Source organism: Enterococcus sp. DIV1083b (assembly GCF_051713705.1).
Classification (GTDB): domain Bacteria; phylum Bacillota; class Bacilli; order Lactobacillales; family Enterococcaceae; genus Enterococcus_D; species Enterococcus_D casseliflavus.
Genome location: NZ_JBIOQJ010000001.1, coordinates 2,889,871 through 2,947,013, shown reverse-complemented (window position 1 = coordinate 2,947,013; position 57,143 = coordinate 2,889,871). Strand labels below are relative to the sequence as shown.

Here is a 57,143-nt window from a genome sequence, read left to right as displayed (position 1 = left end):
GATTATTTCAACTTCACATACGCTGTTAGTTATGGTGATCGTCTCGTTTGCGGCTTATGGCTATACACGACTCACCTTTAAGGGGAGAGATTTGATTTTTGCCTTATTGTTAGGAACGATGATGTTTCCCGGGGTGGTCAATTTGATCCCGAATTTTAAAATCGTTGATACGTTAGGTTGGACCAATACATTTCTGGCAGTCATCGTTCCTGGAGCAGCAGGTGTTTATAACATTTTCCTTGTTCGGCAGTTCATTTTAGGGATTCCTAAAGAATTGGATGAATCGGCTGTGATCGATGGGGCCAACGAGTTTCAAATCTTTTATCATATCATTTTACCGTTGATCAAACCTGTATTGACGGTGGTTGCGTTATTTAGTTTTACTGGCTCATGGAATGACTTCTTGTGGCCATCGATCGTGATAAACGATATTGATAAATTACCGATTACACCGGGGCTGCAATTGCTACAAGGGCAATACATGACCTATCCGGGAATTGGAACTGCTGGAGCAATCTTAGCCTTGATCCCTACCTTTTTATTGTATTTGGTGGCGCAAAAAAGCTTTATGGCGTCAATGTCGTTGCAAAGTGGCATAAAATAATTTGTTTTTGGAGGAAATATGAGTAGAGAAGAATACCCGAGACCGCAATTTGAGAGAGAGAATTGGTTAAGCTTAAATGGTGAATGGCAATTTGCCTTTGATGACCAAAATCTTGGTTTAAAAGAAAAGTGGTACACAAACGAAGCAAACTATCCGTACAAGATCAATGTTCCCTTTGTCTATCAAAGTGCATTGAGCGGCATTGATCATCGAGAAGTGCACGACGTTGTATGGTATTATCGGACCTTCGATGTGCAAGTCCCTGAAAAAAGTCGTGTCCTTTTGCATTTTGGGGCGGTGGACTATGAAGCAGATGTGTTTGTCAATGGAAATCATGTGAAAAATCATTGCGGAGGGCATACCTCGTTTGCTATAGACATCACGGATGCTCTAGTGTCTGGACAAGAGCAAATACTAAGTGTGCGAGCATTTGACCCGCATTTTGATGAAAGCATTCCACGGGGGAAACAATTTTGGGAAGAAGAATCAGCAGGAATCTGGTACACAAACTCAACAGGGATCTGGCAGCCAGTCTGGCTTGAAGTAGTTGCTGAAACCCATCTGCAACAGGTGAAATTTACGAGTGATTTTGATGCTGGCGCCGTGAAGATCGATGTAGAACTGAACCAGTTACAGCCGCAAGTAGTCTTAGAATATCAAATCTATTTTAAAGATGCTATAGTTACCAGCGGAAAGGCAGACTTTATCACTTCTAAGTTGAGTTTTGCAGTTGATATTTTCCAGCAAGAAATTTTTCGGACGAATTTTCACCACGAAGGCTGGTCTTGGACACCTGAAAAGCCGCAATTATTTGATGTTGTATTGACGCTTAGAGAAGCAGGGAATGCCATCGATCAGCTAAAAAGTTATTTTGGTATGCGTAAAATACATACAGAAAACGGTATGATTTACTTAAATAACAAGCCTTACTACCAGAAGTTGGTTCTCGATCAAGGCTATTGGCCGAGCGGCTTGTTAACTGCACCAACAGATGAGGACTTTAAACAAGACATCTTATTGGCCAAAGAAATGGGATTTAATGGTTGCCGAAAACACCAAAAAACAGAAGACCCACGCTTTTTATACTGGGCAGATAAATTAGGATTTCTTGTTTGGGGAGAGTGTGCGGCGCCGGCAATCTATACCGATCGTTCTGTGATGCGTTTGATGCAAGAGTGGGCAGAGATCATCACTCGGGACTATAGTCACCCTTCGATCGTTACTTGGGTACCAATCAATGAGAGCTGGGGTGTGCCAAAAATATCATTTGATCGTCAGCAACAGCATTTTTCTCAAGCAATGTATCACTTTATCCATTCGCTAGACCAGCAACGGTTGGTTATTTCAAATGATGGTTGGGCGATGACGGAGACAGATATTTGTGCGATTCATAATTATGCGCATGGGCAAGAATCTGAACGGCAAAAATATCTATACTTCAAAGACAGTCTCAGCACGAGAGAAAAATTGGTGAATCGAGTATCGACCCCATGGCCGATTTTCGCTGGAGGATTTTCTTATCAGGATCAGCCTATTTTATTGACCGAGTTTGGCGGTATTGGCTTCGATGTTTCGGGGCAACCCGGTTGGGGCTATACCTCAGTGGAAAACCAACAAGATTTCTTGAAGGATTATCAGCGAATCATGACAGCTGTTTATGATTCTGTCGGGCTCTGGGGCTATTGCTACACTCAGTTGACAGATGTTGAACAAGAAATCAATGGATTACTGACCTATGACCGCCAACCAAAAGTTGATTTGGCAGCGATTAAAGAGATCAATGAGCAGTTTCATCCACCACAGATAGAATAAAATGATTGGTAAGGAAAGGGGCGATGTCCGATGGGGAAATCAGCAGCTTGGCTCAGTGGAGTAAGTATCTTGATTGCTGCGCTTATGATAACCGGTTGTAGCACTGGAACTGATCCAGGGGAAGAAGTGTCCGATTTTACTTCAATTATCGATAATGATGGGGCAGATCCTTGGATCTTGCAAACGGAAGCGTTCTTTTATTATACCAAAACGACTGGGAATAATTTAACGCTCTGGCGTGCTGAAAACCTCTCTCACGTTGCTGCTGGTGAAAAAAAGGTCGTCTGGGAAATGCCAGCAGAATTTGAAAGTATCTGGGCACCCGAGCTTCATTACTTAGATGATCGCTGGGTGATGTATTTCGCGGCTAATCGTCCTTCAGAAACGCATCGTATGTACGCATTGGTCAATCATCAAAAAGATCCTTACATGGGTGAGTGGCAATTGGAAGAGATCAAAGGGATGGATGATAAATTTGCGATTGATGGAACAGTCTTAGAGATCAATGACAAACGCTATTTCCTTTGGTCGGGCTGGGAAGGGTATGAAAATGTTGCGCAAAATCTTTATTTAGCAGAAATGGCCTCTCCTACGGAAGTGATTGGGGAGAAACGGCTTATCTCAGAACCAGAATATGAATGGGAAATGCGGCAAACACCATTGATCAATGAAGCCCCTCAAGTGATTATCAAAGACGAAACAGTCAATTTGGTATACTCTGCCAGTGGAAGCTGGGACAATGATTACGCTCTTGGTCTTATGACCCTAGATATAGCTGATGATCCGCTAGAAAGAGCGAATTGGCAAAAGGAACCAGAGCCGATTTTCCAACAGACAAACACTGTCTATGGACCTGGTCATAATGGATTTGCCAAATCAAAAGATGGTTCTGAAGACTGGTTGATTTATCACGCTGCTCGGTGGGATCATTCGGGCTGGGACCGTTCGATCCGCTTGCAAAAGTTTGTTTGGGATCAAGAGGATAAAGTCCTACTGGAAGCTCCTTTGGATGAGTGGCATGTTCAAGCGTTGCCAAAAGCTGAGCCGAATCGACTGCGATTAACTGCTAGCCGTGCTTTGTTGGAAGGTGATTTAGCGCTTGTCGAAGATGAGGCAGCACTCTCTAAGAAAGTCGTCCAAGGCTTTGAATCAACGACTGACAAAATTATCTTTACCCCGCAGATTGAAGAATCAGATGAATTTCTGGTGATTGCCTATGTCAAAACCACTGATTATCTCTCCTTAAATGACCCAATTCAGGTCAAGATTGAAACGAAACAAGCAAGTCACGTGGTGGATGTCTATCCTTCCGAATATTATCAACCGCTACAAGTCCGCATGAAGTTACCGAAAGGATCGCAGGAAATCACTCTTTCGTCTGAGATTGGGGTTGATACGCTAAGTATTGATCGTTTAGAAATCGTCAAATTCCAATAAAGAATAATGAGGAATTTTTTTAAATCCAAGCCATGGGTGATGATCGTTTGACTCCTGCTACTTTGTCTTTAGACAATGTGGCAGGATTTTTTTATCCTTGAAAATTCCCGACTCCTACCGCCATAGCCTAAAATTCCATGTATAATAAAGAAAACGACCGTTTTATTTGGCGAAGGGAAAAGAAAAAGCAAAAGAGGTGCGAACTATGAGGATGAATCAAGAAAAGCTGACTTCATCAAATGGGAAGGATCAGCTTTTTGTCAAAACGTGGCTGCCAGAAGAACAGCCGAAAGCAGTCGTGCAAATCGTTCACGGAATGATCGAACACATTGAACGTTACCACGAGTTTGCGGAATGTTTGACTACGCAAGGCTATGCGGTGATCGGTCATGATCACTTAGGGCATGGGCAATCCGTGAAGGAAACACAGGCCTATGGGCATTTTGGTGAAAAAGAGGGCGCCAACTATTTAGTGGCAGATGTGGGAGTGGTCCATCAGTACGCAGCTGCTTGCTACCCAGACCGACCATACTTTATCTTAGGGCACAGTATGGGGTCGCTGGTGTTGCGGAATTATTTGTTTAGTCAGCCACATCCATTGTCAGGAGCGATCATCATGGGCACCACGATGGAAAAAGCCGTGCTGATGCAAGGAGGCAAACTCGTTACGAACTTGTTGCGCCCGTTTGCCGCTCAGCAATGGCCTTATCACGTAATGGAACAGCTGGTTTTTGGCCAGCACAACCGGCGTTTTCGTCCCAATCGGACCGCTAAGGATTGGTTGACCAGTGATCCGCAACAAGTTGATCGCTACTTGAAGGACCCTTACACCCAATTTCATTTTTCTTTAGCGGCTTACAAGGATCTCTTTACATTGACGCAAGTTGCCAGTGATCCGGACCAATTGCGCAGGATTGATCCAGAATTGCCGCTGCTCTTGATTTCAGGTGCAGATGATCCTGTGGGGCACTATGGCAAAAGCGTCCGCCAATTGGCTCAGCAACTGAAGCAAAATGCTGACGTGACGATGTATTTGCTCGAACATGGCCGTCATGAGATTTTGAATGAGCGCAACCGCGAGATCGTTTACAATGAAATTTCTCGCTGGCTATTTGAAAAAATGCCGAAATGACGAACGTTAAGAAATTGGTAGTCTTTTCTGAAAATTCAAAATTATTTTCTCTTTTAAGGCTTTTTTCATTTTCGGCTATCTGTTATAATGATTTTCACATCTAACATAAAGGAGAGATTTTTTGTATGACAGTTTATAACTTTTCAGCTGGTCCTGCCGTATTGCCCCGTCCCGTATTGGAGAAAGCACAATCCGAACTTTTGAATTACCGCGGAAGTGGGATGTCCGTTATGGAGCTGAGTCATCGGTCCTCCTTGTTTGAAGCAATCATTAAAGATGCAGAAGCACTTTTACGAAAATTAATGGGAATTCCTGAAAACTATCAGGTACTGTTTTTACAAGGCGGCGCGAGTCTCCAATTCAGTATGATCCCTTTGAATCTTGCACAAAACAAAAAAGCCTTATACGTAAATACCGGTTCTTGGTCGAAGAAAGCTATTGAAGCAGCAAAAGCGTTTGGAAACGTGACGGTGGAAGTCATTGCCTCTAGTGAGGATCAAAACTTTACTTATATTCCAGAAATTTCAGAAGATGCGATCGATCAAGAAGCGGCTTATTTGCATATCACCACGAACAATACCATTGAAGGGACGGCCTTTCAAACGATTCCGCAGGCTGGCAATGTGCCGATCGTAGCAGACATGTCCTCAAATATTTTAGCCAATGACTATCGCGTAGAAGACTTCGGTGTGATTTATGCTGGGGCCCAAAAGAATATTGGTCCTGCAGGGTTGACGGTAGTGATCATCCGAGAAGATTTACTCAATGATGATGCTGTTTTCGCTCCAATGCTGGATTATCGTCTACAGGCTAAAAATGACTCATTGTACAATACACCACCAACGTATGCTATCTATATTGCTAAATTGGTGTTTGAATGGTTGGAAGAATTAGGCGGCATTCCTGCAATTTTAGAACAAGACCGCCAAAAAGCGGCGCTTTTATACGAAACGATCGAAGCCTCTGCTCTTTACAGTAGTCCTGTGGCTGTTGATAGCCGCTCACTAACGAATATTCCTTTTGTGACAGGGGATAAAGCATTAGATCAGCGCTTCAATGAAGAAGCTGTCAAAGCTGGCTTTGAGAACTTGAAAGGGCATCGTTCCGTTGGAGGAATGCGAGCAAGCTTGTACAATGCCTTTCCATTAGCTGGCGTCCAAGCGTTAGTCGACTTTATGAAATCATTTGAAGCGGAGGTCAAATAAATGTTCCAAATTAAAACATTCAATGCGATCGCACCAGAAGGATTACAGCGTTTAGAAAAAGAAAAGTATGCCATCAACGAAAGCGACCAACCGCAAGGGATTTTGCTGCGCAGCCAGAAATTGCACGATTACGCTTTTCCTGAAAGTGTCTTAGGTATTGCCCGTGCAGGGGCTGGGACCAACAACATTCCCGTCAAAGCATGTACTGAAAAAGGGATCGTCGTCTTTAATACGCCAGGCGCCAATGCCAATGCGGTCAAAGAATTAGTGATCGCTAGTCTGCTCTTAAGTGTCCGTCCGATTTTACGAGGTGCCCAATGGGTCCAAACCTTGAGCGGTGATAATGTGGAAGAACAAGCAGAAGCGCAAAAAAGTCAATTTGCTGGAACAGAGTTAGAAGGCAAAAAGTTAGGAATCATCGGCCTTGGTTCTATTGGAGCGATGGTCGCTAACGATGCTTATCGTCTAGGGATGGAAGTAGTCGGTTATGATCCTTACGTGTCAGTGGATACTGCTTGGACGATCTCTCGTCGGGTCAAGCGTGCCAATGATATTGCGGAAGTCTTTTCAACCTGTGATTTTATCACGGTTCATGTGCCGCTAATGGAAAACACGCATCATCTCGTCGGGGAAGCCGAACTTGCGAAAATGAAACCAACAACGAAGCTATTCAACTTTTCTCGTAAAGAAATCGTCGATACAGATGCGGTTTTACGTGCATTAAAAGCTGACCGTTTAGCGGGCTATACGACTGATTTTGCGGATGAACAATTGCTGCACAATGAAAAAGTCCTCGTCTTGCCGCATTTAGGTGCATCAACAGAAGAAGCCGAAGTCAACTGTGCCAAGATGGCAGCCCGAACATTGAAAAAATTCTTGGAATTTGGAACCATCAAGCGCTCAGTGAATTTTCCAACTGTTGAGATGGCTTTTCATTCGCCTTATCGTCTGACGATCATCAATCGCAATGTACCGAATATGTTAGGTCAGATTTCATCGATCATTGCGGAATCTGGAATCAATATCGACAATATGCTGAATCGTGGACGGGAAGACTTTGCTTACACCCTAGCCGATGTCGCTTCTGAAGATGAAGCCTTGTTGAATCAATTAGCCGATAAACTGCGGGAGAACGAAAATATCGTTCGTGTACGGGTCATCAAGAATCAGGAGGTTGGGTATTAATGGTTCAAGTATTTCCGTTTAAAGCCATTCGTCCAGAAGCCTCATTGGCAGAAAAAGTGGCCGAGCTACCGTATGACGTGGTCAATTCACAAGAAGCCGCAGCGTTTGCGCAAGGCAATCCTTACAGCTATTTCCACATCGACCGTTCGGAGATCGACTTGCCAGGAATCGATCCTTATGATCCACAGGTGTATCAAAAAGCGGCGGAAAATCTTGCATCTTTTCAAGAAGCAGGCTGGTTGATTCAAGAAACGGCGCCCGCATATTATTTGTATGAATTGACGATGGCTGGTAGAAGCCAAACTGGGCTTGTCGCCTGTACCTCGATCGATGATTACGTCGCTGGGAAAATCAAGAAACACGAGTTTACCCGTCCAGAAAAAGAAATCGATCGGATCAATCATATTCTGGCATGTGATGCCAATACAAGTCCGATTTTCTTGAGCTATCGCCAACCAGCAGCAGTCAAAGAAGCGATCGATGCGTGGCAAGCAGAGCATGCACCAATCTATGATTTTGTCAGCTATCATGAGGTGCAACATCGTGTTTGGCTGATCGATGATCCAGCGCTAGTCGCCTCTTTTGCCCAGCAGTTTCAAGCTGTAGATGCCCTTTATATTGCGGATGGGCATCACCGCACAGAGTCAGCAGTCAAAGTCGGCTTGCAAAAGCGAGCCGATGGCCAAAGCAGTCAAGAAAGCGACCGCTTTTTAGCGATTTTATTCCCAGAAAATGAATTGGCGATTTGGGAATACAATCGGGTTTTGCGGGTACCAGTGCCAGAAACCTTTTTTGAGCAGGCAGCCCAACATTTTACGATTCGAGAAACTACAAGGAAGAAACCAGCGCAACGTGGTTCGATTCATCTGTACCTAAACCATGCGTGGTGGGAGTTGACCATCAAACCGGAAGCTGTGCCGCAAGATGCGGTAGGACAGCTGGATGTGTCGCTTTTACAACAATACGTGCTGGCTGATATTTTCGCGATCCAAGATGTGCGGACAGACAAACGCATTGATTTTGTCGGCGGAATTCGTGGTCCAGAAGAACTGGAACGTTTGGTAGATAGAGGAGAATGGACATTGGCCTTTTCCATGTATCCAACGCAAATGGCCGATCTTTTGGCAGTAGCTGATGCGGGAGAAATTATGCCGCCAAAATCAACTTGGTTTGAACCAAAACTGTTGAGCGGTCTGTTTTTACATGATTTAGAAACGAATTAACCAAAAAAAGCTTACGAGGCTAGCTCGTAAGCTTTTTTTCTATTAGAAGTTGCCGAGTGTTTCGATGATCAAGCGGACATTCAAGACCGTCAGTGCAATGGCACAGATCCAGCCTAAGGTAGAGACCCATAGCGGATTCTTGAAGCGTTCCCCCATGATTTTTTTTGAGCTGGTAAAAAGAACCAACGGAATCATCGAAACGGGTAAGGCGATGCTTAAAAAGACTTGCGAATAAATCAGCAGATCGTCCAAGGCTTGTTCGTTGCCGCCAAAGTAAATCGTACAAAGCAAGACGGGGATCACCGATAAGCCACGGGTGATCAGACGTCGCGCCCAAGTAGGGATCTTCATATGGATAAATCCTTCCATCACGACTTGCCCCGTCAGTGTCCCAGTGATCGTTGAATTTTGACCAGATGCCAAGAGCGCCACGGCAAACAGAACGCTCAAGACTGGACTGGCGACAGCACCAGCAATGGAGGAATCTTGCAAAGCATCAAACAGCGCGGAGAAGGTGCCGACTTCTTCACTATGACCAAAGAACAAGGCGCTTCCTAAGATCAAAAGCAGGCAATTGACCAAAAACGCAGCGGATAATTGGATATTGGAATCCCAAGTAGCGAACCGCACGGCCGTTGCCACTTCTTGGGTATCGCTGCGATCGATTTTTCGTGATTGGGAGATCGAAGAATGCAGATAGAGATTATGCGGCATCACAGTCGCACCAACGATCCCCAACGCCATTGTCAGCTGTCCATGGTTCAAGACTTGCTTTTGGGGAATAAAGCCTTGCAAGACAGCAGGCAAATTTGGTTGAGCAATAATGACTTCGTAACAAAAGACCAGCATAATGACCAAAATCAGTGTCATGACGATCGCTTCGATTTTTCGGAAACCCAATTTCATTAAAAAGAGCAGAAGCAGTACATCGAAAATCGTTAAGATGACTCCAACTAATAAAGGTAAGCCGAATAGTAGATTGAGAGCGATCGCTCCTCCGATCACTTCCGCGATATCCGTTGCCATGATAGCCAATTCGGTGACGATCCACAAAACAAAGCCTAAGCCTTTGCTGGTGTGTTTACGAGTTGCTTGCGCAAGGTCCATCTGGGTCACGATCCCTAGCTTGGCTGCCATGTATTGCAGCAGCATAGCGATCAAACTGGAAATCAAGATCACAGAAAGTAAGAGATAGCCATATTCAGCACCGCCACCGATCGAGGTGATCCAGTTTCCTGGGTCCATATAGCCCACGGCTACCAATGCCCCAGGACCAGAAAACGCTAAGAGATTGCGCCAAAAGCTGCCGTTTTTTGGAATGGCAACTGTATTATTTATTTCTTCCAAGCTAGGACCGTTGGCCGCTTGGATCAATTTTTTTTCATCATTCATCGTTTCACGCCCTATCTTTTTAGGTATGCCTAAAAACAAATCTATTGTATTCCTCATTTATGGATTTTTCAAGAGAAACCTTTTGGAAGTCAGAAGGAAGGACAAAAAAACAGCAGCCAAAGGAATGGCTGCTGTCTGCTGGATTTTCTTATAAAATTAGTCGGCGCGTAAAGCGATCGCTGCATCTTTTTTCGCTGCCATTCGAGCTGGTATGTGGCCGCCGATCATCGTTAGGACGGTGCTGACAGCAATCAAGATCAGGCCGTGGACCGGATTTAATTGAGCAACATTTTCGAGATCAGTCATACTATATAAGATCGCGTTGATCGGGAATGTGGCTAACCAAGCAATCAGGACACCTAAAGCTCCTGAAGCGATCCCTAAAATACAGGTTTCGGCATCAAAGACGCGGGTGATGTCTTTTTTACGAGCACCTAATGCTTTTAAGACCCCAATTTCTTTCGTACGTTCTAGCACAGAGGTGTAGGTGATGATACCGATCATGATCATGCTAGTTACCAAGGAGATTCCTGCAAAAGCGATCAAGACGTAGGTGATGGCATCCATCAAGCCACCAGTCAATTGAGTCATCGTACCCGCTAAATCGGAATAAACGATTTGGTCTTCTTTGTCTTTGCCTTTGTTGAAGTCATCCAAGTAATCAAGGATTTTTTCTTTGGCACTGAAATCATTCGGATAGATCATAATGCTGTTTGGTAAATCACTGCCGCCAAGATAAGCGATCAATGAATCTTTGGCACTTTCGTCAACGGGTTCATTCGTCATCACGTTGGTGTCGCTGTCTTTTTGGGCTTGGACGATCGCTGAGTCTTGGTTTTCTTTGATGACTTCTTGCGCGAGGGCATCACTGTAGGCAATGCCAGTTGACAGCAAGTTCATCGTAGAGTTTTGCTTGATACGTAAGATTCCGCTGATCGTTAGTTCTTTGTTGCTGCTATTATCGAAAACGTCATTTAAATCTTGATTTGGAATGAAGTTTCCAGTTGGTAATTCGGTGTAAAAGGCATCATTAGACGCCAATGTGATTTTTGTTCCCACGATATCGTCGAAGGACACCTTGTCGCCATCTTCAATGTCAAAACCGAGATTGATCAATGCATTGACATTCGTTACGTTGTTTTCATCGACTATCAAAACGACATCTGTGCTAGCACTTGGGTAGCTGCCTTCTAAAAGGTCGTAGTTGTCTTTTAAGAAATTGCCGTTATCCTCTGATAACTGCTCAGGGAAAGTCGAAACCCCAATCCCGGTGGAGGCACTCATGGCAGACATCATGGCATTGGTCTGTTCATTGTCAGGCGATGCATTGGAGAAGCTGACTTGTTCCACAGTATCATCGATCTTACGGAAAAGGTTCAAGGAAGTGGAACGAGTGTAGCCGATATTGTTGCTTAATTCAGGATCAATGTCGTTGATGTAATCGAGAAACTCTTGATCGATTTTGTTGATATGGGTTGCACGATCCGCATCACTTAATTTGGCAGTGACCTCTTTATCTGAAGGGAAATCTTCCGATTTATCCCGCGTCCCCATGGCTGATGGATCTTGTTCAGTGGCCACTTGCGAGATCGTGATCGGAAAACGAGCTAATGTTTCTGACTGGGTATTGTCGATTTGTTTTTGGAATCCCGTTGACAGTGACAAAACAATGGCGATTCCGATGATCCCGATACTAGAAGCAAAGGCTGTCAAGAAGGTGCGCCCTTTTTTGGTGCGGATATTGTTAAACGACAAACGTAAGGCAGTCATGAAACTCATTTTTGTGTGCTTTAATTCGAATTGGTCTTTCTTTTGTCCTTCGACATGAGGGTTCGAATCTTTAATGATTCGTCCGTCTTTGAACTCAATGATCCGTCCAGCGTATTTGTGCGCCAATTCAGGATTATGAGTAACCATGATGACCAATTTTTCTTTTGATAGTTCTTGGATCAGTTCCATGATTTGGACACTGGTCTCTGAATCCAAGGCACCTGTTGGTTCATCACAAAGAAGGATATCAGGATCATTTGCTAAGGCACGAGCGATCGCTACCCGCTGCATTTGACCACCAGAAAGCTGATTTGGTTTTTTGTGCATATGCTCAGCTAAGCCCACACGCGTCAAAGCATCGGTTGCTTTTGCGCATTTTTCTTCTTTTGACACACCGCTCAAGGTCATCCCAAGCTCGACGTTGTCGATGATGCCTAAATGACTGATCAAATTGTAGCTTTGGAAGACAAAGCCGATCGAATTGTTCCGATACGCATCCCAGTCACGATCTTTAAAGGATTTCGTTGATTTGCCGTTGATGATCATATCACCAGAATCGTAATTATCTAAGCCGCCGATCACGTTCAACATGGTTGTTTTCCCAGAGCCGCTTGGCCCTAAAATGGCAACAAACTCTTGTTTACGAAAGGCGACGGAGACACCATCGAGGGCTTTTGTAGTACTGGCGCCAACCGTATAATACTTCTTGATATCTTTTAATTCTAACATGCTGTCACTCTTTTCTTGCCGTTTTCACGATTATTTTCATTATGTAACCACGCTATCATAATGGTTAACAAAAATCAACGATTATCATTGTTTAAACAAATAATTTATACTAAACTAAAGACAGAAAAGAGGGAGAGTATGGAAAAAGCGTTAGGAACATTCAATATGGCGGTATTTGCGGAGATCTTTTCGCTGATGGGAAACATATTGTTTGAAGAAATCGGTCTGGAAGATTTAAAATTGACCAAAATGGAAATCTTGGAACTCGTGGTGATCTCTAGTAATGAAGGAATCACGATGTCCGAGTTGGCCCAGCAAATCGGTACGTCAAAAGTCCAAATCAGTCGTTCGATCTCGGGGTTAGAAAAGGCTGGCTTTGTGGTCCGCAAAACCAACGGCGTCAATCGCCGCAACGTCAATGTTTATTTGGAAGAAGCTGGGAAGCAGTTGTTTGTCCAAAAGAAAAAACAAGTGGAAGACCGCTTGAATGCCAAAACCGCTCAAATGGCTGCAGAAGATATCCAGCAGTTGAGTCAGTCGTTGACGGAGGCAGTGGGGATCTTGCGGAAATATGACATTTTACGGACTGGCAATCAATGTGAGAAAAATACGCCGTTTGATTAAAAAAGGGCGAAGCAATCGTTTGCTTTTTAATTACTGAATTAATTTCATATTAACTTATATTATAGATTTTTTAGATAAAGCAACCGATTGCGTTTTTCTCTTGTTTTGACTTCTGATTTGTGCGACAATGAGTATATCAAACAAGTCAAAGGAGTCTGCTATGAATACTACTGCCATTTATCATCGTCCCGAAAGTGAATTTGCGTATTTGTACGAGAAGGATAAAATGCATATCCGTTTGCGTACCGCCCGTCAAGACGTCCGCCATGTCCAGCTGCTTTGCGGTGATCCTTACACACTGTATAAAGAAGCTTGGTACCAGCAAAGAATTGAAATGAAAAAAATTCTTTCCACGGACTTGCATGATTATTGGCAAGTATCGGTCGGAGCAGAATTCCGCCGTTTGTCTTACGGCTTTTCCATCGAAAGTTACGATGGGTTGCATGTCTTTTATGGAGACCACGGGGTCTATCCTTTTGAGCAGCAATATTTAGAAATGAACAACAATTATTTTCGGATGCCTTACTTCCAAGAAGCCGATCGTTTCAAAATTCCCGAGTGGGCAAAAGAAACCGTTTGGTATCAAATCTTCCCTGAACGCTTTGCAAATGGGGACCCATCAAATGATCCAGAAGGTGTATTGCCATGGGGTTCAAAAAATCCCGATCGCCAAGACTTTTTCGGCGGGGATCTGCAAGGGGTCATCGATCATTTGGATTACCTCGTCGATCTAGGCATCAATGGAATCTACTTCTGTCCGATTTTTGAGGCCTATTCGAATCACAAGTATGATACCATCGATTATTTAGCCATCGATCCAGCGTTTGGGGATAACGACACCTTTAAACGCTTAGTGGAGGAATGCCACAAACGCGGCATCAAAGTCATGCTAGATGCTGTGTTCAATCATATGGGGGATACTTCGCATCAATGGCTAGATGTCATCAAAAACGGCAAAGATTCGCCCTTTGCTGATTGGTTCCACATCAATGAGTTTCCTGTCAACTACAAAGAAGGGGAAAACTTTGAAGATGCTTATGACATCACCTATGATGTGTTTGCCTTTACGCCGCATATGCCAAAACTCAATACAGAAAATCCCGACGTGCAAGATTATTTGTTGAAGATCGCTCGTTATTGGATCGAAGAGTTTGATATCGATGCTTGGCGCTTGGACGTTGCCAATGAAGTCAGTCACCACTTCTGGAAAAAATTCCGCCAAGTGTGTGATGATGCCAAAGATGATTTTTATATCCTTGGGGAAATTTGGCACTCTTCTCAACGGTGGTTACAAGGCGACGAGTTTCATGCAGTAATGAATTACGCCTTTACGGATGCAATCATTGAATATTTTGTCAAAGACGAGATCTCTATGACGAAAATGGTCTCGGAATTAAATAACCAGCTGATGTTGTATCGGGAGCAAACCAATCAAGTACAGTTCAATATCTTGGATTCCCATGATACCCCGCGCTTGTTAACTTTGGCTCGAGGAGACAAAGACTTGATGCGCCAAGTGATGGCCTTTACGTATCTGCAACAAGGTGTTCCTTGCCTGTATTACGGTGATGAGATCGGTTTGACCGGCGATATGGACCCGGATTGCCGTAAATGTATGATTTGGGAAGAAGAAAAGCAAGATCGTGATCTCCTGCATTTCACTCGCTCATTGATCAGCATTCGCAAAGACAATCAGAAAGTCTTATCAGAAGGTTCCTTGAGTTGGAACTGGGTTTCGGAAGAGGATGGACTGATCATTTTCGAACGAGAGTTAGGGGCACAGCGGATCATCGGTATTTTCAATACGGGCGATGACCAAATCACTCTTTCTCGTCCTGATTCGATCCTGATGGAACAGTTTGTCCAACTGGAAGATGAAACGATGATTATTGATAACAAAGGCTTTGCTATCGTGAAAGTAAACAACGAAGAATCGAATGAAGCATAAAAATGAGGCAAGAATTGCATATGCAATTCTTGCCTCATTCAATGTTTTGGGTATTTTTAATTTCCCCATGCACGTTGGAAAGAATCTTCCCCAAAATTCCTTCTGTCGGTATTATATCCTATAACACCTGAATGTGACAAATGATAACCCTTAAATATAGGTAGATTTTTTCTGTAAAGGGGGAAAAGATTGAAAATTTAGACAGTATTGCCTTCTTTTTGCGCTTCTTTCCACGAAAGGTCTTTTCTTTTTTACAAGATATGATAAACTAGTAAAAATGTATTTTTATTCGAGGAGTGATTTGATGAGTACAGGGTATCACGTAGCAGTTGTCGGGGCTACCGGCGCAGTAGGAACAAAAATGATTGAGATGTTGGAGAAGACCACGTTGCCGATCAAAAAAATAACGTTGTTGGCATCCAAACGTTCTGCTGGGAAGACCCTTGTGTTCAAAAATGAACCGCTCGTTATTCAAGAGCTGACCACAGATTCCTTTGCAGGCGTCGATATTGCATTGTTCAGTGCCGGTGGCGGCATTTCAAAACAATTTGCTCCAGAAGCAGTCAAACACGGTGCAGTCGTGATCGACAATACCAGTCATTTTCGGATGGACCCGAATGTTCCTCTAGTCGTTCCTGAGGTGAATCCTCATGCATTAGCGCAACATAAAGGAATCATTGCCAATCCGAATTGTTCAACGATTCAAATGATGGTGGCGTTAGAACCGATTCGTCAAAAAGTCGGTTTATCGAGGGTCTTGGTTTCGACGTATCAAGCAGTTTCAGGTGCTGGCGCACAAGCCTTGGCTGAATTGACTCGTGAATCTCAAGAATTATTAGCTGGCAAAGCCGCTGATGAACTAAACCCTGAGATTTTACCAGCAGGCAGCGACAAAAAGCACTACCCGATCGCGTTTAACGCCTTGCCGCAAATCGATGTTTTCGCCGAAGAGGATTATACTTACGAAGAGTGGAAAATGATCAATGAAACGAAGAAGATCATGGAAGATACGCAGATCAAAGTAGCAGCTACATGTGTGCGGATCCCTGTGTTTAGCGGTCATTCGGAGTCGATTTATATCGAGACCAAAGACCATGCTAGTGTTGAGGAAGTCAGACAGTGGATCAGCGAAGCGCCAGGAGCTGTCTTGCAAGATGATCCGAGTCAACAAGTGTACCCGCAAGCTTTGACCAGTGTGGACAAAACGGAAACCTTTGTTGGTCGGATTCGCAAAGATTTGGATGTCGAAAACGGCTTGCATTTATGGGTCGTTTCTGATAATTTGCTGAAAGGTGCGGCATGGAACTCTGTTCAAATCGCCGAAAGCCTACATCAGCAAGGATTAGTTCATGTGTAAACCATAAGTTTTTCAGAAAAGTGTGGTGAATGCCACGCTTTTCTTTTTTTTGTTGTATAATAATAGGGACGGCTTATGCTTGGGAAATAATACAGTAGAAAAAAATTAAGAGGTGAATAAAAGTGGAAACGATAAAAATCATTCCTCTTGGCGGTGTACGCGAAAACGGAAAGAACATGTACATTGCTGAAGTTGGCGAGGATATATTTGTGCTGGATTGCGGTGTCCGTTATCCAGAAAATGAATTATTAGGGATCGATACAGTGATTCCAGACTTCACATATTTAGAAGAAAATGCCGACCGTGTGGCGGGTGTCTTCTTGACCCACGGGCATGCAGATGCGATTGGTGCATTGCCTTATTTCTTGGAGAATATCCAAGTACCGGTCTTTGGGACCGAGTTAACGATCGAACTAGCAAAATTGACCGTGAATAAAAATGAAGCTACCAAGCGCTTCAAAGATTTTCATGTGATCGATGAACATTCGGAGATCGACTTTGGTCATGCGACCATCAGCTTTTTCCGTACGACCCATTCTATCCCTGATTCTGTTGGGATCAGCGTCAAAACAGAAGCTGGCAATATCGTTTATACAGGAGATTTCAAGTTTGACCAAACAGCGATCCCTATGTATCAAACCGATTTTGGCCGCTTAGCGGAAATTGGAAAAGAAGGAGTCTTAGCATTGCTAAGCACGTCTTCAAATGCCGAAAATCCAACGCCGATCGCTTCTGAATTGACGATTCAAGATGAAGTTTATGACAATATCCGTTACTGGGAAGGACGGATCATCGTCGCTAGCGTTGCTAGCAATTTACAACGGGTGCAACAAGTATTAGATGCGGCGTTTCGTTCTGATCGCAAAGTCGTTTTGACCGGGCAAGATTTTGGTCGGATCATCAAAACGGCCATGAAGTTAGGGAAATTAAAATTACCTGCCGAAGACTTGCTGATCACCCAAAAAGAAATGAAAAAATACTCAGACGAACAGTTGCTGATTTTAGAAACAGGTCGTATGGGTGAACCAATCAAAGCGTTGCAAAAAATGGCCAACGGCTCTCACCGGACGCTGCGTATCAAAGAAGGAGATCTTGTTTACATCACAACAACGCCGACAACGGCAATGGAAACTGTGGTTGCGAAAACGGAAGATATCATCTATCGCGCTGGCGGTACCGTAAAACAGATCTCGGATAATTTCCGTGTTTCTGGTCATGCTAACCCGAATGATCTGCAGATGATGTTGAATATGATGAAACCGAAGTATTTTATCCCTATTCAAGGCGAGTACCGCCAATTAGCCGCCCATGTGGACTTGGCGCAAGAAGTCGGGATTCCGATGAAAAATATCTTCATTACTGCTCGTGGAGATGTGTTAGAGTACAAAAAAGGCGAAATGCTTGCCGCAGGTGCGGTTCCAGCTGAAAACGTCATGATCGATGGGATCGGTGTCGGTGACATTGGGAATATCGTCCTGCGAGACCGCAAAGTCTTATCTGAAGACGGAATCTTCGTTGCGGTAGTGACGATCAATCGTCGTGAAAAGAAAATTATTTCTGCACCACAAATCACTTCTCGCGGATTCGTCTACGTGAAAGCCAGCCGCGATCTGATTCGTGAAAGTGGCGAGATCGTGGAAGAAATCGTAGAAAAACACCTTCATGATGAAGAGTTTGAATGGAGCAAATTGAAACAAGATATCCGTGATCGTTTGAGTCGGTTCTTGTTTGAACAAACCAAACGCCGTCCAGTCATCTTGCCGGTCATCATGGAATCAAGCCAAAGAAATCGCAACCGTAAATAATTCGTTTTGACCTACTGACAAAAGCAGGTGAAAGAATAGCCGTTTGACGGCCGATTTCTTTTCACCGAAGCTTTTGTCTTTTTTTTATGAAAGAAACAGGTGGCGGTTTTTTTACAAAATGCCCCTTATTTTGGTCGTGAAGGGCAGATAAGGATTGACGGCGAATGGATTTCGATCAATAATACAAAGTTGTCCCCCTAAGACTAGAGGAACAAAACAAGCAAAGAGAGGATGGTCGATTTGTGAATAGTTATCAAGAAAATCCCGTAGTACAACAGAGAAAGTGGTGGATTCTCATTGCTGTTTCGATGTTTACCTTTATGTCAACACTGGATGGGAGTATCGTAAATATCGCTTTGCCGACGATCTCGGCAGATATGGGTGTCCCTATGAATCAAGCGGAATGGGTCGTATCCGTCTACTTGATGATCGTTTGTGCCTGCCTTTTGTTATTCGGTAAGGTAGGCGATAGTTGGGGTAAGATCAAAGTATTCCGCTTGGGGATGCTGATCTTTATTATCGGTTCGCTGTTATGCGGGTTTAATCATTCCTTAGCATTTCTGCTATTTGCCCGAGTCGTGCAAGCGATCGGAGCCAGCATGACGATGGCGACGAATACCGGAATCATTACTGAAGTCTTTCCTATGAGTGAACGAGGACGTGCCTTAGGGATGATTGGTGCCTTTGTTTCGTTAGGATCCATCGCCGGTCCTGGATTAGGCGGAGTGATTTTGGCGCATTTTTCTTGGCCGTTTATTTTTTGGATCAATGTTCCAGTCGGTATTCTGACAATGATTGCTGGAGAAAAGGTGTTGCCAAAAGATATCACCATGAGTCATGATTCCATCGATAAAACCGGGTTTGTGCTGTTTTCAATTGCAATTATCAGCTTCTTCGGCGGCATTTTTCTTGGACAAGAGCGTGGCTTTTTAACGTGGCTACCACTGCTACTGGTGGGGATCGCCTTAGTGGCATTCATCGTCTTTTTGCGAGTAGAAGCGCGTGTGAGCAAACCGCTGATTACCTTTGGGATCTTTCGTAATAAAATTTTCACCATGAGCCTGATCACGGCGCTGCTGATCTTTTCTGCAAACTTTTTTGTCAATGTTGTGATTCCCTTTTACTTGCAAAGTGCCCGAGGCTTAACGCCGAGCGTGGCAGGAATGCTGATGATGGTCTTTCCCTTAATGATGGTCATTGGTTCACCACTTAGCGGCTATTTGACGGACCGTGTAGGACCGGAGATCTTGGTCTTAGCTGGCTTAGCGTTGCTGTCCATCACTCAGCTGATGTATATGTTTATGAATCAGCATACGCCGATTTGGTACTATGTCGTCGCTACTGCTATCATGGGGTTAGGCAATTCGTTGTTCCAATCCCCTAACAATACGATGGTGATGAGCAGTGTCACCAAAGAAAACCTTGGGGTGGCAGGTAGTCTAAATTCCTTTGCCCGTAACTTGGGCATGGTCTTAGGGATATCCTTAGCAACGACGATTCTTTATGCCGCAATGAGTCAAGCCTATGGGAAGCATGTGACGACCTATATCGCAGGTCGGGCAGATATTTTTGCCTATGGCATGAAAATCACCTTCTTTGGGGCGTTCCTTCTTTGTATCACGGCGTTATTCTTAACAGTCTGGCGCATCTATAAACAAGGTGGACGTAAGAAAACGCTATGATCGCTTGAAGTCATCAGGTCGAACTGTTCTATTCCTTATTCAGAAAGGGTAGAACAGTTTTTTTATTTTTCTTGACAAGAACCAGAAAAAGGACGGATGTAATAAAGCTGCCAGAATTTGTGCTTTTGGATTTCTGGCGTTATCTGTTATAATGAAAAATATTAGACTGTATTACTTAGATGGAAAGGGGAATGTTGTATGAAACTTACGTATCACGGACACTCGGTGCTTGCTATCCAATTAGCGGATGGCCAAAAATTGTTGTTTGACCCTTTTATTACTGGAAATGCTCTGACTGATTTGGATGCAGACACAGTGGAAACCGATTGGCTTTTGATCACGCATGGTCATAGCGATCATATTGGGGACATGGTGCCGATCGCCAAAAGAAATGAAGCACCAGTGATCAGTGTCGTTGAAATTTGCCGCTATGCAGCCCGCAAAGGCGTTGCTGAGACGCATGGCATGAATATGGGAGGCTCTTTTGAGTTCCCGTTTGGCAAAATCTCAATGGTGGAAGCGAAACACAGCTCTGGTCTTGAAGAAGACGGAACGATGATCTATATGGGCAATCCAGTGGGGATCATTTTAGAAGCAGAAGGCAAAACCATCTACCACGCTGGCGATACTGCCCTCTTTAGCGATATGGCGATGATCGGTGAACGTTTCGACATCGATGTGGCGTTTTTACCGATCGGGGATAATTTTACGATGGGCGTTCAAGATGCTGCAACAGCAGCGGCGCTTTTAAACGCGAGCAAAGTAGTACCGATCCATTACAATACGTTTCCAATGATCAAGCAAGATCCGCAAACCTTCGTGAATTTATTGCCGGCAGGTGTGGGCCAGATCCTTGCAGTCGGTGAGACATTAGAAGTTTAAGCAACAGGAAGATTCGTAGTAGGAATAGGGGATAATTATGGCGACAAAACACGACTTGATTTTAGCGCATATCGAGAATCTGCCTGTAGGCGATCGCATCTCGGTGCGGGGAATCGCAAAAGACTTGAATGTCAGTGAAGGAACAGCCTATCGGGCGATCAAAGATGCGGAAAATATCGGCTTGGTTTCAACGATCCAACGTGTGGGAACCATTCGGATTGAACGGAAACTAAAGAAACACATTGAAAAACTAACTTTCGGCGAAGTCGTCCAAATCATTGAAGGCGATGTTTTGGGCGGCGCAGCCGGTTTAGACAAAGACTTGAACAAATTTGTTATCGGCGCCATGAAGGAATCGGCAATGGAACGCTACATCACGCCTGGTTCCTTAGTGATCGTCGGAAACCGTAACGAAGTCCACAAGTTGGCACTGGAAGATGGCGCAGCCGTCTTGATCACGGGGGGCTTTGAAACCTCAGAGGAAATCTGTCGCTTAGCAGACGAATTGGAGCTGCCGATTTTACAAACGACCTATGACACCTTTACCGTGGCAACGATGATCAACCGTGCCTTGAGCGACCAGCTGATCAAAAAGGACATCATGCTGGTGAGTGACATTTATATGCCATTGGAAAAAACCAAGTATCTGCACACCTTTGATACGGTCAAGGATTACAAACTGCTTTCGGAGTCTACCAATCACTCCCGCTATCCAGTTGTCAACAAGAATATGCGGGTCGTTGGGATCATCACAGCCAAAGATGTCCTAGAAAAGCCTGACACGCAGATCATCGAACGAATCATGACCCGGGAACCCCGGGTCGTAAAAAAAGAGATGAGTGTGGCCTCTGCCAGCCATCAGATGATTTGGGATGGCTTAGAAGTGATGCCCGTCGTAGCAGATGACCTTTCTTTGATTGGGATCGTTACACGCCAAGACATCATGAAAGCGATGCAGATGGTCCAACGACAAACACAAATTTCAGATACGATTTCAGACCAAATCTCGGGACAGATGCAAGTCATCGAACAAGATTTTGAAGGGAACAAATTGCCGCAGCCACATTTCAGCTTTGCGGTGACGCCTCAAATGGTCAATGAAGTCGGAACGATCTCTTTTGGTGTCTTGAGTGAAGTGATCGCGAATACGGCAAAACGTACCATGCAGTTGAATCAACGGCGCAATAGTTGGATCGAGCAAGTCAATCTGCATTACTTCCGTTTGATCCAATTAGAAAGCGAGATCATCATTCAACCGAAGATTCTAGAACTGGGGCGACGTTCGGCGAAAATCGATATCGAAGTATCGATCGAAAATTCCTTAGTGGCAAAAGCGATCGTGGTATGCCAAGTAATGGAACGCCCATAAATCATCGAAAACGGCACTTATGGAAAAATTTTAGAGAGAAAGTTGAGACCATTCATGAAGGTACAAGAAGAAATACTTGCAACAATCAAAGCATTCGACCGAATCATTATCCATCGGCACCAACGCCCTGATCCAGATGCATTAGGATCACAAGTGGGCTTGGCAGAAATTTTACGAGCTAGTTTTCCCAAAAAAGAAATCTATCAAGTCGGCGGACCTGTTGAAGGATTGGATTACTTGGCGCTGATGCAGACAATCCCTGATGATTTGTATAAAGGAGCGTTGGTGATCGTTACAGATACGGCCAATGCACCACGGGTCAGTGACCAACGCTATGATCAAGGGGCGAAATTGATCAAAATCGATCATCACCCTAATGATGAGCCTTACGGAGAGCTGGTCTGGGTCAATACGAAAGCCAGCAGCTGTAGTGAGATGATCGTTTCATTTTGGCAAATGTTTCAAAACGAGCTGACGATGACGCAAGAAGCGGCTCGTCTGCTGTATGCGGGCATCGTTGGTGATACTGGACGGTTTTTATATCCGGCAACGACAGCGACAACGCTGCGCTTAGCGGCTGAACTATTGGATTACGGTTTTGATGCACCGAAGATCAATCGGCAATTGGATCAAGTCTCTCGCAGTGTTGCTCGCCTTTCAGGGTATGTCTACGAAAACATCGAGATCGATGAGATTGGTGCTGGCAAAGTGATCCTATCACAAGAATTGCAGCAGCGTTTTGGCGTAGTGGATTCGGAAACCTCAGCAGTCGTTTCCTTACCAGGGAAAATCGACGAAGTGATGGCTTGGGCGATCTTTGTCGAACAACCAGAAGGCTATTATCGGGTGCGGATGCGTTCGAAAGGTCCAGTGATCAATGAGATCGCCAAACGCCATCATGGCGGCGGACATCCCCTTGCCAGTGGAGCAAACGCAAAAGACCTTGAAGAAGTTGCCGTGATCTATCAAGAGATCCAAGCAGCGATCAAAGAATTTCAAGCAGAATAAACACTTTTACAAGAACATTTACCAATAGAAAAAGGGCGTGCCAAAAGCTTTCGGCACGCCCTTTTTTAGACAAAACGCAGCGCAGGCTCATCACTGAACCCGCACTGCGTTTTTTTGCTTATTTTTGAGAAAAGCGCGGCTTAGCCCCGTAGATCGTCTAAAAATTCGGTTTTGCTTTTCGTTTTCTCGTCTTTCATTTTGATGACTTTGGCTGGTGAGCCAGCAACGACTGCGCCAGCAGGGACATCTTCCGTTACCACAGAACCGGCAGCGACGACTGCACCTTCGCCGACACGGACGCCTTCAAGGACGACGGCATTTGCACCGATCAAAACATTGTCTTCAATGATGACTGGGCTTGCTGAAGGTGGCTCAAGAACGCCAGCCAAGACAGCACCAGCGCCAATATGGGCTTTTTTTCCAACGGTTGCTCGGGCGCCTAAAATCGCACCCATGTCGATCATGGTTTCTTCACCAACGACGGCACCAATGTTGATCACGGCCCCCATCATGATAACGGCATTTTTTTCAATGATGGCTTGGTCACGGATAAAGGCACCTGGTTCGATACGGGCATCGACTTTCGTCATGTCCAATAAAGGGATCGCTGAGTTGCGGCGATCATTTTCCAGATAGTGATCGGTGATCTTGTCTTGGTGCGCGGTTAAAAACTCAGCTACTTTTTGACTGTCACCAACCACGAAATAGAAAGTGCCATTACCAAACAATTGGATGCCATCTGCTTGGACGTTACTAAGATCTCCATTGATATAGACTTTTACAGGTGTTTGTTTATTTGCTTCTTTGATGTATTTTGCTAATTGATAAGGATCGGAAAATTGTAATTCTGTCATGAGAGACCACCTTTACTTGTCGATTAGATTTTGCATGGAATAAAAACCAGCTGGTTGGTCGGCTAAAAATTCCGCTGCTTTTAGCGCACCATTGGCGAAGATTTCGCGGGAGAGCGCTGTGTGTTTTAATTCAATGATTTCATCCTGCCCAGCGTAGATGACAATGTGTTCTCCAGGGATCGTTCCGCCGCGAACGGCATGGATGCCCATCTGCTTGCGGTCATTTACTAGATCACTGCCTTCACGCCCGTAGAGATACTCTTTTTTCGTTTCGCAGCTGTCATTGATACTATCTGCCAACAGCAAAGCTGTACCACTTGGTGCATCGAGTTTTTGATTATGATGCTTTTCGATGATCTCAATGTCAAAGTCAGCTTCTAATGCGGGGGTGATACTTTGTAGTGCTTTGATCAGTACATTGATCCCCAACGACATATTGGCAGAATAGAAAACTGGGATCACTTTAGCAGCCAACGGCAGCATCATCTGCGTGTCTTCCGTCAAACCAGTTGTAGCAACCACGATAGGCAGCTGCTGTTCGACACAATAGTTCAATAAGGCAGGGACATTGCTATAATGAGAAAAATCAATCACCAAATCGATCGGCTGCGTGATTTTTTCTGGACGATCATAGATTGGAAAGGGACCATCTAATTGCTCGGTACGATCCAATCCGGCGGCCACTTCTAACTGAGGGTGCTTTGCGATCAGGCTTTGCAACACTTTGCCCATACGACCGTTTGCACCGCTTAATAAAATCTGTTTCACCAAAAACTCCTCCTTACAGCAATCCGTAATTGGTCATTTCTTCTTCTAAATGAACGAGGGTCGCATCTTCTGGGACACCCAAAGGCAAACGATAATGCAATTCGCATTTGCCTAGCAAGGAGACCGCTGCTTTGATCGGCACAGGATTTACTTCACTGAAAATCGCATCGATCAACGGTTTTTGTCGCAATTGCTCTTTGATGGCGGCTTTTACATCACCATTTAAGAAATCAGCAACGAGTTGTGCCGTTTGTTTCGGAGCGATATTGCCGATCGTTGAAATCACGCCAGAGCCACCTAAAGCTAGAATTGGGGTTACTTGATCGTCATTTCCTGAATAGATCGCAAAGTCATCATCCGCAAGACGAGCGATTTCTGCGATTTGCGAAATGTCGCCGCTGGCTTCTTTGATGCCTTTGATATTAGGGATTTTTTTCAGTTCTGCCACAGCTTCAGGTGTTAAATTTAAGCCGGTTCTTGAGCTGACGGAGTATAAGATCACTGGCAGCTCAACGCTTTGACAGATTGCTTCATAGTGAGCGACTAAACTTTTCTTGGTCGCTTTGTTGTAGTAGGGTGTTACAACCAATAATGCGTCAGCACCAACGCGCTGTGCTTCTTTTGAAAGATGGATCCCATGTTGGGTGTTGTTGGAGCCTGTTCCGCCGATGACGGGGATTCGACCAGCAACTTGTTTTACCACCGCTTCGATCACCGCGATATGTTCTTCATCGTCTAACGTGGATGCTTCACCGGTCGTACCGCATGCAATGATTGCATTCGTTCCTTGCTGTACATGCCACTCCGCTAACTCCTTCAGCTTATCGAAATCCACCGAACCATCTTGAAGCATAGGGGTGATCAACGCAACGCCAGAACCTTTGAATATTGTCAAACTACGACACATCCTTTCAACCAATTTATTTTTCGTAACTCTACGTATAAGTGTACCAAAACGAGGGGTAAATTTTTCAATAAAAATCGAAACATTTCGACAATTTATACTATAGATTATTCGAATTATATACTATAATATTAAACAATATCAATGAAAAACTGAATATTCGTTGGTTTTTATGGATATTTTTAAAAGGAATGAATAGAAAGGTGTTTTAACATGCAAGTATCGCAAGCAGTCAAAGAATTAACCGAAGACGTGGTTCGTTTTCGTCGTGAATTACATACAATCCCTGAATTAGGGTTAACTGAGTTCAAAACAAAGGAATACTTGCTGCGTCAGTTGCAATCCTTTGGAATCAAAGAAATCTATCCAGTGATTGAAACCGGCTTGATTGCTGTCTTTCGCAGCGATCGTCCAGGAAAGACGCTGGCCTTTCGAACGGATATCGATGCACTGCCGATCAAAGAAGAGACAGGTGTTTCCTTTGTTTCCAAACATGAAGGGAAAATGCATGCCTGCGGTCATGACGGCCATATGGCAACGATGCTAGGGTTTGCTAAATATTTAGCAACACATCCTGAAGTGATTCGTGGAACGATCGTTTTGATTTTCCAACCAGCCGAGGAAAGCCCCGGTGGCGCTCAATTGATGATCGATGAAGGCATCTTACGAGATTTTGGCGTGGAAAAAATCGTGGGGCTGCATGTCTTCCCAGACTTTCCCGAAGGAGTCATTGCGAGCCGGAAAGGTCCGATGATGGCCCGTAACGGCGAGATCAATCTAACGATCAACGGCACGAGTGCCCATGGTGCCCAGCCTCATCAAGGACATGATGCCATTTTAGCCGCGGCTGCGATTATTCAAGGATTGCATTCGATCATTTCACGCAATATCAGCCCGCTTTCTGCTGGGGTCATCACTTTTGGGAAGATCCATGGGGGAGATGCGGAAAATATCATTCCCGGCAAGGTCGTTTTAAAAGGAACGATGCGGGCGTTTGAAGATGAAGTCTATGAAACGATGACGCGCAGAATCACCACCGTCGCACAAGAAATCGCCAAAGGATATGATTGCACGGCGGATGTCGAATTCGAACATCTTTATCGTGTCGTGGACAATGATCCTGAGATGGTGGAAGTATTGGAAAAAGTGGTTGGGGAGAGCTACCGAGAAACACCGCCATATATGTTGGCAGAGGATTTTTCGATGTACCAAAAGGAGATCCCAGGTGTCTTTTTCTTTGTGGGTACCCGAAATGAAGAAAAAGGCTATGTCCACCCTTTACACAGCAGCAAAATGAATTTTGACGAAAAAAATCTATTGCAAGGCATCGAATGCTACGTTCGTTTGATCGAGGCATTGAACGAGCCGACAGACAAGGAGTAAAGCGATGGCAAAAGAAATCAAGAACAATCACTTATACATTGACGGTTGTGATACCGTTGAGCTGGCAAAAACCTTCGGAACCCCCCTTTACGTGTATTCCGTTTCGGAGATTCGCGAAGAATGCCAAAAGATTCAGGCGCAGTTTTTGACGCGCTACAGCAAGACACGGGCAGCCTATGCCGCTAAAGCTTTCTGCACCACAGCAATGCTGCAAGTGATCAAGTCAGAAGGACTCTCATTAGACGTGGTTAGCGGTGGAGAGCTGTATACAGCGATCCAAGCTGATTTTCCAGCAGAACACATCGAGTTTAACGGCAATAATAAATCGATTGAAGAATTAGCAGCTGCCCTTGATTATGGCGTAGGACGGATCATCGTTGATGGCATTCAAGAAGTCGGCTTGATCCGCGCGTTATGTCAAGAAAAGCAAGTCGTTGCTAAAATTTTGTTGCGCATCACACCTGAGGTTTCGGTCAGCACCCATCAATTTATCTCGACCGGACAAAAAGATTCGAAATTCGGGATTCCTTTAGATGAAGAAATCTTATTTCCGTTAGTGGAAGAAGTGATTCAAGCACCTGAATTGGATTTCTATGGCCTGCATTTTCATGTCGGCAGTCAATTGTCGGACAATCGCTCACATCTAGCGGCAGTTGATGCGGCTTTGATCCTTGTCCAAACCATTCATGAACGCTTTGATTATTGGATCAAAGAACTAAATGTTGGCGGCGGCTTTGGCGTTCGATACACAGACGTAGATATTCGCCAACCCTACAGCTACTTTTTAGATCCTGTGATGGAAAAAATCGACGCCTTTTATGCGCAGCACCAGAGCGAACGCCCGACCATCGTTATTGAACCTGGGCGCAGTATCGTCGCAGAAGCAGGTATCAGTTTGCACACCATCGGCAGTATCAAGACATTGCCGGGAATCAGAACATACGCCAGCATTGACGGTGGCATGACAGACAATATTCGTCCTGGTCTTTATCAGGCAACTTACACTGGGATCTTAGCCAACCGCGCTTCCGAAGCTGCGACACAAAAGATCACCATTTCTGGTAAAGCTTGTGAGAGCACGGACATCTTAGTAAAAGACCTTGCATTACCGCCCGTTGAAACTGGGGATCTGTTTGCTACGTTCGCAACAGGAGCTTATGGCTATTCGATGGCCAGCAGCTACAATAATTTACAGATTCCTGCAGTCGTCTTTGTGGAAAACGGCCAAGCGGAATTAGCCGTTAAACGCCAGTCCTACGAGCAAATGCTGCAAAATGAAGTGGTTCCTTCGTTTCTAAAAGAGGGAGCTTCCAGCAAGTAAAATTTTGAAAAGCAGGTGACAACATGACGATTCCTTATACAAAAATGCAAGGTGCAGGAAATGATTTTATCGTAATCGATAACCGCACATTGAAATTCTCCCATGAACAACTGTCGCAATTTGCTGCTCAGGTTTGCCATCGGAAATTTTCTGTTGGCGCGGATGCAGTCATGGCAGTGGATTTTCCCACAGGAACCGCTGATTTTCGGATGCGGTTTTACAATGCTGATGGGACCGAAGCAGAAATGTGCGGCAACGGCGCTCGCTGTATTGCCCGTTATGCCTTTGAGAAGGGAATTGCTGGCGAGCAGATGACCATCGAAACAGTTGCTGGCGATGTCCCCGCATGGCGCTTGTCGGCAAAACACTACAAAGTAACCTTGAACCCACCGACCGTGACTACATTTGATCAAGCGTACCCGAATCCAATGGTTTCTTTCGTGGACTATGTGGAATTGGGTGATCCAGGAATCCCTCATGCGGTGGTTCACTATCCTGGTCTGGCAGAAACTGAGTTGGAACAGCTGGCTGAACTTGCCAAAGAGATACGCTATTGGGAGGTTTTCCCAAAAGGGGCGAATGTCAATTTCTATGAAGAAGATGACAAGGGTGAGCTGATCGTTCGCACGTATGAACGAGGGGTGGAAGGTTTTACCTATGCGTGCGGCACAGGTTCTGGTGCCACTGCGTATGTCGTGACCAAACGTCACCAGCAAGCGGCAGCGAATGTCTTGCTGCACGTGTTAGGTGGCGAGTTAACGGTAGAAGTTGATGTTGATCAGGGCGCATTAGAATTGATCGGCGATGCGGTTATGGTATCTGAAGGCTTGATTTTAGATGAGAATTTGACTGTGTGACAGATTGATCCATTTTGGCGCAAATGAGTTGAATAAGTCATGATTGAGGGGCGTTTTTGCACATGCAGAAATGCTCCTTAGTTGTCAGCTGTTGCAGCGGCAATTTTTTCTTAGTATACGTTTAGTGTTTTGTGGTAGAGAATCACTTCGATAATTCTTATTGATTAAAGGTGGGTTTTTTTGTATGCTTAGTATTGTTCGATAGTGAACAATACGACTATTATCAATCAAAGGAGCAACACTATGACTCAAATTCCTAACTGTCCAAATTGCCAATCTGAATACGCTTATGAAGACCGTGGGCTGTTTGTTTGTCCTGAATGCGGAAACGAATGGCAAGAGCAACAAGCGGCGGAAGAAGCACCCGTATATAAAGATGCCAACGGCAATACTTTAGTCGATGGTGATACAGTAACGGTCATCAAAGACTTGAAAGTCAAAGGCGCATCTGGCGCCATCAAACAAGGAACGAAAGTGAAAAACATCAAATTAGTCGAAGGCGACCACAACATTGATTGCAAGATCGATGGCTTCGGCGCAATGAAACTAAAATCAGAATTTGTAAAAAAAGGTTAAAAACAAAATCTTCCAGTCATCTTCATAATTTTTTCACCACTTTAATGGTAAAATAAGGTCAAAGATTAAAAGGGGGAATTTTATCGTGTATGGTATGGGCGGATACGGGTTCGGCTTTTTTTATGACCCGACTTTCATTCTTGTAATTATCGGTATGGTGATTTCGCTAGCAGCGTCAGCGTACGTCAAAAGTACCTTTAACAAATATGACAAAGTCAGAAGTAAAAATAATATTACCGGCACAAAAGCGGCGCAGTACATCTTGCAAAGCCAAGGAATCAATAATGTGGGTGTGCAAGCGATCGCTGGTGATTTGACGGATAATTACAATTCTGGCAACAAAATGTTGAGTTTATCACAATCCACCGCGCAATCAACTTCGGTAGCAGCAATCGGTGTTGCGGCCCATGAGTGTGGACACGCAGTCCAAGATGCCAAAGGTTATTTTCCTTTGCGTTTGCGTCATGCGATCGTACCGATCGCTAATATCGGAACCAGCATCTCGATCCCGTTGATTTTGATCGGGGTCCTATTACGAGGCTCGTTTCTGATCAACTTAGGCTTGTTGGCTTTCTCATTGGCGTTTATTTTCCAATTAGTGACCTTGCCAGTCGAGTTCGATGCCTCAAAACGGGCGATCCGTATTTTGGCAGATGGTGGCTTGTTAACAGAAGATGAAGTACCACAAGCAAGAAGAGTGCTCTTTGCCGCAGCGTTGACGTATGTCGCAGCTGCCGTAGCAACCCTATTGCAGCTCTTACGTTTGATTATTTTATTTGGTAATAACAACCGTCGGAATTAGAAAAATTGAAACAAATAATAAAAAAGCGGCTCAATCAAAATTTCTTGGTTGAGCCGCTTTTTGTATTGAATATTATGATTTAACGAAAACTTTTGACAGGTGCTCTGTCCAAAAATCAGTAAAATCTTTGATTGTTCCATCTTTATTTAGCTGTGCCTGTTCAAATACTGCATTATTTTTTCCGAATGGATCAATTGCGATAATTGTTCCAATCCCAGCACGCTTGGCAGCAAGCAAACCTGAATAAGCATCTTCGATAACAAGACAATCAGCAGGAGCTAAGTCCAATTTGCCAGCCGCTTTAAGAAAAATATCCGGTTGCGGTTTTCCAGGAAAAGAGCCATCGTCATAGACGATCTTATCCCAATCAAACCAGCGTGCTAAATCGAAAGTATCAAAATAAAAAGCAACATTCTCTTTAACAGTAGCCGTGGCGATCGTTAATGGAATCTGCTGGTCAGTCAGCTGATCAAGAGTCGCTTCAAGCCCCTTTGTCAATTGGAGATCGTTCTTATTTTGCAAGCAAAGCATACGATAATAGCTTTCTTTTTCTTCTGACAATACGGCGATCTCAGAGGCGGTCAAATGTTCTGAAATGAAATGTTTTAAAATCTCCGTATTCGTTCGACCATGGATATTTTTTAAAATATCCTCATCTGATAAACCATCTTTTGTATGATCATGAATCATGTGCAGCCAAGCAGCTTCATGTAGATGAGAGTCCAAAAACATTGTTCCGTTGAAATCAAAAATAATCCCTTTCATAGTTACGCTCCTATAGTGGTATTTTCGGTTGAATCAGCAATTTGCAGATCGACATATTGTGCATAGTGCTCTTGAACCTCTCGCGAGATCTGGCGATCCGTAATGAGTAAATCGAAATCATGTAAATTATAAAACACATAAAAATCATCCCGATTGAACTTTTTGTTATCAACGAGCAGATATTTCTTGCGAGAATTATTTAATGCGATCTGCTGCGCTTCTCCTTCTTCTGTACTGTAAGTAGAAATTGCTTCGTTGTGAACGCCATTTGAACTGATAAATGCTTTTGTAAACTTTAGTCTTCTTAAATTGTCGTTGGTGATTGGTCCAACAAATGCGCCGGTATTTTTTCGGAAATCACCGCCAATTAGCAAAATTTCTGGTCCATCTGCTTGCGCAAGAATATCAAAAACTGGGTAATTATTAGTAATGATCCGGATTTTCTTGTTGAGTAAATGGGTCGCCAAAAGTTCGATTGTTGTACCAGGCCCTAAGAAAATCGTTTCACCTTCTTGAATCAAGGAGGCAGCTGCGGCAGCAATTTCTTTTTTTTCTTGAATCTGCAAAGTGGCTTTTTCGGTGTGAGAAAGTTCTTGATCTAAAGTGTAGGAAAGACTTTGCGCCCCTCCATGGACACGTAGCAGCTTGCCCGATTTTTCTAATTCATCTAAATCTCTGCGAACGGTCATATCAGAAACATCTAATTGATTGATGATTTCATTAACGGTAAGGATTCCTTTTTTATTGACCATTTCTACGATAGTAAACAATCTTTCTTTTTTTAGCATCGTCTTCACCTCTAATTTAAGGATAATCTACCATATAATCGGATAACAGTCAATCTGTTTCAAACAAAAACAAACAATTATTCGCGTGGTATATGTTTGTTTCAATGGGTTTTATCATTTTTTTCGATTTTTGTGATTATTTATGTTTGTTTTTGTTGACAAATGTTTTGGATGCGATTACAATTCAATCAGTTAGAAAGTGCGGAAACTGATTATAGATTTGAGGAGAGATGTATATGCTTAAATTACCAGAAGATTTTATTTTTGGTGGAGCCACAGCAGCCTATCAGGTTGAAGGAGCCACTAAGGAAGGCGGCAAAGGCGCTGTTGCTTGGGATGATTTTTTAGAGGAACAGGGTAGATTTAGTCCCGATCCGGCAAGTGATTTTTATCATCAATATGCAAAGGATATTGAATTGTGTGAACGATTTGGTGTGAATGGGCTAAGATTATCCATTGCATGGAGTCGAATTTTTCCTGATGGTGATGGGGAACCGAACCCAGAAGGAATCGCTTTTTATCATCGTGTGTTCGAAGAATGTGCGAAAAGAAACGTAACGCCGTTTGTGACATTGCATCATTTTGATACCCCTAAACGTTTGTTTGACCAGGGAGATTTTTTGAATCGAGAAACAATAGAAGCATTCGTTTCCTATGCCATTTTTTGTTTTCATGAATTCAAAGAAGTGAAAGTGTGGAGTACCTTTAATGAAATCTATCCTGTTGCGACCAATCAATATTTGTTAGGCGTTTTCCCGCCAGGTATCAAATATGATTTTACAAAAATCATCGCTTGTCTTCATAATATGATGGTTGCCCATGCACGTGTAGTGAACTATTTCAAAGAAAACGAACTTCCAGGCGAAATCGGTGTCGTTCACTCATTGGAGACGAAATATGCGGCAACAGATGCTCCAGAAGATAAGCAAGCAGCCTTTTTAGACGATGCATTGTCGATCCGCTTCTTATTAGATGCTACTTATTTAGGCTATTATTCAACTGAAACCTTGACTGCTCTTGATGAGATATGTGAAGCAAATCAGGCCAGCTATCATTTTCCTGAAGAAGATTTCGTTGAATTGAAAAAAGCCTCCACGCGTAATGACTATTTAGGGATCAATCACTACCAATGCCATTTTGTCAAAGCTTACGATGGAGAAAACGCGATCCATCATAATGGCACGGGTGAAAAAGGGACCTCTGTTTATAAAGTGAAGGGGATCGGAGAACGCATTTATAAAGAAGGAATTCCTCGAACAGATTGGGACTGGCTGATTTATCCAGAAGGGCTTTATGACTTGTTGTTGCGAATTAAAAGCGATTACCCGCATTACAACAAAATCTATATCACTGAAAACGGCATGGGGTATAAAGACCAGTTTGAAGATGGCATCATTATGGATCAGCCGAGAATCGATTATTTGAGAGTCTATTTGGAATCCTTAAGCAAGGCGATAACAGCTGGGGTAAATGTGAAGGGATATTTTTTGTGGTCGCTTATGGATCTTTTCTCATGGACAAATGGGTATAACAAAAGGTATGGCTTGTTTTATGTTGATTTTGAAACCCAGAAGCGTTACCCGAAAGAGTCAGCATACTGGTACAAATTAGTTAGTGAAACCAAAACGATTATTTAATAAGTAATAATGGAGGAAGAAAAGATGAATAAAGAGGAATTACAAATGCTTGGTTTTGAGATCGTTGCTTATTCAGGGGACGCTCGCAGTACATTATTAAAATTATTGAAAGAAGTAAGACAAGGGAACTTTGAGCATGTTGATTCAGCACTGAAAGAAGCCGACGAAAATTTAACCCTTGCACACAATTCGCAAACGAAAATTTTAGCGGAAGAAGCATCGGGAAAAGAGATGGAGATGGGATTCATTTTTATCCATGGACAGGACCATTTAATGACCACTTTGTTGCTGAGGGATCTGATTCAAGACTTTATTGCACTGTACAAGCAGAATCAAGGATAGGAGAAGAACGCTATGGATGGAATCATTAAACAAATCGAAAAAGGGAAACCGTTTTTTGAAAAAATCTCACGCAATAGTTATCTGGGAGCCGTTCGTGACGGATTTTTAACAGCGATGCCGGCTATTTTATTCTCAAGCATATTCATTTTGATTGCTGCGGTTCCTGAGATTTTTGGTTACCAATGGCCTGAAGCTGTCTCCACTTGGTTGTGGAAAGTCTATAATTATTCGATGGGGGTTGTAGGGTTACTTGTTTCAGCAACCACTGCTCGCTGCTTGGCTGATTCGATGAATCGCCGCTTACCGAAAAACAAAGTAATCAACACGACTTCTGTGATGCTGGCTTCTGTGGTAAGTTTCCTGTTGTTAAGCGTCTCTCCAATCGAAGGCGGATTTTCAACGGAATACATGGGGACAAAGGGGCTTTTGGCGTCCTTTGTCGCTGCATTTTTAACAGTTAATTTATATAAGTTTTGTGTGCTGAAAGATATTACCATTAAGATGCCTAAAGAAGTTCCTGGTACGATTTCGCAAACCTTCCGAGATATTTTTCCTTTCTCTTTTTCAGTATTTGCGGCCGTTTTAATTGATTTAGGTATTCGGCAAATTTTCCAAATCTCATTTGCAGAAGCAATCATTACTGTGCTGCAGCCATTATTCACAGCAGCCGACGGTTATTTAGGAATCGCTATTATCTGGGGAGCGATGGCGCTATTTTGGTTTGTCGGTGTTCATGGACCGTCGATCGTGGAACCAGCAATTGCAGCAATTATCTATGCCAATGTGGAAACCAATCTGCAATTGTTCAATTCCGGTGAGCAAGCTTCAAAAGTACTGACAGTCGGTTTAGGAAATTTTGTAGGAACTATGGGAGGAACTGGGGCCACATTGGTCGTTCCTTTTATCTTCTTACTCTTTGCTAAGTCTAAACAATTGAAGGCAGTCGGGAAAGCTTCCTTTATTCCAGTAAGTTTTGCTGTCAATGAACCATTGTTGTTTGCAGCACCCATGATTTTGAATCCTTATTTTTTCATTCCGTTTTTGTTAACACCAGTTGTAAACGTTTGCTTGTTTAAGTTTTTTGTCGATGTGCTAGGCATGAACAGTTTTATGTACGTTTTACCTTGGGCAACTCCGGCACCGATCGGTTTGGTTCTAGGAACAGGCATGGGGGTGTTAGCCTTTGTTTTAGCAGCGGTTCTAATCGTCGTTGACTTCCTGATCTATCTACCATTTTGTAAAGCATACGATGCTGTTTTAGTAGAGCAAGAAGCACAAAAAGCGGAAGTGATCGCTACCGAAGAAGGTGCTTCTGCTGCTATACGTGAGGAAGTACCTGTGGCAGCGAGACAAATTATCAGCGATACAAATAAAGAAATCAATGTGTTGGTGCTTTGTGCTGGAGCAGGGACAAGTGCGATGTTAGCTAATGCTTTAAAAGAAGGTGCATCTGAATCGAAAGCACCGATCAGTGCAATGGCGGGTGCTTATGGTTCTCATTACGAAATGCTGCAGGATTTTGATATGGTGGTCTTAGCACCGCAAGTCAATTCTTACTATGATGATATCAAAGAAGATACCGATCGCTTAGGAATCAAGCTGGTTGCGACAAAAGGAGCAGAATATATCGGATTAACGAGAGATCCTGAAAAAGCCGTTCAATTTATTCTGAGCCAATTTCAATAAAGGAGGAGCAAATGAATGAAAAAGGGAGCTTGGTTGCGTAAAGTCGCTTTATTTGCAGCTGTGATAGGGACTTTTGGGGCTGTTTCAAAAACAGTTGAAGCATCTGCCAGCGAATTTATTCGCGGAGCAGATATTTCAATCTTGTCAGATATGGAAAAATATGGTGCAAAATACTATGAAGATGGTATTTCAAAAGATGCCTTAGAGATTCTAAAAAATAATGGTGTCAACTATGTTCGACTGCGTTTGTGGCAGGATCCTTATAATAGTAACGGAGAAAGTTATGGGGCAGGAACAAATGATCTGGAAACGACGGTTGCGCTTGCAAAACGAGCAAAAAATCTTGGACTCAACGTGTTGCTAGATTTCCATTACAGTGATTTTTGGGTTGATCCTGGGAAACAGAATGTTCCTAAAGCGTGGCAAGATCTGACCTTTGAAGAAATGAATACGGCATTGTATGACTATACAAAGAACGTTCTGTCGGAAATGAAGCAGCTAGACGTTTATCCTGATATGGTTCAGATTGGCAATGAACTGAATAGTGGCATGCTCTGGCCTTATGGCAAGTCTTGGGGAGAAGACGGGGGAGAGTTTGATCGATTGGCTACTTTTTTGAAGTCTGGTGTCCAAGCTGTTCGAGACACTCAACCTGAAACAACTCCAGTAATGCTTCACTTAGCTGATGGTGGCGATACAGGAGCATTTACTTGGTGGTTTGATGAAATCACCAGTCGGGGTGTGTCATTTGATTTAATTGGAGTATCGTATTATCCGTATTGGCACGGTTCAATGAATGAACTTCAAACCAATATGAATACGATCAGTCAACGGTATGGCAAAGAAGTGATCGTAGTTGAAACAGCTTATGGGCATACAACAGCGAATGCAGATACTATGCCAAATGCCTTTGGCGAAGCCGAAGCAGCGGCGGGGGGATATGAACCAACACCGTCAGGACAAGCAGAGTATTTGCTGGATCTAGCCGATCGTATTCAAGCGGTGCCGAATGATCGCGGGGCGGGCTTCTTTTACTGGGAACCTCTTTGGTACAACGGAAACGTGAGTTGGGCAACACAAGCAGGTATGAATTATCTCGGTGTTCAATCCACTATGGGAAACGAATGGGACAACCAGGCGATGTTTGATTTTGCTGGAAACGCCTTGCCAAGCTTGCGTGCGTTTAAACAAGCAGGGACGCAAACAAATCTGGTTAAAAATGCAAGTTTCGAGAGCGATGGACCAACGACCAGTCCTTCCGATTGGCAAACGTGGTTTCAACAAGGAACAGCTGAAGGTACGATCAAAACGGAAGCAGGGACTTTTTTTGGAGACTACAAATTAACTTTTTGGAAGGACCAAGCTTACGAGGCATCAGCTTATCAAAATATTAGTGGCATCAGCGATGGAACTTACACATTGAGTGCCTACGTAATGTCTGGGGGAGAGTTTGATACCAATCAGTTATATATCAAAAATTATGGTGGAGCGGAACTAAATACTGCGGTTGATAAAACAAGTGAATGGACAAAAATTACAATCAAAGACATTCCAATTACAACAGGTGTTTGTGAAATCGGGGTTTATAGCAAGGCATCAGCAAATGCTTGGACGAACGTTGATTTTGTTTCATTGGTAAAACAATAATCTAAGGATTGCTGCGATTGATCCTCAGAGCTCCCTTTCAACCGCATCACTAGCGTAGAAGGCAGGAATCGAACCTGCACCTCGTCTTTGCCAAAAATAACCAGAAATACGTTCCGATCATTTTTACCAAAACGAGTAAAGCGCCAGACTTCATCTACACTTTGTATTATGCCAAAGAGAGTTCAACGATTTCGTAAGAAGCAATGAAAAATTTGCAAAAAGTTGTGCAGAAAACATGAAGGTTGTTTAAGAAAGAATAACCATAGAATTTAGTCGAGAAAAAGAAGGAACCAGCTGTATCGATAAGTAAAGCGCTTTGTCTGGAAACCTCGTTTTTTTCTGAAAAAATCAGATAAAGTTTTCTTGACATTTGCTAGGTGAGAATGTATCATTCTGTTTGGGCACTCTTTACAAGAGTCAGAAAGTGATTTAGAATTTTCGCTCCCTATTCATTTATGGATAGGGAGCTTTTATTATTTTCTAAATGCTTTTCCTGTAAAATAGATTAAAGGAGTTTTTCAGTTTATGACAAAATATATTTTTGTAACCGGCGGTGTGGTTTCTTCTATTGGTAAAGGGATCGTAGCAGCATCATTAGGACGTCTGTTGAAAAATCGCGGCTTGAAAGTAACGATTCAAAAATTCGATCCGTACATCAATGTCGATCCAGGAACGATGAGCCCATACCAACATGGTGAAGTATTCGTAACCGATGATGGAGCAGAGACCGACTTAGACTTAGGTCACTATGAACGCTTTATCGATATCAATTTGAACAAATACTCAAATGTAACAACTGGAAAAATCTATTCAGAAGTTTTGCGGAAAGAGCGTAAAGGAGAATACTTAGGCGCGACTGTTCAAGTGATCCCGCATATCACCAACGAGATCAAAGAAAAAATCATGCGGGCAGCCAAAATGACTGATTCAGATGTGATCATTACAGAAGTCGGCGGTACAGTAGGGGATATTGAATCATTGCCATTTCTAGAAGCTTTGCGTCAAATGAAAGCAGACGTAGGTTCAGACAATGTGATGTACATCCACACCACGCTGATTCCTTATTTGAAAGCAGCAGGCGAAATGAAAACCAAACCGACACAACACAGTGTGAAGGAACTGCGCGGCTTAGGGATTCAACCAAATATCTTGGTCGTTCGTACAGAACAACCCGTAGGACAATCAACGAAAAACAAATTGGCACAATTCTGTGACGTGGCACCAGAAGCCGTGATCGAATCTCGTGACGTTGAGACCCTTTATTCGATTCCATTGGCACTGCAAGCGCAAGGCATGGATCAAATCGTGTGTGATCATTTGAAACTGACTGCACCAGCTGCTGACATGACTGAATGGCAAGCATTGGAAGAAAAGGTACTGAATTTGAAGAAAAAAGTACGTATCGCATTAGTCGGAAAATACGTGGAATTGCCAGATGCTTATCTATCAGTTGTCGAAGCCTTGAAACATTCTGGTTTTGCCTTTGATGCAGACATCGAGATCGATTGGATCAAAGCCCAAGAAATCACACGAGAAAACGTGGATTCTTACTTAGGTGAAGTAGACGGTATTCTTGTTCCTGGTGGATTCGGTGATCGCGGGATTGAAGGAAAAATCGAAGCGATCCGATATGCTCGGGAAAATGATGTGCCATTCTTAGGGATTTGTCTAGGGATGCAAATGGCTTGTGTGGAATATGCCCGCAATGTCGTTGGCTTGGAAAATGCCAATTCCGCAGAAACAGATCCTGAAACAGCCAACAACATCATTGATTTGATGGCTGACCAAGAAAACATCGAAAACTTAGGTGGGACATTGCGCTTAGGCTTGTACCCATGTAAAGTGAAGAAAGGCACCAAAACAGCTGCAGCTTATGACGGAGAAGAAGTTGTTCAAGAACGTCACCGTCATCGTTATGAATTCAACAACAAATACCGTGAAATCTTTGAAGCAAACGGGATGGTTTTCTCAGGTGTGTCACCAGACAATCGTTTGGTGGAGATCGTTGAGATCCCAGAAAACAAATTCTTCGTGGGTTGCCAATTCCACCCAGAATTGATTTCTCGTCCAACTCGCCCACAACGCTTGATCAAAGCCTTTGTTGGAGCTTCATTGGATAACCGCCAAGCATAATAATCGCTAGCGGCAAACCATGGAATGAATATGCGAAACTCCTCATCTCAAGATGGGGAGTTTTTTTGAGTTGCGCCATCCCAGTAATCCATAAAAGGTTGAAACTTGCGTGAGCGTTGGTAGAAGGTATCTGTTTCTGCACACAAAAAACTTCCGTCAAAACGACCGGAAGTTTCTGGCTGATGCATTATTTTTTTCGCTAGCAGTTCGAATGAAATCCGCCAGCGGGAAACCCATGTTGATTTGCTGGTGCCTAGAGAGGATTATTCTTTTAGCTTATACCCTTGATCTAAGAGCATTTCCTCTGTACGTTCCATACTGATCCCATTTTCGGTGTTTCCTTCGAAACTAACCCCAGGCAATTGTTTCGCTGAATCATAATCCAACTCATCATAATTGATGGTCAAGGATTCAGTCGCCTCACTATCTGTATAGTCGAGGGAATAGTCCAACCCTTTGACTTGCTGATACTGTTCTGCGATCGGATCAAGCACGGTTTGTGCTTCTTCTTTAGTCGTTACCCCGATCGCTGAATAAGGCATGACATTGTTCGCAGTCTGAGTTTTTACTTTATCGCCTTCATAAGTGAAGACCAGTTCCATCGAAACCCCATTTTGATCCATTGTGAATGTTTTGGTTTCTTCCTTGGCCCCCGAGCTACAGCTTGCCAAGAAAAGAACTCCGATGACTGCCAAAAATCCAATAAGCGCTTTTTTCATTTTATCCCTCCTTTTTTACATAATAATATAGCTGCTTTCACAAGGCTATTCTTATGCTCAAAAGAGAAGAAGAAAGGATTTGCTGGAAGATTATGATAAAATAACGAAAAAATATGTGAAATTTTTCTCGAATTTTCACATGCCGATTTGTTATCTAACGACCACAGACAGAAGAGCAAAACCTTACAGAATCCTAGACTTTCAGAAAAGATGATGAAAATGCTGGATTTTTATATTTGTGCAATCTTTTTTTGAAAAGAGAAATTCCTCTTTTTAGTAGCAAATACCGCAAATCTTTGCTAAAATAGCATTGTCGGTTAAGCATTGCTTAACAAATAAAGTTTTTCAAAACTTAGGAGGAATTTTTTATGCCAGTAGTATCAGGAGCTGAATTCTTAAAAGCTGCTCGTCAAGGCGGATATGCAGTCGGCGGATTCAACACAAACAACTTAGAATGGACACAAGCGATTTTAAAAGCTGCTGAAGCGAAAAAAGCGCCAGTTCTAATCCAAACTTCAATGGGTGCTGCCAAATATATGGGCGGATACAAAGTTGCTAAAGACATCGTTACAAACTTGGTTGATTCAATGAACATCACTGTTCCCGTTGCAATCCACTTAGACCACGGTGATTATGATGCAGCAATGGAATGTATCGAAGTTGGTTACACTTCTGTTATGTTTGATGGCTCTCACTTACCATTTGAAGAAAACTTGAAATTGGCTAAAGAAGTTGTCGAAAAAGCACACGCAAAAGGCGTTTCTGTTGAGTGTGAAGTTGGTTCAATCGGCGGAGAAGAAGATGGAATCATCGGTTCTGGCGAATTAGCTGACATCGAAGAATGTAAACAAATGGTTGCAACTGGTATTGATTACCTAGCTTGCGGAATTGGTAACATTCACGGTCAATACCCTGAAAACTGGAAAGGCCTTGCTTTTGACCACTTACAAGCAATCGCTGATGCAGTAGGTTCTGATGTACCATTAGTATTACACGGTGGTTCTGGTATTCCTCAAGACCAAATCGAAAAAGCAATCTCAATGGGTGTTTCTAAAGTAAACGTAAATACTGAATTCCAATTATCATTTGCTAAAGCAACTCGTGAATACATCGAAGCTGGCAAAGATAAAGAAGGTAAAGGATTCGACCCTCGTAAATTATTAGCACCAGGTGTTGCTGCAATCGTTAAAGATGCAGAAGAACACATCGACTGGTTCGGTTCAGCTGGTAAAGCTTAATCTTAATCAAAGATCAAAACTCTTAGAATCACTGATTCTAAGAGTCAGACTGTAGACAAAGTACTAGTTTTTAGTGCTTTGTCTTTTTTTATCCGTTAAAATAAGAGTATCAATTGGAGGTGTATCCAGATGCTCTCAAAACAAGATATGAGTAAACGCGCACAAATCGGTTTCTTTTCTCTTGAAGACTTGGTCCCACAGGACCATTTATTGCGGCAAATAGATCAATGTATTGATTTCTCCTTTATTTATGAATTGGTTAAAGAGAAATACGATGAAATCCAAGGACGTCCTAGCTTGGATCCTATTCTTCTAATTAAATTACCAATGATTCAATATCTATTTGGTATTAAAAGTATGAGACAAACAATAAAAGAAATAGAAGTGAATATCGCTTATCGCTGGTTTTTAGGTTTGAGTTTAGAAGATCCCGTTCCTCATTTTTCAACATTTGGTAAAAACTATACGCGACGGTTCAAAGGAACAGATCTCTTTGAAAAAATTTTTTATGAAATTCTAGAACAATGTATCGCTGAAGGTATCGTAGATACTTCCGAAGTATTTATTGATAGTACGCATATTAAAGCACATGCGAATCGTAACAAAAAAGAATCTGTCGAAGTAATGGAACAAGCTGTTTTTTATACAGATAAGCTGACAAAAGAAATCACCAAGAATCGAGAAAAACATTTAAAAAAGCCCTTAAAAGAAACAAGCGCAGAAAGTAAAACTTCCTTGAAAAAAAGAAGTACGACTGATCCTGAAAGTGGTTGGTTTCATAAAGGTGAACACAAAGAAGTTTTTGCCTATAGCTCACAAGTGGCGTGTGATAAACATGGATGGATATTAGGTTATACTACACACCCAGGGAACTTTCATGACAGTCGTACGTTTGTTTCTTTATTTAACAAGCTCAAAGGAGCTTTTCCCCTAGAAAAATTAATTATGGATGCTGGGTATAAGACACCAGCAATTGCACATTTACTACTCGAACATAAATTGACCCCAATTTTCCCATACAAACGTCCTATGACTAAAAAAGGCTATTTCAAGAAACATGAATATGTTTATGACGATTACTATAATTGTTATATCTGTCCCAATAATAAAATACTCTCTTATGCCACTACCAATCGCAAAGGATATATCGAATACAAAAGCAATCCAAAGGATTGTAAAAATTGTCCTTTCTTGTCTAAGTGTACCAACTCAAAAAATCATACCAAAGTAATCACTAGACACATTTGGGCTGAAGCTATAGAGACCTGTGAAGAGATACGCCATCAAAGTTGGTTCAAAGAACTTTATAAAAAGAGAAAAGAAACCATTGAACGAATTTTTGGGACAGCAAAAGAATTTCATGGGTTACGTTATACCAATCAAATAGGAATTGAAAAAATGCACATGAAAATTGGGCTTACTTTTGCGTGTCTTAATATGAAAAAGCTAGCAAAAATAAAAAGGATCAGAGCGCAAAAGAGACGTTTTCCTAAAGGAAAACTGCCTAATCTATCGATTATCCATAGAATATTACATAGAAAAAAGACAAACCTCATGTTTGTATAAGGTTTGTCTACAGTCTGACTCTTAGAATCACTGATTCTAAGAGTTTTTTTGTTTTCCAAGAAAATATTCTTGATGCGGGGATCAAAAATATCCTGCATCTTTTTTCTTTGAGTGATCTGTGCTAAAATTGGAATGATACACATAAATTAAAAAAGAGTATAGGTGGAATTCCATGAAAAAAATTGTCATCAACGGCAATCGTCCCTTAAAAGGTGAAGTCACCATTAGCGGCGCAAAAAACAGTGCAGTCGCATTGATCCCGGCAGCGATCTTAGCTGATTCACCGGTCATTTTAGAAGGAGTGCCTGACATCCAAGATGTGCACTCATTAATTGAGATTATCGAAATCATGGGTGTGAAGACCCATTTTGAAAACAATACGCTAGAGATCGATCCGACAAACATCGTTTCGATCCCGATGCCTAACGGAAAAATCAACAGTCTACGAGCTTCTTACTATTTCATGGGGGCATTGTTGGCGAAGTTTGGTGAAGGCGTCGTTGGATTGCCTGGCGGCTGCTTCTTAGGTCCGCGACCAATCGATTTGCATATCAAAGGCTTCGAAGCACTTGGCGCAAAAGTTACCAACGAACATGGTGCTATGTATTTGCGTACCGAAGAAGAAGGCTTGACTGGCGAACGAATCTTCCTAGATATGGTCTCCATCGGAGCAACCATCAATGTGATGCTGGCAGCAGTAAAAGCCAAAGGCAAAACGATCATTGAAAATGCCGCACGAGAACCTGAGATCATTGATGTTGCGACCCTTTTAAATAATATGGGAGCGAAAGTCAGAGGTGCAGGTACCAATGAAATTCGTATCGAAGGCGTGGAAGAATTGCACGGTTGTCGTCATTCCATCATTCCAGACCGGATCGAAGCAGGAACCTACCTTTCTTTAGCCGCAGCAGCGGGGGAAGGCATTACTGTCAAAAATGTGATTTATGAGCATTTAGAAAGCTACATTGCGAAATTGGAAGAAATTGGCGTACGAATGGATATCAGCGAAGATGAAATCTATGTGCATCCCTCAAAAGACTTGAAACCAGCGACTGTGAAAACCTATCCTTATCCAGGATTTGCCACAGACCTGCAACAGCCGATCACACCATTATTGCTAAAAGCAAACGGAACATCGGAGATCATGGACACGATTTACGCCAAACGGGTCAACCATATTCCTGAATTAGCACGGATGGGCGCACAAGCAACGACAGAAGGCAACATGATTTTTGTTAGCGGACCGAGCCAATTGCACGGAGCAGAAGTTGTCGCTTCTGATTTACGAGCAGGAGCTTGCCTTGTCATTGCCGGATTGATGGCGACTGGCACGACCAGCGTCTTTAATGTCGAGTATATTTTGCGCGGCTATGATCATATCATCGAAAAACTAACGGCTCTTGGAGCTGATATTCAAATGATAGAGGAGTAATTATGAGCGATTATCTTACGATGGCAGAGTTGGAAAACAAAACCTTAAAAGAAATCTACACCTTTGCCAAAGAGTTTCGAATTCCTTATTACAGCCAGATGAATAAAAAAGAATTGTCATTGGCTGTGATACGGGCGCAGGCGGAAAAACAAGGCTTCTTTTATATGGAAGGAATCTTGGATATCGTAGGCCAAGAAGGCTACGGTTTTTTACGCCCAATCAACTACGGACCGAGTGCAGAAGATATCTATATTTCTTCATCACAGATTCGTCGGTTTAGTTTGCGTAATGGTGATAAAGTCGCCGGTAAGGCGCGCCCGCCCAAGGAATCTGAGCGCTATTATGGATTGATGCACGTTGAGTCTGTTAATGGCAAAGATCCAGAAGATGCCAAAGAGCGTCCGCATTTTCCAGCGCTGACGCCGCTTTATCCGAATCGTCATTTAAAATTGGAAACAACGTCAGGACGCCTTTCTACTCGGATGATCGACATGCTGTCGCCAGTGGGTTTTGGACAACGGGGACTGATCGTTGCTCCGCCTAAAGCTGGGAAAACCAGTATCTTGAAAGAAATTGCCAATGGGATCACTGACAATTATCCTGAGGTGGAATTGATCGTTCTTTTGATCGATGAGCGCCCAGAAGAAGTGACTGATTTGGAACGCAGTGTCAAAGGCGATGTTGTTTCTTCAACCTTTGATCTGCAGCCTAGCAATCATACCCGTGTTTCTGAATTGGTACTAGAACGGGCGATGCGTTTGGTAGAAGATAAGCGTGATGTCGTGATTTTGATGGATAGTATCACTCGTTTGGCAAGAGCCTACAACTTAGTGGTACCTCCAAGTGGACGTACACTAAGCGGCGGGATCGATCCAGCTGCTTTGTACAAACCAAAGAAATTCTTTGGTGCTGCCCGCAATATTGAAGAAGGCGGCAGTTTGACGATTCTTGCCACAGCACTGGTGGATACCGGCAGCCGCATGGATGATGTCATCTATGAAGAGTTTAAAGGAACCGGCAATATGGAGCTGCAGCTTTCTCGCAGCTTAGCAGAACGTCGGATTTTCCCTGCGATCGACATCAAGAAATCTGGTACCCGTAAAGAGGAATTGCTGATGAGCAGCGAGCAATTGGAAGAAACCTGGCGCTTACGCAACAACATGTTGGGGGATTCCTTGGAGTTCACAGAACAATTCATTCAATTCTTGCGTAAAACGAAGAACAATGAAGAGTTTTTAGCGGCTTTTCATGATGTCCATTTCGGAGACAAACGGCAAAAAAGAAATATAAAAAGATAATTGCATCTAAAAACCAAACATGGTAAGATAGTCATGTTGTAAAATCGACAAATCAACTCTGGTGAAGCAAATGAGCCAGGGCAAAGGAGAGAAGAAGAAATGAAACAAGATATCCATCCAGATTATCATCCAGTTGTATTCATGGACTCAACTACTGGTTTCAAATTCTTATCAGGTTCTACAAAGAATTCTCAAGAAACTGTTGAGTGGGAAGACGGCAACACGTATCCATTGATCCGTGTCGAAGTAACTTCTGATTCACATCCATTCTACACTGGACGTCAAAAATTCACACAAGCAGACGGACGTGTGGACCGTTTCAACAAAAAATACGGTCTCAAAGACACAAACGCTGCAGAATAAGACAAACATTGTCCAAGGGCTGTTTTATCAGCTTTCTAGAGGTTTTCCTATTTATAGGGAAACCTCTTTTTTTACATTTGACTACCCCTTTGACTACCCCTAGTATTTTTATCTGGATCTGGGCTGCCGTTTGCCATGAAGTTTGCAAAGTCATGAGCAGTTTTTTCTTTTCTTTGTTCAGTTACGTGAGCATAAATGTTCATAGTAGTTTTAATATCAGTATGGCCCATTCGTTCCTGCACGTCTTTTATTGAAACACCTGCTTCAAATAGTAAACTACAATGAGTATGTCTAAATCCGTGGACAGTCATTTTAGGCAAATTATTTTCTTTCAGGATTTTCGAAAGATTATGGTTCAGGTAATCTAGATAAAGCGGTTTGTTTTCAGTAGAAGGGAAGAGCAATTGCTCTTGAGATAATGAGTTTATGCCAAACTGAAAAAGAAATTTTTGTTGGTGTAATTTCCATTTTTTTATCAGACCCAGCGTCTCATCATCCAAAGAGATAGTACGAATACTTTTTCTTGTCTTCGGCGGCTGAAAAACTAACTCCCAATTCTGAATAGTTGCTAGTGTTTGTTTGACGTTAAGAGTTTTCTTATCGAAATCAATATCTTTCCAACGTAAGGCATGCAATTCTCCTTTGCGAAGACCCGTATACCCAAGAATTCGAAACATCACAAATAATTGTTCTGAATAATTTTCTTTTACAACCGACAAAAAAGTAAGCAACTGTTCACGATCATAGAAAGGAGCGATGTAGTCCTCTTCATCTACTTTTTGCTGTTTTTTTGGTCGAATTACACCGTCCATTGGATTATTGTTGAGCAACCGAATATTGATAGCATAATTGAATACTGATGTCGTGATACCAATTAAGTTGGAGTATTTTTTATAGTAACTAAACCAATGATTTACCTGTTTTTGACAAAATTGAATAGTAATCTTACTCATTCGGATATGACCAAATAAAGGGAGAATATGTTTGTCTATCGCAACCTTTTGAATAGTGTAAGTACTAGGTTTAACCGTGTTTCTGTATTGTTCTAACCACATATTACATACTTCTTCAAATGTTTTTGTTGTTTCAGTGATGAAATCAGGTTCTTTTGATTCTAGTTGTAAACGAGCAAGTGCAAGCTTTGCCTCCTGCTGCGTTTTAAACCCTCGTTTTGTAGTCCGTTTCTTTTTGCCAGAAATAGGGTCTACACCTAAGTAGATTTGAAACATATAGGCATTAGTTCCATCTTTCTTTTTATACTTTTTTATCATTTTTCATCGTCCTTTCTTTGCCCGCCAGCATGTAGAACGAGGTGGCATCACTCCTTTCTGTATGTCTATTAGGAAATTCAAAAAAGTAAGACCAATAAAAATTATATAGTATAGAAAGATGTCTACATTCTTTTTAAATCATTAACGGATTTCATCCTATCAATTATATTTTCTGGAAGATTAAATAGCTGATAAATATTTTTTCCATTGAAGTTTGTTTTTCTTTCCGCATAAGGAGTGAGTAAAAAGTCTAACTCACTAACAAAGTTATTTAATTGAAAATTATCATTTAGAAGAATTAATATAATTAGCATAACAGAAAATAAATCATTTTTTCCGAGTCCGTTGTTAAACTCTTCTTTTGTGAGAGTATCTTGTTCTATCATAAAAAATAGAGAATTCATAGGAAGTTGTTTTTGAAGTTTCAAATTTAATGTTCGACTTCCATGTGCAACTTTATTTCTAAAATCTTTAACCATTATTAGGCCATTTTTTAAAAATTCTTTTTGATGCTCGGTACTTAAAATAAGATTAAAATGTTTGAATATGTCTGAGCAGATGTATTCTTTTTCAGACCCTTTCAAAATTGTGTACCATTGAATTGTTAACCCGAACATCAGATCATTAACCAGTATCCAAGGAGGAACATGATTTTTTTTATTTTTATAATATGCTGTTACACTATTTTTTTTGGGTTTTGACAGAACCTTTTTAATATCAGTAATTGTGCCACTTCTTGAAGCATTCGGATTTGCATAGTTTTTAAAATACAAGTATTCTATTTCTTTTACACCGAAACGTTCAGAAACAACATAAGATAATTTTGTCTTTAAAGATTTTTCGATAAGCAATATATATTTCAAAATAATATTGCTAAGAGAAATATCAAGCCAATGACATGTGTAAATCATCTCGAATGTTGTACCATCTGCAAAATCATCATCTTCACCAGCTAAAAAAGTATTTTTGTATCCATTCATAAGTGTGTAATAAGAAATGCTAGATAATGACTCATAAGTGAAAAAATCACGTTCAATTTTTACGTTTCTAGAAGAGATAATATCAATCTGTTGGTCTATCGTCATAAAAGGTTTATCTGGATGCAAAGAAAAATAACCTCCTTTCCTTTCGGAAACAGAGGTTATTCCACAGCCATCTTACTACAACGACCATTGCAATTAACCATATGTTACCGAAAATAATCATATATGTCAATAATTGAACCTAACCGGATCACCAATCGAAATTTTTTCCGAAAAATCAAAAGAGTCTGTATTAATGAGATCTTTGTTATTAACTTTCAACTCCGCTAATTTATTTTCTGAAGATCCGAACATCGGGGAAAGGGAACCCAATACTCCATTTGGTGTTTTAGTTATTTTTGCACACTCGAAAAAATCCCAGTGGATTTTGGTGACTTCTAAAGATTCTTTTACATAATCATAGAAACCTAGAGAAGATTTAGTTTTGGGATCAAAAATTTCTGTTCCAGGAATTACAACAGATAAGGAATCACCAACTTTTATAGGTTCTTCGATGTATTGCAAGTTACTCTCATAAATACTTTCATTATAATTTCTTCCTCCGTTTACCAATATAGTAAATTCATCTGGTATAGCTACCACATAAAATTGAAACTTTCTATCTTCCATTATTATTTCTCCATTTCTAAGTTGAATTTATCTTGCTATCTATTAAATATGATTGGGCCCAAAATAAAAGATATGTGTTTAATTTGTTTCAGCACGCTCTTACTTTGGTCGGTGGGCATGTTTTTAATTTATTGAAGAATTAACAATATCCCAATTGTATTTCAATTCTTTATCGCCACGACTTTCTAAAATGCCAGATAGGGTTACTTGGTCACCGTTTGAATAATTAGAAATAGTTTTTCCATCCTCAAATTTAGCGATAAATACATAATAAGCCAAATCTGTACCGGAGACCTCGGACCAGGTAAGTCCGTCTTCGTATTTTTGATCAGCAATTACATATAATCTATCATCAGATGAATCAATAACTTTTCCTGACCATTCGACAGTGGATCCTTTTACTTCTTCCCAAGCTGTAGTTTTAGAACCGCTCTCATTAGGAATTGCATCGTATGCTACAACGTATTCGTAAAACCTATTGATAAAGTTTGATAGTACAATTGTTTCGTCGGAATTAACTTCACTAGTTTCGATAGTCGTGATTGTAGTGGATTCACTAATGGCAGTTGCTTCTTTTTCATCAGTACCGAATAATGCGGCTGCCACCAAGATAAACACACACAACGCCACAAACGTACCTGTAATGATTGCTAAAATTTTCCATATACCCTTCATTTCTTCCTCCTCATTTCTTTGATATAATATATTTGTACAATCTCAGAAATGAGTAGGCCTTTTAGAAGTTGCACCTTCTAGAAGGCTTTTTATTATCCGAAAACTTTAATGGGTTCAACAAATAGGTACTCGTTGTCAAATGTAAATTTATAGTTGCGATGGTAATGATATTTGCCATACTTGTTGAAGTAATGTATAAGTGCATCTTCAAAAAAATCAAAAGTCACATTTAGAAACTCGCTACATTCATAAATATTATTACAACCGTTTAAAGCGCAATCTAAAAGATCATCAAGTGTGATTAACATCTCAATTCCAAACCTTCTAGCCTTCCACTCTTCTTTCCATGCCCCATCAGCTTTGTAATCAAGAATATTTCCAACGGTTCTTTTATAGTGACCGAACTCTTCAGCCAAAACAACTTTCTTTTTTCTATTGGACTTATTTTTTTCTAAATAAATTCTTCCGTTTCTATATAAAGCAGTATAGCCAGTTACACTTTCAACAGGACCTTCAATAACTGGTAACTCAGCAGCAACATTTGACAGAAGCACTTCAAAATCATCCATAAACAAACCTACTTTTTATCAAATTTATTATCCATCTCATCGAGAAATGAATTTATCTTTCTAAGATCCTCATCTGGAACCATTCTATTAGGATCTTCTGAGTGAGCAGCTATAGTGAAAATCTCCTTCTTCTGTTCGTTAAGCTTAAATTTAGCAAAGTTGTAAACCTCATCTTGTTTTCTTTTGTCTAATTGATTAAAAATGTTCAGTAACTTGTCCTGAGGTTTTTCTGTCCAACCCATTAAATATCCTGGGGTTGTATCCAAAGAAATTGCTAACTTCTCTAGAACTTCTGTAGGAAGCTTTTCTATTTCCCCTTTTTCATAACGAAATATGGTGGATCTTGAGACACCTAATTTAGCTGCTAGGTAATCAGCGTTGTATCCTAACTCCTTTCTTCTTTGCTTTATTCTTTTTCCCACTTCCATTTGAATACCTCCATAATTTATCTTTAATCAAATACTATCAGATGTGTTGCAAAAATGCAACAAATCAATCGCAAAAATGCAACAAATATGTTGACAATTCTTTTTATCGCTTGTATTATAAAAATGTGAGTTGCAATAATGCGACAAATTTAGGAGGTGAAATCATGCCAGTTGATGTTGAAAGGTTGGATGAGATTATCGAACAAAGGAACACAAAACAGAGAGTAGCAGAGCTTATTGGTGTAAATAGAAGTACTTTCTACAGAAAGTTAAAGGGCGAGGGCAAAGGTTTTTCTGTAGAAGAAGCGCAAAAGATTACGGCAGTAGTGCCACTATCTGGGGAAGAAGCTATTCAAATTTTTTTTGGTAATAAAGTCGCAAAAACGCTACACGAACAAAGTGATCAATAAAAATATATCGAGGTGGTTATTATGGCAGTCATTTCAGCACCAATAGAAATACCAGAATCATTTGGGGAAGAATTATCAGCAGTTATTGCTGCTAAGGTTCTTCAAAAGGTAGGAGAATCGATCAAAGCTGAAGACCTTCCACCATATCCAACGAAGAAGCAGGTAAAACAAATTCTCCGGATTGGTGAAGAACGGATTAACGAATGGATCATTGAGGGGTTACCACAAATACCTTTTGGCAAGGAAACTAGATTTGACCGTGATGATATAAAAAGATTCCTAAACAATAAAAAAATCTAATGCCCGCCAGCATGAAGAAACAGGAGGAATCAAATGAAATACACATTATCCCAAGAACTACTGATACATGATCTTACCAAAGAAAAAATCAGAAGCTTGCACGATCAACTTAACGATCGGAAAGTACAACTAACAGAGACACAACGAGATTTATCGATTCGAGAACTGCGGAGTTATCAAGAGTTAATTTATCAGAATCGGTTGAATAGAACGATGGAAGTAAGGTGAGAAGTGTGAAGATACCAAAAAAACCAAACTATTCCAAAAAGCCGTTCCCAACTGATAAAGAACGGCGTGACTGGGACGATTTCGTAAATCTGACATTTGCTGTGGGTGCGTTGATCATAGCGTTGATAAATTTATATTTTCAATTAAAAAATTGAAAATATAAATGCTAGGAAGCTAATTATAAGAGCTGCTATAGAAATAATTCTAGTTATTACTATTGAACGGAAGTTGAAAAGTTCACTCTTACCCTCAGTAGTAATAGCAAAGTAATCTCCATAGTTAGGTAGTTCCCAATGTCCTGATGAGTAAGTTCCATCTGGTAAGCGATCAACCCAATTTTTTTCTTCTAGAAAATCAAGGTGCCGATAATTGTCCTTAATTTTGACCTTGCCTTTTAAGTTGGCGATAGAAAGCAACAAGTAAATTGAAAAATCCATATTATTCCCCTTATCGATTATTTCGGTCGATCAATGACTGATAAGGAAATTATACCAAAGAAAGGAAAGTTTATATGAATAAAAAATGGTTAGCAACACTCCACAACGATCCTTTGTACAAAGCACGCCAATTACAAGGGATTGCTTATGCCAGCTTATTGTTAAACGGTATTTTGTTAGCTATTTGTTTCCTATTAATGATTGGAGGGTAACTAGATGTTTAAAGAAAGAGAAATTATTTTCACTACTAATCGAATGTATGTTAAGCCATACACTCAAAAAATTAAGTCGATTATCTGGAATAAGTTTGAATCGACATGTGAAGTAGAGGATCGTTCATTTGATAGCGATGAAACACCAACGATTGCTTTATATTTTGTTGTTTCAGATGATCAGTTTCAAAAGTTACAAATGGCCATCCCAAGTTTGTTACCGGATCTGGTTAAAAAGGGTGGAATCCAGTATGAGTGAAAGACGCAGGTGATGTAGATGTTATCTAAGGCGATCGAATATTTGGAAAAGATGCCTGCAATTGTGATGCAGGTGCGTATGAGAAAACGTGGCGAGAATTATGTATACAGTATTGAAGCGAAAACTGAACGAGGTAGAGTAGAAACATTTCAGTTGCGTGGAAGGACTCTGTATCACCATATTTTTCATCTGGGAAAACCAGCCGAAGAAAAGGTTCTTTTCCAGTTTTCAGAACAATAAAAAAAGTCGCCAAATTTGGCGACTTCTGAGAATGGTATAACTTATTCCCTGACAAGATAAGTATACCATCCTCAGTCTATTTTTGCAAAAAACGCTGCTATTTCGGCGTTTTATCGTCCTTGTATTAGATACTAACTTAACGGACGTAGAAAATTCTGGGGTGTTTGTCATGAAGAAATCATTTGTTAGAGAACGCAGAGTGGAAGCAGGACCATATAAAGAAATCCGACTTTACAGTAGGACGATCGAGCAAGAACGAAAATGTAGAGAACCCAGAGGTAGGAGAAAGAAAGTAACTGGCTTATCTCAAGCAAGATGGAATCAAGCCCAAAGTAAAAGAAAGGCTGCATTGTTTCTATATGCAAATTTTGGAGAGAAAGATTACTATGCCACATTCACTTATTCCGATCAGTTTCTCCCTGAAAAGCCTGCTGATGCAAAGCGTGATCAAGAAAATACTTTGAAAAAACTAAAAAGACTCTATGAGAAAGAAGGGTTCGAACTCAAGTACATGTGGTTTACCTCTTATCAATACGATGAGGAAGTAGGCTATATCACTCGAATCCATCACCATATCGTTTTAAACAATGGACCATCAAGGGATGCAATCGAGAGTGTTTGGTCTAAAGGGCGAGGAAAGAAGAAGCAGCCTCTTGGTCGAAGGCAAGTGCAAAACATTCAATACGATTCAGATGGAATGCAAGGCTTGGTCAATTATTTAACTGGTCAAGAGAAATGGGAAAATCGCCAGTGGAAGAAAGGTCAAAAGCGATGGTCCAAGAGTAGAAACCTTAAAGAACCACACGAAACAACGAATGATGATTATTGGTCATTTAGAAAACTAAATAAATTAGGTATGTCCAACGATGATGGAGCAGAGGAAATTCTTAAGAGGTTTCCTCAATACCGGATTTTAGGAGATATATTGAAAATCTACGATGAGGATCGTGGGTGGTATTTCAAAATTGAACTGTTCAGAAATGATGATGGATAGAGAAAGAGGTAGAAATGGAAAGTAAACAAACGTATCTGGTCGCCTGCTTTGATAAATCAGATTGTATCGACATGATGCAGGAAGTCTTTTTGATGTTAAACATTGATGATCAAAACAAAGGGAAATTTTCTCCATGTATTAAAACATTGGAAATCAAATCAGAGGCAAAGGAAATCCGGTTTCTTCAAAATCAGCAAATTTGCGATGCTGCATCAAACAAGTTAAATGATCAGTCAGCATACACAGGAATAGTTAAGAGTGATCGGTATTCACAATTCGTTTGTTTTGAAGATAAAGCACATTATGAGCGCATTTACCGAAGAATATTAGATACATTTGGGCAAAACGACAAAGAAGGATTTATTACTGAACTAATGAAGAAAGTAGGTAGAAACGATGTCTTCAAGAAAATACCAAAATAGAGTCAACAATGATTTGGGCGATATCTTTGAAAAAATGATTGATCAAGGATGTTGGTATTACAGAACAAAAGAAATAGCTTTAATTGAAAAAACACCTGAACCGTTTCGTGTGAAGCAGATACTCGGCGATGGCAGAATGATCGTTTATCCGATTGGGAAAGCTCAACCAGATTACAAAGGAACTCTATGGGATGGACGTGCCATTGTTTTTGAAGCGAAGATGACCACAACGGATCGATTAAAAAAATCAGTGATCACACAAAATCAGGCGGCCTTGTTGGATCTCCATCAAAAATTAGGAGCGATGGCAGGTGTTTGTTGCATGATCAAAAAGACCGTTGGGTTTATCCCATGGAGTGATTGGCAGAACATGAAAGCAAAATATGGCCGTCAGTACATTCTTGAAGAAGAGTTGGAAGAATATCAGGTTGCTACGCCGGGATACATCGATTTTCTGAATAAAACGAATTGGTGATCCTATGGATGAAAGAATAACCAGTTTTAAAGTAGCACGTGTCGAATTCACCATGTTTTGCGAGGTACGAGGATGGACGGTTGAGTATTTTTCTAACAATCCAAAGAATTACCGTCAATACTATGCAAGATGTTACGTTCCGGAGAAGGCAGATACCTATCATTTTATTATTACACTTGCAGGGAAGTACTATCGCCTTCTCGGAAATAAGAAGTGGGAACCTTATGAATATGTGTATAAGCCAGCAGATGCAGGAGGTGATCAACATGAAACAGAACCAACAGGCGATGAGGCAGAAAGAACATGAAAAAAAGAAGCGTCACAGAGAACGTGCTTTAAAACTACAACGATTACTTTATCTATCTAACCTTGATGATCGAGAGATTGATCCAATAAGCGAGGAAGAGCGGGAAGCATTGCGTGTTGAACTCTGGAGAGGGGAGCAATCCCATTTGCGAATTGTAGAGGTTCTATACAAAGGCGAAGTGATTTTCACAGGTACTCGGAAAGACGTATGTCGGAAGTGCAAAAAAGCAAATCGAACGATGAGCGATTTATTACATTATGGTCATGAAGATAAACAAGGAAGGACTTACCGTTATAAGGATTGGACTGAATCCTTTGAAGAGCAAGTTGACTTTGATTAAGCATAATTATTGGAGGCAAAATTATGAATGAATTAGTTGAATTAGTAGAACAATGGGCAAAAGAAAAAGGATTGGATGAAGCAGATTCTAGCAAACAAATGTTGAAAGTTGTCGAAGAAACTGGTGAAGTTGCAGCTGGATTAGCAAGAAACGATCGAGATGCACTAAGAGATGGTATTGGCGATGTAGTAGTAACCTTGATCATCTTGGCAATGCAAAATGATATGGACTTGTACGAATGTTTGAATTTTGCTTATGACGAAATCAAAGGACGGACTGGAAAGATGGTCAATGGTGTTTTCGTTAAATCCAGTGACCTGAAATAATTCCAGAATCGGAAGAGACAAGGAGGGTTAAGTGTGATTCATGATAATACCAAAGAGCAGTTGAAAGAGCTAGAAGAAATACAATACAAAATGAAACAAGCGAAAGCCTCAGTCGAAGTGGGTCATCAAGATCCCAAAGGGCCTACTGGAAGTCCGCCTGTTTCAATAGTTTGCAATAATATCAATTCGGGAAAAGATCAGTAAATTCCCTTTTGGCTTCGTCTAGATAGGTGGGTACCATCTTTTCAAAATTAATAAGTAACTCAACAAAGGTTTTCGGGTTACTGTTTATCAAAGTTGGCATTTCTCTCCAAAGTAAAGGATGTTTTTCGAAGATAGGTAATAGCAAAGTAGCCAAGTATCTTTCTTTTTTTCTATCATAACGTTCCAAAGTGATATTAGAGTTTATATTAAACGGTTCCACTTCAGATATACAGGTTGTCAGATAAGATTTGTATCGCAATGAATTTTGCAAATCACCAATACTTTGATGATACTCGCTCATCTTGTTTAAAAAGAATAAAGATGATACCTCGCAAATTGTTTCTTCAAACCATTTCATGATAAGAGATTTATCGCTCTCAATAAAGTAGTGACAAAGTTCATGAGATGATTGGTAAACAAATTGTGTGTCGTTCCAGATACTAGGTTCGACAGCTAAAAAGATAACTTGAGTTTCTTTAAAATACACAGGTCCGGTTTTTGTCGGATTAACAATAGATAATGTATCTTTTGAAACCACGGACATGTGATTATTAAAAATGGGGTAAAAATTAGAGAACAAATGAAAAAAATGAACAAATTCAGACTGGTTATTAGTATCAAAATACAATTCGGTATTTAAAAAAGAGTAGCTTAACATGATTAACCTCCAGCAAATGCTTTTTTTCATTATACCAAATTAAAAAATAAAAATGATATGAGGTTTCCATTAATGGAAGAAATTACCAACTTGGAAAGAAAAAAGACCAACACAAGTTGATCTAATTAATCCTTATAATGAATACTTCCATCTGGCTCTAGTCTTGGTGTAATTGCGACGCCTTTTCCGTCAGAACCGATAACAATTGTTTGAATATATTGTACCTGTGTCTCGGGATCAGTAATAACAAAGATTTCGTTGGTTCTGCCTTTATAAACTTTTTCAACTTCAAATTCAATATTGTTCGCCATAAAATCACTCCTTTTAAATAAAATACCATAATTAACAAACAAAATAAATAAATACTATAAATGTTTTTAGATATGAAAATTTAGTAACGACAGAAATAGCAAACTAGAAAGGAAGATAAAAAATGAGATTTTTTGAAATTAATAACCCGTATTTTGCAATTGTAGCAGCTGAAAATGAAGAA

61 protein-coding genes (2 of these 61 only partly in view) are annotated in these 57,143 nt (G+C 41.5%); 44 read left to right on the top strand and 17 right to left on the bottom strand.

The window, feature by feature from the left end; translation table 11 throughout:
* The 7 genes from IGI69_RS13845 to IGI69_RS13815 all read left to right on the top strand — a co-directional run.
* A protein-coding gene (locus IGI69_RS13845; protein ID WP_142965549.1) for a carbohydrate ABC transporter permease crosses the window boundary here: on the top strand, positions 1 to 604 show its 3' portion. It extends 230 nt beyond the left edge of the window; 604 of the gene's 834 nt are visible here — the last part of the coding sequence; the start codon falls outside the window, past its left edge; the stop codon is at positions 602 to 604.
* An 18-nt stretch (positions 605 to 622) separates the two neighbouring features.
* A complete protein-coding gene (locus IGI69_RS13840) occupies positions 623 to 2,416 on the top strand; it encodes a glycoside hydrolase family 2 protein (RefSeq protein WP_270266849.1) in 1,794 nt (597 codons plus the stop codon).
* 30 nt (positions 2,417 to 2,446) lie between these two features.
* Positions 2,447 to 3,853 carry a glycoside hydrolase family 43 protein gene (locus tag IGI69_RS13835; RefSeq protein WP_270266850.1) on the top strand — a complete coding sequence of 469 codons (1,407 nt, stop codon included), beginning with the start codon at positions 2,447 to 2,449 and terminating at the stop codon, positions 3,851 to 3,853.
* A 205-nt stretch (positions 3,854 to 4,058) separates the two neighbouring features.
* A complete protein-coding gene (locus IGI69_RS13830) occupies positions 4,059 to 4,985 on the top strand; it encodes an alpha/beta fold hydrolase (RefSeq protein ID WP_270266851.1) in 927 nt (308 codons plus the stop codon).
* Positions 4,986 to 5,110: 125 nt separating this feature from the next.
* A complete protein-coding gene (gene serC / locus IGI69_RS13825) occupies positions 5,111 to 6,190 on the top strand; it encodes a 3-phosphoserine/phosphohydroxythreonine transaminase (RefSeq protein ID WP_270266852.1) in 1,080 nt (359 codons plus the stop codon).
* Positions 6,191 to 7,375, top strand: coding sequence for a phosphoglycerate dehydrogenase (locus IGI69_RS13820; RefSeq protein WP_016609459.1), 1,185 nt, complete (start codon positions 6,191 to 6,193; stop codon positions 7,373 to 7,375).
* Positions 7,375 to 8,598, top strand: coding sequence for a DUF1015 domain-containing protein (locus IGI69_RS13815; protein ID WP_194193422.1), 1,224 nt, complete (start codon positions 7,375 to 7,377; stop codon positions 8,596 to 8,598). Before IGI69_RS13820 ends, IGI69_RS13815 begins: the two co-directional genes overlap by 1 nt.
* Positions 8,599 to 8,640: 42 nt before the next feature.
* Here IGI69_RS13815 and IGI69_RS13810 read toward each other — a convergent pair whose 3' ends face one another.
* Positions 8,641 to 9,990 carry an Nramp family divalent metal transporter gene (locus tag IGI69_RS13810; protein ID WP_005231816.1) on the bottom strand — a complete coding sequence of 450 codons (1,350 nt, stop codon included), beginning with the start codon at positions 9,988 to 9,990 and terminating at the stop codon, positions 8,641 to 8,643.
* 156 nt (positions 9,991 to 10,146) lie between these two features.
* Positions 10,147 to 12,489: an ABC transporter ATP-binding protein/permease gene (locus tag IGI69_RS13805; RefSeq protein WP_270266855.1), complete on the bottom strand. Its 2,343-nt coding sequence runs from the start codon at positions 12,487 to 12,489 to the stop codon at positions 10,147 to 10,149.
* A gap of 138 nt (positions 12,490 to 12,627) precedes the next feature.
* Between IGI69_RS13805 and IGI69_RS13800 the strand changes: the two genes are divergently transcribed.
* From IGI69_RS13800 to IGI69_RS13765, 8 genes are all read left to right on the top strand, one after another.
* Positions 12,628 to 13,113: a MarR family winged helix-turn-helix transcriptional regulator gene (locus tag IGI69_RS13800; protein ID WP_010749984.1), complete on the top strand. Its 486-nt coding sequence runs from the start codon at positions 12,628 to 12,630 to the stop codon at positions 13,111 to 13,113.
* 160 nt (positions 13,114 to 13,273) lie between these two features.
* On the top strand, positions 13,274 to 15,061 hold the full coding sequence (locus IGI69_RS13795; RefSeq protein WP_005228237.1) for a glycoside hydrolase family 13 protein: 1,788 nt from the start codon (positions 13,274 to 13,276) through the stop codon (positions 15,059 to 15,061).
* A gap of 304 nt (positions 15,062 to 15,365) precedes the next feature.
* Entirely contained in the window at positions 15,366 to 16,418 is a 1,053-nt protein-coding gene (locus tag IGI69_RS13790; RefSeq protein ID WP_010749982.1) for an aspartate-semialdehyde dehydrogenase, read from the top strand.
* A gap of 122 nt (positions 16,419 to 16,540) precedes the next feature.
* Positions 16,541 to 18,223 (top strand): ribonuclease J, encoded by a 1,683-nt coding sequence (locus IGI69_RS13785; RefSeq protein ID WP_270266858.1) that lies wholly within the window; start codon positions 16,541 to 16,543, stop codon positions 18,221 to 18,223.
* Positions 18,224 to 18,465: 242 nt separating this feature from the next.
* A complete protein-coding gene (locus IGI69_RS13780; RefSeq protein ID WP_015510327.1) occupies positions 18,466 to 19,905 on the top strand; it encodes an MFS transporter in 1,440 nt (479 codons plus the stop codon).
* A gap of 198 nt (positions 19,906 to 20,103) precedes the next feature.
* Positions 20,104 to 20,787, top strand: a complete 684-nt coding sequence (locus IGI69_RS13775; protein WP_005228247.1) for a metal-dependent hydrolase — start codon at positions 20,104 to 20,106, stop codon at positions 20,785 to 20,787.
* A gap of 37 nt (positions 20,788 to 20,824) precedes the next feature.
* Complete coding sequence (locus tag IGI69_RS13770) at positions 20,825 to 22,156, top strand: DRTGG domain-containing protein (protein WP_005228249.1); 1,332 nt, start codon at positions 20,825 to 20,827, stop codon at positions 22,154 to 22,156.
* 54 nt (positions 22,157 to 22,210) lie between these two features.
* Positions 22,211 to 23,164: a DHH family phosphoesterase gene (locus IGI69_RS13765; protein ID WP_016609391.1), complete on the top strand. Its 954-nt coding sequence runs from the start codon at positions 22,211 to 22,213 to the stop codon at positions 23,162 to 23,164.
* A 140-nt stretch (positions 23,165 to 23,304) separates the two neighbouring features.
* Here IGI69_RS13765 and dapD read toward each other — a convergent pair whose 3' ends face one another.
* Genes dapD through dapA form a run of 3 tightly spaced genes read right to left on the bottom strand, consistent with a single transcriptional unit; the run spans position 23,305 to position 25,681 of the window.
* Entirely contained in the window at positions 23,305 to 24,018 is a 714-nt protein-coding gene (gene dapD, locus IGI69_RS13760; protein ID WP_151195956.1) for a 2,3,4,5-tetrahydropyridine-2,6-dicarboxylate N-acetyltransferase, read from the bottom strand.
* 12 nt (positions 24,019 to 24,030) lie between these two features.
* Complete coding sequence (gene dapB, locus IGI69_RS13755) at positions 24,031 to 24,786, bottom strand: 4-hydroxy-tetrahydrodipicolinate reductase (RefSeq protein ID WP_005233953.1); 756 nt, start codon at positions 24,784 to 24,786, stop codon at positions 24,031 to 24,033.
* Positions 24,787 to 24,799: 13 nt separating this feature from the next.
* Positions 24,800 to 25,681, bottom strand: coding sequence for a 4-hydroxy-tetrahydrodipicolinate synthase (dapA, locus tag IGI69_RS13750; protein WP_008380503.1), 882 nt, complete (start codon positions 25,679 to 25,681; stop codon positions 24,800 to 24,802).
* 222 nt (positions 25,682 to 25,903) lie between these two features.
* On the opposite strand from dapA, the gene IGI69_RS13745 reads away from it, so the two are divergent.
* The 5 genes from IGI69_RS13745 (at position 25,904) to IGI69_RS13725 (ending at position 30,629) form a co-directional block, all read left to right on the top strand.
* Positions 25,904 to 27,073, top strand: coding sequence for a M20 metallopeptidase family protein (locus tag IGI69_RS13745; RefSeq protein WP_005228259.1), 1,170 nt, complete (start codon positions 25,904 to 25,906; stop codon positions 27,071 to 27,073).
* A 4-nt stretch (positions 27,074 to 27,077) separates the two neighbouring features.
* Complete coding sequence (gene lysA / locus IGI69_RS13740) at positions 27,078 to 28,394, top strand: diaminopimelate decarboxylase (protein ID WP_438741207.1); 1,317 nt, start codon at positions 27,078 to 27,080, stop codon at positions 28,392 to 28,394.
* A 23-nt stretch (positions 28,395 to 28,417) separates the two neighbouring features.
* Positions 28,418 to 29,251, top strand: coding sequence for a diaminopimelate epimerase (gene dapF / locus IGI69_RS13735; RefSeq protein WP_008380508.1), 834 nt, complete (start codon positions 28,418 to 28,420; stop codon positions 29,249 to 29,251).
* A gap of 243 nt (positions 29,252 to 29,494) precedes the next feature.
* Positions 29,495 to 29,827, top strand: a complete 333-nt coding sequence (locus tag IGI69_RS13730; protein WP_194193418.1) for a zinc ribbon domain-containing protein YjdM — start codon at positions 29,495 to 29,497, stop codon at positions 29,825 to 29,827.
* A gap of 94 nt (positions 29,828 to 29,921) precedes the next feature.
* Positions 29,922 to 30,629, top strand: a complete 708-nt coding sequence (locus tag IGI69_RS13725; protein ID WP_005228270.1) for a zinc metallopeptidase — start codon at positions 29,922 to 29,924, stop codon at positions 30,627 to 30,629.
* Positions 30,630 to 30,701: 72 nt separating this feature from the next.
* Here IGI69_RS13725 and IGI69_RS13720 read toward each other — a convergent pair whose 3' ends face one another.
* On the bottom strand, positions 30,702 to 31,394 hold the full coding sequence (locus IGI69_RS13720) for an HAD family hydrolase (RefSeq protein ID WP_270266862.1): 693 nt from the start codon (positions 31,392 to 31,394) through the stop codon (positions 30,702 to 30,704).
* Positions 31,395 to 31,396: 2 nt separating this feature from the next.
* Positions 31,397 to 32,182: a DeoR/GlpR family DNA-binding transcription regulator gene (locus IGI69_RS13715; protein ID WP_194193416.1), complete on the bottom strand. Its 786-nt coding sequence runs from the start codon at positions 32,180 to 32,182 to the stop codon at positions 31,397 to 31,399.
* 236 nt (positions 32,183 to 32,418) lie between these two features.
* On the opposite strand from IGI69_RS13715, the gene lacG reads away from it, so the two are divergent.
* The 5 genes from lacG to IGI69_RS13690 all read left to right on the top strand — a co-directional run bounded on the left by lacG (position 32,419) and on the right by IGI69_RS13690 (position 39,627).
* A complete protein-coding gene (gene lacG / locus IGI69_RS13710) occupies positions 32,419 to 33,819 on the top strand; it encodes a 6-phospho-beta-galactosidase (protein WP_438741204.1) in 1,401 nt (466 codons plus the stop codon).
* 24 nt (positions 33,820 to 33,843) lie between these two features.
* Positions 33,844 to 34,161 (top strand): PTS lactose/cellobiose transporter subunit IIA, encoded by a 318-nt coding sequence (locus IGI69_RS13705; RefSeq protein ID WP_010749967.1) that lies wholly within the window; start codon positions 33,844 to 33,846, stop codon positions 34,159 to 34,161.
* A 12-nt stretch (positions 34,162 to 34,173) separates the two neighbouring features.
* Positions 34,174 to 35,847, top strand: coding sequence for a PTS lactose transporter subunit IIBC (locus IGI69_RS13700; protein WP_194193414.1), 1,674 nt, complete (start codon positions 34,174 to 34,176; stop codon positions 35,845 to 35,847).
* A gap of 15 nt (positions 35,848 to 35,862) precedes the next feature.
* Complete coding sequence (locus IGI69_RS13695) at positions 35,863 to 37,494, top strand: glycoside hydrolase family 53 protein (RefSeq protein ID WP_194193413.1); 1,632 nt, start codon at positions 35,863 to 35,865, stop codon at positions 37,492 to 37,494.
* Between the two features lie 525 nt (positions 37,495 to 38,019).
* Positions 38,020 to 39,627 (top strand): CTP synthase, encoded by a 1,608-nt coding sequence (locus IGI69_RS13690; RefSeq protein ID WP_005228290.1) that lies wholly within the window; start codon positions 38,020 to 38,022, stop codon positions 39,625 to 39,627.
* Between the two features lie 263 nt (positions 39,628 to 39,890).
* Here IGI69_RS13690 and IGI69_RS13685 read toward each other — a convergent pair whose 3' ends face one another.
* Entirely contained in the window at positions 39,891 to 40,346 is a 456-nt protein-coding gene (locus IGI69_RS13685) for a YehR family lipoprotein (protein WP_005233973.1), read from the bottom strand.
* A 368-nt stretch (positions 40,347 to 40,714) separates the two neighbouring features.
* On the opposite strand from IGI69_RS13685, the gene IGI69_RS13680 reads away from it, so the two are divergent.
* The 5 genes from IGI69_RS13680 (at position 40,715) to IGI69_RS13660 (ending at position 46,243) form a co-directional block, all read left to right on the top strand.
* Entirely contained in the window at positions 40,715 to 41,584 is an 870-nt protein-coding gene (locus IGI69_RS13680; RefSeq protein WP_005228297.1) for a class II fructose-bisphosphate aldolase, read from the top strand.
* Positions 41,585 to 41,713: 129 nt separating this feature from the next.
* Entirely contained in the window at positions 41,714 to 43,150 is a 1,437-nt protein-coding gene (locus tag IGI69_RS13675; RefSeq protein ID WP_438741200.1) for an IS1182 family transposase, read from the top strand.
* Between the two features lie 172 nt (positions 43,151 to 43,322).
* Positions 43,323 to 44,582 (top strand): UDP-N-acetylglucosamine 1-carboxyvinyltransferase, encoded by a 1,260-nt coding sequence (locus tag IGI69_RS13670; protein WP_270266621.1) that lies wholly within the window; start codon positions 43,323 to 43,325, stop codon positions 44,580 to 44,582.
* A gap of 2 nt (positions 44,583 to 44,584) precedes the next feature.
* The gene (gene rho, locus IGI69_RS13665) at positions 44,585 to 45,880 is read left to right on the top strand and encodes a transcription termination factor Rho (RefSeq protein ID WP_005228301.1); all 1,296 of its coding nucleotides are present in this window, start codon (positions 44,585 to 44,587) and stop codon (positions 45,878 to 45,880) included.
* A 99-nt stretch (positions 45,881 to 45,979) separates the two neighbouring features.
* Entirely contained in the window at positions 45,980 to 46,243 is a 264-nt protein-coding gene (locus IGI69_RS13660) for a type B 50S ribosomal protein L31 (RefSeq protein ID WP_005233979.1), read from the top strand.
* A gap of 71 nt (positions 46,244 to 46,314) precedes the next feature.
* On the opposite strand, the gene IGI69_RS13655 is transcribed toward IGI69_RS13660, so the two are convergent.
* The 6 genes from IGI69_RS13655 to IGI69_RS13630 form a co-directional block, all read right to left on the bottom strand.
* Positions 46,315 to 47,514, bottom strand: a complete 1,200-nt coding sequence (locus IGI69_RS13655; RefSeq protein ID WP_325811296.1) for a site-specific integrase — start codon at positions 47,512 to 47,514, stop codon at positions 46,315 to 46,317.
* Positions 47,515 to 47,636: 122 nt separating this feature from the next.
* On the bottom strand, positions 47,637 to 48,620 hold the full coding sequence (locus IGI69_RS13650; protein ID WP_325811295.1) for an Abi family protein: 984 nt from the start codon (positions 48,618 to 48,620) through the stop codon (positions 47,637 to 47,639).
* A 105-nt stretch (positions 48,621 to 48,725) separates the two neighbouring features.
* The gene (locus IGI69_RS13645; protein WP_325811294.1) at positions 48,726 to 49,166 is read right to left on the bottom strand and encodes a hypothetical protein; all 441 of its coding nucleotides are present in this window, start codon (positions 49,164 to 49,166) and stop codon (positions 48,726 to 48,728) included.
* Between the two features lie 123 nt (positions 49,167 to 49,289).
* Positions 49,290 to 49,841, bottom strand: coding sequence for a hypothetical protein (locus IGI69_RS13640; RefSeq protein WP_438741197.1), 552 nt, complete (start codon positions 49,839 to 49,841; stop codon positions 49,290 to 49,292).
* Between the two features lie 92 nt (positions 49,842 to 49,933).
* Positions 49,934 to 50,410, bottom strand: a complete 477-nt coding sequence (locus IGI69_RS13635; RefSeq protein WP_325811292.1) for an ImmA/IrrE family metallo-endopeptidase — start codon at positions 50,408 to 50,410, stop codon at positions 49,934 to 49,936.
* Between the two features lie 8 nt (positions 50,411 to 50,418).
* The gene (locus IGI69_RS13630; RefSeq protein WP_325811291.1) at positions 50,419 to 50,838 is read right to left on the bottom strand and encodes a helix-turn-helix domain-containing protein; all 420 of its coding nucleotides are present in this window, start codon (positions 50,836 to 50,838) and stop codon (positions 50,419 to 50,421) included.
* Positions 50,839 to 51,002: 164 nt separating this feature from the next.
* Here IGI69_RS13630 and IGI69_RS13625 point away from each other — a divergent pair, with 164 nt between their 5' ends.
* Genes IGI69_RS13625 through IGI69_RS13615 form a run of 3 tightly spaced genes read left to right on the top strand, consistent with a single transcriptional unit; the run spans position 51,003 to position 51,776 of the window.
* Positions 51,003 to 51,248, top strand: coding sequence for a helix-turn-helix domain-containing protein (locus IGI69_RS13625; protein ID WP_074536826.1), 246 nt, complete (start codon positions 51,003 to 51,005; stop codon positions 51,246 to 51,248).
* A gap of 21 nt (positions 51,249 to 51,269) precedes the next feature.
* The gene (locus IGI69_RS13620) at positions 51,270 to 51,548 is read left to right on the top strand and encodes a DNA-binding protein (RefSeq protein WP_325811289.1); all 279 of its coding nucleotides are present in this window, start codon (positions 51,270 to 51,272) and stop codon (positions 51,546 to 51,548) included.
* A gap of 33 nt (positions 51,549 to 51,581) precedes the next feature.
* Positions 51,582 to 51,776: a hypothetical protein gene (locus tag IGI69_RS13615; protein ID WP_074536828.1), complete on the top strand. Its 195-nt coding sequence runs from the start codon at positions 51,582 to 51,584 to the stop codon at positions 51,774 to 51,776.
* A 143-nt stretch (positions 51,777 to 51,919) separates the two neighbouring features.
* Here the strand turns inward: IGI69_RS13615 and IGI69_RS13610 are convergent, their stop codons facing one another.
* Positions 51,920 to 52,213, bottom strand: a complete 294-nt coding sequence (locus IGI69_RS13610; RefSeq protein WP_074536829.1) for a hypothetical protein — start codon at positions 52,211 to 52,213, stop codon at positions 51,920 to 51,922.
* Between the two features lie 74 nt (positions 52,214 to 52,287).
* On the opposite strand from IGI69_RS13610, the gene IGI69_RS13605 reads away from it, so the two are divergent.
* From IGI69_RS13605 to IGI69_RS13560, 10 genes are all read left to right on the top strand, one after another.
* Positions 52,288 to 52,425 (top strand): hypothetical protein, encoded by a 138-nt coding sequence (locus IGI69_RS13605; RefSeq protein ID WP_175445297.1) that lies wholly within the window; start codon positions 52,288 to 52,290, stop codon positions 52,423 to 52,425.
* Positions 52,426 to 52,429: 4 nt separating this feature from the next.
* Complete coding sequence (locus IGI69_RS13600; RefSeq protein WP_074536830.1) at positions 52,430 to 52,684, top strand: hypothetical protein; 255 nt, start codon at positions 52,430 to 52,432, stop codon at positions 52,682 to 52,684.
* A gap of 18 nt (positions 52,685 to 52,702) precedes the next feature.
* Positions 52,703 to 52,924 (top strand): hypothetical protein, encoded by a 222-nt coding sequence (locus tag IGI69_RS13595; RefSeq protein ID WP_325811288.1) that lies wholly within the window; start codon positions 52,703 to 52,705, stop codon positions 52,922 to 52,924.
* 169 nt (positions 52,925 to 53,093) lie between these two features.
* Positions 53,094 to 53,918, top strand: coding sequence for a rolling circle replication-associated protein (locus tag IGI69_RS13590; RefSeq protein ID WP_230321977.1), 825 nt, complete (start codon positions 53,094 to 53,096; stop codon positions 53,916 to 53,918).
* Positions 53,919 to 53,932: 14 nt separating this feature from the next.
* The gene (locus IGI69_RS13585; protein ID WP_438741192.1) at positions 53,933 to 54,340 is read left to right on the top strand and encodes a hypothetical protein; all 408 of its coding nucleotides are present in this window, start codon (positions 53,933 to 53,935) and stop codon (positions 54,338 to 54,340) included.
* Positions 54,315 to 54,815 carry a Holliday junction resolvase RecU gene (locus IGI69_RS13580; RefSeq protein WP_429968688.1) on the top strand — a complete coding sequence of 167 codons (501 nt, stop codon included), beginning with the start codon at positions 54,315 to 54,317 and terminating at the stop codon, positions 54,813 to 54,815. Before IGI69_RS13585 ends, IGI69_RS13580 begins: the two co-directional genes overlap by 26 nt.
* Before the next feature lie 4 nt (positions 54,816 to 54,819).
* Entirely contained in the window at positions 54,820 to 55,122 is a 303-nt protein-coding gene (locus IGI69_RS13575; RefSeq protein ID WP_182454492.1) for a hypothetical protein, read from the top strand.
* Entirely contained in the window at positions 55,082 to 55,462 is a 381-nt protein-coding gene (locus IGI69_RS13570) for a hypothetical protein (RefSeq protein ID WP_438741189.1), read from the top strand. The genes IGI69_RS13575 and IGI69_RS13570 overlap by 41 nt, the downstream gene beginning before the upstream one ends.
* A 23-nt stretch (positions 55,463 to 55,485) precedes the next feature.
* Complete coding sequence (locus IGI69_RS13565) at positions 55,486 to 55,788, top strand: MazG-like family protein (RefSeq protein ID WP_438741187.1); 303 nt, start codon at positions 55,486 to 55,488, stop codon at positions 55,786 to 55,788.
* 33 nt (positions 55,789 to 55,821) lie between these two features.
* Positions 55,822 to 55,992, top strand: coding sequence for a hypothetical protein (locus IGI69_RS13560; protein WP_438741185.1), 171 nt, complete (start codon positions 55,822 to 55,824; stop codon positions 55,990 to 55,992).
* Here the strand turns inward: IGI69_RS13560 and IGI69_RS13555 are convergent.
* Together IGI69_RS13555 and IGI69_RS13550 are read right to left on the bottom strand one after the other, a co-directional pair.
* Positions 55,970 to 56,650, bottom strand: coding sequence for a hypothetical protein (locus tag IGI69_RS13555; protein ID WP_438741183.1), 681 nt, complete (start codon positions 56,648 to 56,650; stop codon positions 55,970 to 55,972). The genes IGI69_RS13560 and IGI69_RS13555 overlap by 23 nt on opposite strands.
* A gap of 125 nt (positions 56,651 to 56,775) precedes the next feature.
* Positions 56,776 to 56,961 (bottom strand): DUF6440 family protein, encoded by a 186-nt coding sequence (locus tag IGI69_RS13550; RefSeq protein ID WP_003126526.1) that lies wholly within the window; start codon positions 56,959 to 56,961, stop codon positions 56,776 to 56,778.
* Between the two features lie 122 nt (positions 56,962 to 57,083).
* Here IGI69_RS13550 and IGI69_RS13545 point away from each other — a divergent pair, with 122 nt between their 5' ends.
* Positions 57,084 to 57,143: the beginning of a hypothetical protein gene (locus IGI69_RS13545; RefSeq protein ID WP_438741181.1), read on the top strand. 228 nt of this gene lie beyond the right edge of the window; 60 of the gene's 288 nt are visible here — the first part of the coding sequence; it begins with the start codon at positions 57,084 to 57,086; its stop codon lies beyond the right edge, outside the window.

Coding starts and splice junctions, on each gene's coding strand:
- IGI69_RS13605 (WP_175445297.1), top strand. CDS start 52,288: ATGAATAAAAAATGGTTAGCAACACTCCACAACGATCCTTTGTACAAA.
- IGI69_RS13705 (WP_010749967.1), top strand. CDS start 33,844: ATGAATAAAGAGGAATTACAAATGCTTGGTTTTGAGATCGTTGCTTAT.
- IGI69_RS13805 (WP_270266855.1), bottom strand. CDS start 12,489: ATGTTAGAATTAAAAGATATCAAGAAGTATTATACGGTTGGCGCCAGT.
- lysA (WP_438741207.1), top strand. CDS start 27,078: ATGGCAAAAGAAATCAAGAACAATCACTTATACATTGACGGTTGTGAT.
- IGI69_RS13645 (WP_325811294.1), bottom strand. CDS start 49,166: ATGGAAGATAGAAAGTTTCAATTTTATGTGGTAGCTATACCAGATGAA.
- IGI69_RS13595 (WP_325811288.1), top strand. CDS start 52,703: ATGTTATCTAAGGCGATCGAATATTTGGAAAAGATGCCTGCAATTGTG.
- IGI69_RS13635 (WP_325811292.1), bottom strand. CDS start 50,410: ATGGATGATTTTGAAGTGCTTCTGTCAAATGTTGCTGCTGAGTTACCA.
- IGI69_RS13685 (WP_005233973.1), bottom strand. CDS start 40,346: ATGAAAAAAGCGCTTATTGGATTTTTGGCAGTCATCGGAGTTCTTTTC.
- IGI69_RS13730 (WP_194193418.1), top strand. CDS start 29,495: ATGACTCAAATTCCTAACTGTCCAAATTGCCAATCTGAATACGCTTAT.
- IGI69_RS13840 (WP_270266849.1), top strand. CDS start 623: ATGAGTAGAGAAGAATACCCGAGACCGCAATTTGAGAGAGAGAATTGG.
- serC (WP_270266852.1), top strand. CDS start 5,111: ATGACAGTTTATAACTTTTCAGCTGGTCCTGCCGTATTGCCCCGTCCC.
- IGI69_RS13775 (WP_005228247.1), top strand. CDS start 20,104: ATGAAACTTACGTATCACGGACACTCGGTGCTTGCTATCCAATTAGCG.
- IGI69_RS13690 (WP_005228290.1), top strand. CDS start 38,020: ATGACAAAATATATTTTTGTAACCGGCGGTGTGGTTTCTTCTATTGGT.
- IGI69_RS13810 (WP_005231816.1), bottom strand. CDS start 9,990: ATGAATGATGAAAAAAAATTGATCCAAGCGGCCAACGGTCCTAGCTTG.
- IGI69_RS13795 (WP_005228237.1), top strand. CDS start 13,274: ATGAATACTACTGCCATTTATCATCGTCCCGAAAGTGAATTTGCGTAT.
- IGI69_RS13725 (WP_005228270.1), top strand. CDS start 29,922: ATGGGCGGATACGGGTTCGGCTTTTTTTATGACCCGACTTTCATTCTT.
- IGI69_RS13715 (WP_194193416.1), bottom strand. CDS start 32,182: ATGCTAAAAAAAGAAAGATTGTTTACTATCGTAGAAATGGTCAATAAA.
- IGI69_RS13820 (WP_016609459.1), top strand. CDS start 6,191: ATGTTCCAAATTAAAACATTCAATGCGATCGCACCAGAAGGATTACAG.
- rho (WP_005228301.1), top strand. CDS start 44,585: ATGAGCGATTATCTTACGATGGCAGAGTTGGAAAACAAAACCTTAAAA.
- IGI69_RS13800 (WP_010749984.1), top strand. CDS start 12,628: ATGGAAAAAGCGTTAGGAACATTCAATATGGCGGTATTTGCGGAGATC.
- IGI69_RS13640 (WP_438741197.1), bottom strand. CDS start 49,841: ATGAAGGGTATATGGAAAATTTTAGCAATCATTACAGGTACGTTTGTG.
- IGI69_RS13570 (WP_438741189.1), top strand. CDS start 55,082: ATGAAACAGAACCAACAGGCGATGAGGCAGAAAGAACATGAAAAAAAG.
- IGI69_RS13695 (WP_194193413.1), top strand. CDS start 35,863: ATGAAAAAGGGAGCTTGGTTGCGTAAAGTCGCTTTATTTGCAGCTGTG.
- IGI69_RS13720 (WP_270266862.1), bottom strand. CDS start 31,394: ATGAAAGGGATTATTTTTGATTTCAACGGAACAATGTTTTTGGACTCT.
- IGI69_RS13770 (WP_005228249.1), top strand. CDS start 20,825: ATGGCGACAAAACACGACTTGATTTTAGCGCATATCGAGAATCTGCCT.
- IGI69_RS13835 (WP_270266850.1), top strand. CDS start 2,447: ATGGGGAAATCAGCAGCTTGGCTCAGTGGAGTAAGTATCTTGATTGCT.
- IGI69_RS13585 (WP_438741192.1), top strand. CDS start 53,933: ATGGAAAGTAAACAAACGTATCTGGTCGCCTGCTTTGATAAATCAGAT.
- IGI69_RS13630 (WP_325811291.1), bottom strand. CDS start 50,838: ATGGAAGTGGGAAAAAGAATAAAGCAAAGAAGAAAGGAGTTAGGATAC.
- IGI69_RS13670 (WP_270266621.1), top strand. CDS start 43,323: ATGAAAAAAATTGTCATCAACGGCAATCGTCCCTTAAAAGGTGAAGTC.
- IGI69_RS13745 (WP_005228259.1), top strand. CDS start 25,904: ATGCAAGTATCGCAAGCAGTCAAAGAATTAACCGAAGACGTGGTTCGT.
- IGI69_RS13555 (WP_438741183.1), bottom strand. CDS start 56,650: ATGTTAAGCTACTCTTTTTTAAATACCGAATTGTATTTTGATACTAAT.
- IGI69_RS13830 (WP_270266851.1), top strand. CDS start 4,059: ATGAGGATGAATCAAGAAAAGCTGACTTCATCAAATGGGAAGGATCAG.
- IGI69_RS13625 (WP_074536826.1), top strand. CDS start 51,003: ATGCCAGTTGATGTTGAAAGGTTGGATGAGATTATCGAACAAAGGAAC.
- IGI69_RS13765 (WP_016609391.1), top strand. CDS start 22,211: ATGAAGGTACAAGAAGAAATACTTGCAACAATCAAAGCATTCGACCGA.
- lacG (WP_438741204.1), top strand. CDS start 32,419: ATGCTTAAATTACCAGAAGATTTTATTTTTGGTGGAGCCACAGCAGCC.
- IGI69_RS13675 (WP_438741200.1), top strand. CDS start 41,714: ATGCTCTCAAAACAAGATATGAGTAAACGCGCACAAATCGGTTTCTTT.
- IGI69_RS13600 (WP_074536830.1), top strand. CDS start 52,430: ATGTTTAAAGAAAGAGAAATTATTTTCACTACTAATCGAATGTATGTT.
- IGI69_RS13580 (WP_429968688.1), top strand. CDS start 54,315: ATGTCTTCAAGAAAATACCAAAATAGAGTCAACAATGATTTGGGCGAT.
- IGI69_RS13790 (WP_010749982.1), top strand. CDS start 15,366: ATGAGTACAGGGTATCACGTAGCAGTTGTCGGGGCTACCGGCGCAGTA.
- IGI69_RS13700 (WP_194193414.1), top strand. CDS start 34,174: ATGGATGGAATCATTAAACAAATCGAAAAAGGGAAACCGTTTTTTGAA.
- IGI69_RS13575 (WP_182454492.1), top strand. CDS start 54,820: ATGGATGAAAGAATAACCAGTTTTAAAGTAGCACGTGTCGAATTCACC.
- IGI69_RS13815 (WP_194193422.1), top strand. CDS start 7,375: ATGGTTCAAGTATTTCCGTTTAAAGCCATTCGTCCAGAAGCCTCATTG.
- IGI69_RS13565 (WP_438741187.1), top strand. CDS start 55,486: ATGAATGAATTAGTTGAATTAGTAGAACAATGGGCAAAAGAAAAAGGA.
- IGI69_RS13680 (WP_005228297.1), top strand. CDS start 40,715: ATGCCAGTAGTATCAGGAGCTGAATTCTTAAAAGCTGCTCGTCAAGGC.
- IGI69_RS13655 (WP_325811296.1), bottom strand. CDS start 47,514: ATGATAAAAAAGTATAAAAAGAAAGATGGAACTAATGCCTATATGTTT.
- IGI69_RS13615 (WP_074536828.1), top strand. CDS start 51,582: ATGAAATACACATTATCCCAAGAACTACTGATACATGATCTTACCAAA.
- IGI69_RS13620 (WP_325811289.1), top strand. CDS start 51,270: ATGGCAGTCATTTCAGCACCAATAGAAATACCAGAATCATTTGGGGAA.
- IGI69_RS13660 (WP_005233979.1), top strand. CDS start 45,980: ATGAAACAAGATATCCATCCAGATTATCATCCAGTTGTATTCATGGAC.
- IGI69_RS13590 (WP_230321977.1), top strand. CDS start 53,094: ATGAAGAAATCATTTGTTAGAGAACGCAGAGTGGAAGCAGGACCATAT.
- IGI69_RS13610 (WP_074536829.1), bottom strand. CDS start 52,213: ATGGATTTTTCAATTTACTTGTTGCTTTCTATCGCCAACTTAAAAGGC.
- IGI69_RS13550 (WP_003126526.1), bottom strand. CDS start 56,961: ATGGCGAACAATATTGAATTTGAAGTTGAAAAAGTTTATAAAGGCAGA.
- dapF (WP_008380508.1), top strand. CDS start 28,418: ATGACGATTCCTTATACAAAAATGCAAGGTGCAGGAAATGATTTTATC.
- dapD (WP_151195956.1), bottom strand. CDS start 24,018: ATGACAGAATTACAATTTTCCGATCCTTATCAATTAGCAAAATACATC.